Source organism: Acinetobacter chengduensis (assembly GCF_003664645.1).
Taxonomy (GTDB): domain Bacteria; phylum Pseudomonadota; class Gammaproteobacteria; order Pseudomonadales; family Moraxellaceae; genus Acinetobacter; species Acinetobacter chengduensis.
The window spans coordinates 115,344-173,014 of record NZ_RCHC01000006.1 but is presented as its reverse complement, the minus strand read 5'-3'; the positions used below and the strand labels follow the sequence as shown (position 1 = coordinate 173,014).

The following is a 57,671-nucleotide window of genomic DNA, read 5'->3' as shown; positions in this document are numbered from 1 at the left end:
TTCCATCAATTGATATGCCGTAGCATCATCGCCTGAATAAACAGTCATGGTTTTGCCTTCAAGGCCTTTGATTAACTCAATACCACGTGGCACATCGCCTGTTGCATCTTTAATACCTACAATTTGTGGAATATCCGCTAAACGAATAACCGTTTCATTGAGCATATCGACACCAGTACGACCGGGTACGTTATACAAAATTAGTGGTAAATCAGAGGCTTCAGCAATTGCTTTATAATGTTGGAACAGACCTTCTTGGGTCGGCTTATTATAATAAGGCGTTACCAGTAGCGCAGCATCTGCACCAAGTTCTTTTGCTTCTTTGGTTAGCTCAATCGCTTCGTGGGTTGAGTTTGCACCCGTACCGGCAATAATTGGAATTCGTTTGTTGGCAACACGAATGATTTCTTTGATCACTTGTGTGTGTTCAGCCATGCTTAAAGTCGATGCTTCGCCTGTCGTCCCGACAGCAACAATACTGTTTGTGCCTTCTTGGATATGCCACTCAACGAGCTTTTCGAGTCCCTTCCAATCTACGCTGCCATCTTCGAACATTGGGGTGACGATTGCGACAATTGAGCCTTGGATCGGCTGTGCTTGCTGAGTCATTTTTAAAACAATCCTATTTTTCTATCCAAACGACTAAATTGAGTATGAATTTGGACAGGTTCGTATTTTGATAGACAGCAAATCAATCCGTTTGCATGGAATTGGGTAATGCTTATGCAAATTATGACTGATCATGCGCCTAAGAACAATATGCTTTAGTCAAAGCATTAAAAAACTTTATACAAAGCTTAATTAAAACAATCAAGCACTTGTTTTTAACGAATGATATTCGCTTGGGTTTGTTTTGTTGAACTATGTATATAGGCGATAAAATACAGACTAGAAAAGTGCAAAATCTATCGATCAAGTGAGATGAAAGGTACTTAAAACGCTGTATAGAACCCAATTCCGCCTATTTTAATCAGAATTTAAGATGAAAAATGGATAAACATAGACTTCAAAGTTATAGAAAATAACTATGTATTTATGATTATCGATCTTTAAAAGTTATGTTAGTAATCTATTTTAAATATAATAAAAAAATTCATTACATACCAAATTGTAAATAATAGTAATTGATCTGTCTGTTGAAATATTACATTTGTTTGATCAAGTAGAAATATATTTATCGCTTTTAAGACTTTATATACACGTGTTTAACTAAAAGAAAAATCAACAAATATAAGCGGTATACGCCTTTGGACTAACACTTATTGTCAGTATGTTCATTTGAGTTGCTCATAGATGATGCATTTTTTGAACACTGATTGACATAAGGATTCTCCAATGGAAAAGTCAGATAATAAGCATGCTATTGTCACGGTAGCGATCTGTTTTCTAATTGCCGTAATCGAGGGCTTAGACATTCAGGCAGCAGGTATTGCAGCTGCGGGTATTCGTGAACATTTTGGTCTCGACAGTTCGCAACTGGGGGTGTTTTTTAGTGCAGGGATTCTGGGCTTATTGCCTGGTGCACTGGTTGGTGGTCGAATTGCGGACCGTATTGGTCGTAAAACAGTATTAATTTGGTCAGTAGCGATTTTTGCAGTATTTACATTATGTACCGTATGGGTAAACAGCTTTAACTCGTTACTTACGGTGCGTTTCTTGGCAGGTGCTGGACTAGGTGCCGCAATGCCAATCTTAATTACACTTGCCTCTGAAGCTGTAACACCAGCAAACCGCGGTCGTGCTGTTGGCTTAATGTACTGTGGTATGCCTGTGGGTGCAGCAATTTTATCATTGGTTGCAAGTACTGAGTTTGGCTCGAACTGGAAAAATATTTTCTATTTAGGTGGTTTGTTGCCGATCATCGTGGTTCCAATCATGATGCTATTGCTTCCTGAGTCTAAAGAATACTTAAAGGCAAAAGAGCAAACTGCGATTGCAAATACTGAAGCAACACAACAAGGCTCATTCAAAGACCTATTTAATTCTGAAAACTTATTGCGTACGGTTTTCCTTTGGACAAGTTACTTCTTCACATTGATGGTGGTTTACATCATGTTAAGTTGGTTACCGTCGTTGTTCCAAGAGTTAGGCTTTACACGTAAAGAAGGTGCGACTGCACAGTTCTATTTCATGGTGAGCGCAACTGTAGGTACGGTGATTCTAGGTGTATTAACTGATCGCTGGAAAAAAACCTTTGTTATTCTATTAATGTACGGCGGTATTTTAGCAGGTCTATTGGCATTAAATGCAGCAGGTTCATTAACGCAAATGTACTTGGCTTCAGCTTTGGTTGGTGCCTTTGTTATTGGTTGCCAAGGCGTACTCTATGCTTTTGGTGGCATTGTGTACCCAACAACTGTGCGTGGTACAGGTATTGGTGTTGCCTCAGCAGTGGGCCGTGTAGGCGCAATGCTTGGGCCTGCAATTGCGGGTGCGTTGCTAACTGCTGGTTTTGGTGCTGCAGGTGTAATTTCAGCTGCTATTCCATGTATTATTATTTCTGCGATCGTGATGTTGTTATTGACACGTCGTATGGCTTAAACGCCTAAAACATAAAAAAAGCCCGTAGATTACGGGCTTTTTTTATGGGGTATTCTTAAAAATAATAAGTTCTCATTTTTTAATGATATTTTAATTTAGATATTTGATTTGTATGTGATAATCAATTTAATAATAAAGAATATGAGGGGCGAATGAGTCAGAATCATTGGATGGCACAATTTAAGGTCGATGGTCAGCTTTTTACACTGTCGTTTAAGCAAAATGAGTTTAATTTAACGCTCAAACGTGATGTCAAAAAAATGAATTTCACTCGAACTAAAGGCATGAATGCTTGGCTAGCTTTTGCCGATGAGCCCGTACAAGATGACGTGAACATGGGAATTAATGCGTTTGAAGTCATGCGTTTGACGCGTGAGCATATTGTGAATTTTGTGCATAAATACCAACCCTTATATTTTTGTTTTCACGCCTCGACTGAACGTAAAGCCAAAATTTATCCACGTTTTGCATGCTCTTTACAACAACATTTGCCAAGATATAACTTGAATTCTTTAGGCGGGTCATTTTATTTTTATCGTCAAGAAGAAATACTACAACCGTGAACCGAATGCGCCAAAGCGCAGATTTAATTGAATGAAAATGGATTGAGTGTTATGCAAAAGAATTGTGCCTTAATTGTGGTCGATGTTCAGAATGGATTTACGCCTGGTGGCAACCTTGCTGTGGCAAATGCAGATCAGATTATTCCTGCGATTAATCAATTGGCACAATATTTTGAAAATGTAGTGCTAACCCAAGACTGGCATCCAGCGAATCATATTTCATTTGCTGCCAATCATGCGGGTGCACAGCCTTATGACAGCATTAAATTGGCCTATGGCCCCCAAGTGCTTTGGCCCACACATTGTGTACAAGGTACACACGATGCTGCTTTACATCCAGATTTATCGATTCCACATGCTCAATTGGTGATTCGTAAAGGTATGCATAGCAACATTGATAGCTATTCTGCTTTTATGGAAGCAGATCATAAAACTTCGACAGGGCTTGCTGGTTATTTAAAAGAGCGTGGTATAGATAGTGTCTTTATTGTGGGTATTGCGACAGACTTTTGTGTGGCATGGACTGCGATGGATGCAAGTCATTTAGGCTTTCGTACTTTCGTAGTGGCAGATGCATGTAAGGGCATTGATTTACAGGGTTCATTACAGCAGGCATGGCAAGATATGCTTTCAAGTGGTGTAAAGCGTATTTATATGAAAGATATTGTGAGTGAAGCACAGCCGATGGGCTAAAGCCGATGTTGTTGGGGTATCAATAAAAAAGCCTGAATCGTTTCAGGCTTTTTTGTGTCGTATAGGGCAGTGTTTAAGATGCCTTAGACTGCTTAGATTTTAAAATTTCAGTGCGGAAAGATTGTGCCAATTCTGCAGCATCTGCATCCATTCCGTTAATCATAAAGGCATGACGGGTCAGTACATTGGTTGGATTGGGCAAACTTACCAATTGGAAATGATCCGAAATCTCTTTCAGTAAATGATTCGGTACTTGCACGGCACTTTCTTTGGCAGATAATTGCTGTACGAGACGTTCAGCCGCTTGTACTGAGCTCAATTGCATCGCTTCAACAGCACTTGAAATTGCACTACGGGTTTGTAAAACAAAGCGACGCTCTTCACGGTAGCGTTTATAGAGCACATCTGAAAGCAGTTGGAATACTGCGCTAATCATGGTCAAACACTGTAAACCATTCGGTGTATCTGCTGAGATGCTAATCATTGCACCATGATCATCAAATTTATGCACAGTACAAATGTCTGAGCTGTTTAATTTATAGTGTTGTATGCACAGTTCAGTGGCTTTATTTAAAAACAGCTGACATAAATTAAAGTACGGACCAGAAACTGTTTTATTGACGGTATCGAGCAACTGTTTCGGGTCATAGTATTGAATGTTGAGCGCTAAACTACTGCTGTCAATCACGACGGGTTTGTGTTCTTTTTTCGGTTTGTTTTGCGCATTTTGCTGTGCTTGTGCAATTGCGACAGCAGCGTTGTGTTTTTCTTGCTCTAGCGCTTGCGTCAAGCTTTGAATTTCATGTTTCAAACGTGATTCATTGTTAATGCGTGCCAAGTATTCAGTACGACTTGGACGAGCAATACCGCGGTAGGCTAACCACAATAAACCATGAATAATGAATGAAACCAAAATAGCCAGCCACTGGGTACGTAAAATTTCACCAATGCTTGGTTGAATTAAAGTGATTTCAACCGTACCGACTTTTTTCTCATTGAGCAGTGCATCGCGTACGAAGACTTCTCCTTCACGGGTTTTGGTTTGACCACCCGTTGCGAGAACTTGCTTGGCCGAATTTAAAATTCGAATAGAGGCCACGCTCGGATTGGTTGCATAGCGATCCGCAAGCAATGCCAATGACACGGTATTGGCAGGTTCCATTTCTGAAATGCTGTCGGTGACCAATTGGCTGGTCATCAGTTGACCTTGGCTGGCACGGTTTTCGTTCAGCTGATGTGTGGTCGCCAATACCAGCAAAAAGGTATGAAAAGCGAAACTTACTATTAGTAGGCTAGCAAATAGCCCTTGTCTAGGCGCATTCAACGTAAACTTCCAAGGCAAAACTGTTTATTTTCGATTATGATTCTAACAATAGTTGTAGCTCAGACCCGAGTCAATTCATGCGAGAAATCATCCTTATTTCATTTCTGGGACCAGACCAGCCTAATCAATTTACACGATTAATGCAGGCACTGTCCGTTCATTCCTTACAAATCTTAGATGTAGGTCAAGCCGTCATACATAACCAACTGACTTTAGGTATTGTTGTTTCGTCAGATGACCAAACTGCTACAGCATTAGCCATGAAGGAAATTCTGATTTTAGCACATGAAATTGGCTTAACTGTTCGTTTTAAACCAATCTCTGCTGCAGATTATGATCAATGGGTAAATGAAGGTGGCCGTACACGCTATATCGTGACAGCTTTGGCGCCAGAATTGACGCCATCACATTTACAGGCGGTAACAAAAATTGTCTCAGGACAGGGCTTCAATATTGAAACTGTGACCCGTTTATCTGGCCGTCCAGCATTAAATGGCGAGTCTGTAGAGCCAAAGCGTGCCTGTGTTGAGTTTGGTTTAAAAGGCCAAATGCTGGACGCAGCAGCCATGCGTGCAGCTTGCTTGAAACTCTCAAGTGAACTGAATGTCGATGTTGCGGTACAAGAAGACAATGCTTACCGCCGTAACCGTCGCCTTGTGTGCTTTGATATGGATTCGACGCTGATTGAGCAAGAAGTGATTGATGAGTTAGCAAAAGAAGCGGGCGTAGGCGAGCAGGTGGCTGAGATTACAGAACGTGCGATGCAGGGTGAGCTTGATTTCCAAAGCAGTTTCCGTGCACGTGTTGCTTTGCTCAAAGGTATGGATGCTTCTGTGCTGGCGAGTATTGCAGAGCGCTTAACAGTAACAGAAGGTGCTGAGCGCCTAATTTCAACATTGAAATCTTTGGGTTACCGCACAGCAATTTTGTCAGGTGGCTTTCAGTATTTTGCAGAGTATTTACAAGCGAAACTCGGTATTGATGAGGTACATGCTAATATTTTGGATATTCAAGATGGCGTGGTCACCGGCGAAGTGAAAGGCCACATTGTCGATGGCGCACGTAAAGCGTTGTTGCTCACTAAAATTGCTGAAGAGATGGGTATTTCTTTAGAACAAGCAATTGCAGTGGGGGATGGCGCAAATGACTTACCCATGCTTTCGATTGCAGGTTTAGGTGTGGCATTCCGTGCTAAACCATTGGTACGTCAAAATGCCAATCAAGCGATTTCAAGCGTAGGGCTAGATGGCGTGTTATATCTTTTAGGTGTACACGATAAAGATTTAAATCGTGCCTAAAGTGTGACAGTTGTATGAAAAACGCAGTCAAATGACTGCGTTTTTTTATGGATTTCAACTCATAGGCGACCAACGGTAAATGTAAAATTGTTGATAAAAACAACGATTAACATGATCTGAAAAATAAATTTTTCACTGCAAAAAAGCAGGTTTTTTTTTGTAATGACACGCCAAGCGAGGCATGGTCTTTGTTCTAAGAAAACTTCAAAATAAAAAAATGTAATGACAAAATAATATTGCGACAATGTGTGTCGCTTAGGCCGAAGACAAGACTTTTTTTATCAAAAAAACTGCGCATAATGCATGCATAGAGTTTGAAGTTCATACATTCCATTGATTGATTACACGGTAATTTTAGATGAAACCTAGCCATAGCAACGGTTTCATTAAATGACGGAGGTTTATATGGTAACAGCGAATTTTGCCACCATTCTAGGCATGAGCTTAGTCGCGGCTGCTGTCATTGCTGTTTTCTTCTCGCCGTATCGTCGCTGGTTAAACTATATGCTGGCTGGGATGCTGGTATGGGGCATGGTTGAAGTCATTCGTTTTGGCACACAAACTGTATTTGAGCTCAGCATGATTTCCAGCTACTTAGTGGCATTAATGACGACGATGACAGTATTTATTCTTATGCTATTGCTTGAAGACCGTCGTGCAGAGCGTGCCTCAGCAAAACGTCAATATATTGAACACACACCTGTCTATGAGGATGATCAGCAATATTCAAGTCGCTGATAGAAACATTCGAAGGTGAAAAAAGGCATGTTTCATACATGCCTTTTTTATGTTGAGCACAAATTTAAACGCTAAAGGCATGCATTAAAAAAATGAAGTTATGGTAGGATGAGGCAATCAATTTCCCAACAATTACAATAGGCTTAAAGTCATGAAATTATCATCAATTCCTGTCGTAAAATTACCACTGGTTGATGTCAGCACGGATCCGCTGGATTTACTGGTTGCTGGTTTAGCATTGCGTATGAAACAACTTGCGCGTACCAGCCCTAAATTTATTGAGTTGGTTCATGAGCGTCAATTTCGTATTCAAATTGGCACAGACTTAGGCCTTGCACGTCAAATTATTGTTAATAATGGCCACATTGACACCGTTGCTGGTGATGCAGAAAAAGCAGATTTTATTTTGCAATTTGCAGATAGCGAACAAGGCGTGAAAACTCTCATGAAGGGCGATCCAACTGCATTTATGACAGGTATGCAAAACGGCAGTATTAAAATGGAAGGTGATTTTGGTCTGTTGGTTTGGTTTAACCAAGTAGCGAAGTTGATTCCACCAAAATTACCAAAACCTGTAAAAGAAAAAATTAAAATTGCCCGTGCTTTCATTAAAGAAAAAACAGGTAAGTAAGATTTACTCCTTGTTTCCTCTCCTTTTTTAAAGGATGGGCTAGGGGAGGATTTAAAAAAGCCCTCATCTAGAGGGCTTTTTTTATCGATGTATTGAAGGCTTTATTCAATTTCTAAATTAAAGGTCACTGGGCCATCATTCACCAGATGCACCTTCATGTCGGCCCCAAAAATGCCTGTTTGTACATTATCAAACTGTGATTTGGCATAGCTTACAAGCTCTTCATACAGGGCTTTTGCATCGTTTGGTGGCATGGCAGGGCCAAAATCTGGACGTAAGCCTTTTTGTGTTTGTGCCATTAGAGTGAACTGCGAAACCAGTAATAAGCCACCATTGGCTTGGTTAATGTTCCAACCCATTTTGCCTTGTTCATCATCAAAAAAACGATATTTCAAGATCTTATCAATTAGTTTTTTGCCTTTGACCAAATCATCCTCTTTGCCAATGCCTAAAAAAACTAAAATACCGTGCTGAATTTCACCCGTAGTTTCACCATCCACGACCACTTTAGCTTCTAGAACACGTTGTAATAAGGCGCGCATTTAGGACTGTTATCCATCAAATCAAATCAGGACAAATTGTAGCAAAAATGCATTTAAAATGGAGTTTTTGATTAAAATTAAAGCAATAAGTTGTTGAAAAATATTAGATAAAAAATAAACAATCTAACAAAACGATTGAAATCATAAAAATAATCTGTTTTAACTATTTTAAGAAAATGGGTATCTTCTCTCGTGCAGGAAAGGTATTAATTTTAGTGAGATGAAGACGATGTTTAAGCGTTCTTTACTAGTTGCTATGTTAGCAACTACAACAGCGGCGACTCAAGCAGCGCCATTAACAAAAGACAATGGTGCACCAGTAGGCGATAATCAAAACTCGATTACTGCGGGTCCAAATGGTTCAGTTCTACTTCAAGACGTACAATTGGTTCAAAAACTACAACGTTTTGGTCGTGAGCGTATTCCTGAGCGTGTAGTGCATGCACGTGGTACAGGTGCTTATGGTGAGTTTGTTGCAACTAAAGATTTATCAGATTTGACCATTGCTTCGTTGTTTAAAGCTGGGACTAAAACGCCAGTATTCTTACGCTTCTCGACTGTAATTCACGGTAAAGGTTCTCCAGAAACTTTACGTGACCCGCACGGCTTTGCAATCAAGTTTTATACGCAAGAAGGTAACTGGGACTTAGTGGGTAACCAAACTCCAGTATTCTTCATCCGTGATGCAATCAAATTCCCTGATTTCATTCATGCAATGAAGCCAAGCCCAATTAACAACGTTCAAGATGCAAACCGCGTATTTGACTTCTTGTCGAGCCAACCGTGGGCAACCAACATGTTGACTTACGTGTATGGTAACCAAGGTGTTCCGACCAGCTACCGCGAACAAGACGGTTTTGGCGTACATGCATTCAAACTTTATAACGATAAAGGCGAATACAAATACGTAAAATTTAACTTCCGCTCTAAACAAGGCGTGAAGGGTCTGAATGTTAAAGAAGCGATGGAACAACAAGGTAAAGACTTCAACCACTTAACTAACGATCTTTACAATAACATCAACGCGGGTAACTTCCCGAAATGGGATCTTTATATCCAAGTATTGGATCCTAAAGACTTAGGCAAGTTTGATTTCGATCCGCTTGACCCGACAAAAATCTGGCCTACAGATCTAGTTCCTGAAACTAAAGCAGGTACTTTAACGCTGAACCGTATGCCGAAGAACTTCTTCCAAGAAACGGAACAAGTGGCATTGGCTCCAGGTAACCTCGTACCAGGTATCGAGCCATCTGAAGACCGTCTATTACAAGGTCGTATCTTCTCTTACTCAGATACACAAATGTACCGTTTGGGCGCGAACCACCAGCAGATTCCTGTAAACCGTCCATTGGTTGATGTAAACAATAATAACCAAGATGGCTACATGAACATTGGTGCAACAACGTCTGACGTGAACTACGAGCCTAGCCGTAAAGAGCCAAAACCAGCAACAGCAAAAGCACGTGCAGTACAAACACCATTGTCTGGTACTGTTCAGCAAGTGGCTGTAAAAGAGCAGAACTTCAAGCAAGCGGGTGAGCTTTACCGTTCATATTCTGCAAAAGACAAAGACAACTTAATCATGAACTTAGCCGCTGACCTTGGCAACGTTAAAGATTCAGAAACTAAGCACATCATGTTGTCTTACTTCTACAAAGCTGATGCTGACTACGGTATGCGTATGACGAAAGCTGTAAACGGTAACTTAGCAACTGTTAAAGCAAAAGCAGCGCAGTTAAAAGACTAAGCAATCGCTTAAAGATGAAAGACGCATTTCGATACGTCAATCAGATCGGTGACTAGGGTAAAGACGAAAGTCACCACCGAAAAGTCCTGTAAAACTCAAACCCTTTCCTGCAACCCTAGGGGAGTTTTACAGGCATTCTTCTTTGCTTCACATTTCATTTTTGAACGTTCTATTGGAACGTAAATATATTCGATTACTGTTGGAGTTCATCATGAGCATTATGCAACGTACATTTTTAGCCAGTCTTCTCGCGTTTGGTTCCGCATTCGCAAACGTGGCAATCGCCGAAGAAATCTCCCCCGCTAAAATCACTGCGGATGCTCAGATGACCTCACAACAGGAATTGATCCAATTGTTTATGGCTGCTGCCAAAACGGGAAATCAAGAGGTCATTAATGAATTCCTCAAGCACGGTTTTCCAGTGGATGTCCGCAATGCTTCGGGTTTTACCGCTTTAATGATGGCGACGTATTATGGTCATCAAGAGACTGTAACAACATTACTAAAATATGGTGCTGACCGCTGTGCGCGTGACAATAAAGGCAACACGGCGTTAATGGGTGCATTGTTTAAAATGGAATTTTCTATTGCAAAACAATTGCGTCAAGTTGATTGTGATGCCAACGTTAAGCAGACAGGTCAAAAAACCACAGCCGAATTTGCCAAGATTATTGGGCAAGAAAAGCAGTTGCAAAAAATCATTCAAGCACAAGAAAAATCAGGACTGCCTGCTCAGAAATAAGCAGGCTTATCATCTAGCTATTTCATTGGCTGTGCATAAAACTAGCAATATCGCATTTGAAAGTGTGTTTTAATGCAAGAAGTACAGCGAATTTAAATCCGATATGGCTCCAATCATACAATCCTTGCTTGATACAGATTTATATAAATTCACCATGTTACAAGTGGTGTTACATAAATTTCCTCAGACGCACAGCGTTTATCATTTCCGTTGCCGTAATTTGCAAGACACGGTTTATCCGCTCGTAGATATTTTAGATGACCTCAATGAACAGTTAGATCATCTGTGTAAGCTTCAGTTTAAAGAAGATGAGCTTCTCTATTTACGTAGCCTGCGCTTTTTGAAAAGTGACTTTGTTGATTACCTTGAATTATTTCAGTTAAAACGCCGTTTTATTACGGCTGGTATTGATGAAGAAGGGCGTCTGGATATTTGGGTCGAAGGCCCGATGGTTCAAGCGATGATGTTTGAGATTTTTGTACTCGCATTGGTCAATGAATTATATTTCCGTCGTATGAGTTCGGATGACGTTTTAATAGAAGGACAGCGCCGCTTAGATGCTAAAGTCGAGCTACTTAAGCATTATAAGGAAGTACAAGGTTCAGATGAGCCACCCTTCTTGGTGTCTGATTTTGGTACACGTCGCCGTTATAGTTTTGCATGGCAAAAGCATGTCATTCAAACCTTTAATCAAGCAACTCCTGAAATTTTCCGCGGTACAAGTAATGTCTTAATTGCCAAAGAATTGGGTATTACCCCAATTGGCACTATGGCACATGAGTTTTTACAAGCCTTCCAAGCTTTGGACGTGCGTCTGCGTAACTTCCAAAAGTCTGCACTCGAAACATGGGTGCAGGAATACCGTGGTGACTTAGGTATTGCCTTGACGGATGTAGTTGGCATGGATGCATTCCTTCGTGATTTCGATTTGTACTTTGCGAAATTATTTGATGGTTTACGTCATGACAGTGGTGACCCCTATGAATGGGGCGATAAAGCCTATGCACACTATAAAAAGCTAAAAATTGATAGTAAAACTAAAATGCTTACCTTTAGTGACGGCTTAGATTTACAAAAAGCGTGGAGTCTGCATCAGTACTTTAAAGACCGCTTCCAAGTCAGCTTTGGTATTGGCACTAATTTAACCAATGATATGGGGCAGACGCCGTTAAATATTGTGTTAAAACTGGTGGAATGTAATGGCCAATCTGTTGCAAAAATTTCAGATAGTCCGGGTAAAACCATGACCGATAATGACACCTTCTTGGCATATTTACGTCAGGTGTTTGAAATTCCAGAAAGTGCTTAATTTAAATTTAAAACCGCCTTTTAACTCAAGGCGGTTTTTTATGGGATGTGAATTTTTGCCAAAGACTTATCTTAAATTTTGCTAAGCCTCTTTTAAAAACTGCACATTTTTGAAAATAAGCTGTGCTAAGATCAGATGAATTTGACCCATAATAGCTACGAAAAGATGAGCACTCTGGATTTTGGTCTGCTGATAGAAGCAGAAGATTTGGTCCCACATTTAGGCAATGATAAACTCAGAATTGTAGATTTAAGCCGAGCTTCGGTGTATGAACAGTTACATATCCCTCATGCTCTTCATCTAAAACCAAAACTTCTCGTGCGCCAAGAAGAACAAGCTATGGGCTTATTGCCCGAAGAAGACGGTTTACAAGCGCTGATTGAATTCTTAAATATTTCGCCAGAGCATCATGTGGTTGTCTACGATGATGAAGGTGGCGCATGGGCAGGTCGCCTTATTTGGAACTTACATTGCATAGGCTTTACAAATACCAGTCTATTGAATGGCGGAATTCATGCATGGTTGGGTGCGGGTCTACCCACGAGTACCGACATTCCACAATTTGATGCAGTTGAGCAATTGGTGACGATTCAGTCAGATGCTAAAAAAGCAGTGCAAATTGATTATGAAGAATTAGAACAAAGTATTAAAAATCAATCCATTCAAGTTTGGGATTGCCGTACAGAAGATGAATATACGGGACTTCGTTTAGCGGCTAGACGTGGGGGACATATTCCAAGCGCACGCCATTTTGAGTGGAGTACTGCCCTTAACCGTGAAAATCATTTAAAATTGCATCCTTTATCGCGCACCCAGCAGCGTTTAGAACAACTTGGTTTTCAATTAAATGAACCGGTGGTGGTGTATTGCCAGTCACATCATCGTTCAGGACTAGCCTATATTTTGGGGCGGTTATTGGGTTGGAATATTCGAGCGTATGATGGGGCGTGGAGTGAGTGGGGCAACCGCCTCGATAGTCCAATCGCTACAGGGGAGTTGCCATCTTGAGCATTACATCGCGTTTAAAACAACAAATTTTTATTCAAGCTCAGCGAGTGGTGCCACAACATCGTTTGTCACGGGTGGTGGGTAAAGTTGCTGCCAGCGAAAACCCAATCATTAAAAATGCGGTGATTACAGCGTTCAAAGCACAATATGGCATTGATATGTCGATTGCAGAGCAAAGTAATGCTTTGAAATTCAAATCATTCAATGAATTTTTTACCCGTTCGTTAAAAGATGGCGTACGTGAAATTGATTTAGATGCAAGCAGCATTGTTTCACCTGCAGATGGCGCTATTTCACAATTGGGTAAAATTGAAAATGGCGACATTTTTCAAGCCAAAGGACAGAAATTTACAGTTGAAAACCTGATTGCCGATCCGCAATTGGCAGAGCCATTTAAAAATGGTCAGTTTGCTACTGTGTACTTGTCACCTAAAGATTATCACCGTGTACACATGCCATTTGCAGGTACATTAACGGAAACTCTATATGTGCCGGGTGAATTATTTTCTGTGAATCAAACCACAGCAGAAAACATTCCGGGGTTGTTTGCGCGCAATGAACGTATGGTGTGTTTGTTTGATACAGAATTAGGCCGTATGGCTGTCGTATTGGTAGGCGCGATGATTGTGGCAGGCATTGAAACCGTTGCAACAGGTAAAGTAAAACCAACGGGCCGTATTGAATTAAACCAGCATGATCTAAAACTTGAAAAAGGAGCAGAGCTGGGGCGTTTCTACTTAGGTTCGACTGCGGTGGTTTTATTTGAACAAGACAAAATGGCATGGGATGTTGCCTTTGGTGCCAATTCAACCGTAGTGATGGGTGAAGCTTTAGGCCATACCCTCTAAATTTAGATTGCCTACGTTAAGCTCCCTCTTAAAGAAGCAAGCTTAACGATAGAAATAAAAAAAGCACCTGATGGTGCTTTTTTTATTTGTGCTGAATTAGCGTTTTACAACGATGGAGTCGATCCCGCTATGTTGTAAGGTTTGCTGTGCAATGATTGCGGCATCTTGCGAGTCATAAGGACCAGACACCACACGATACCAAACTTTCCCATTTTCGGTGGTTTGAACTACATCGGCAGATAAACCATTCAGAATAATTTCAGCACGACGCGCATCGGCTTGGTCAGGGTCATCATAACTACGCACTTGTAAAATGTAGTTGGGTGCTACAGGTGCAGTGCTTTCAACAAGGCCTGGTTCTGGCTTTGCGGTTTCAGCTTTTTGCTCTGGTGCTTCCACAATGACTACTGTCCCTTGGTTTTTACTTTCAGGGATAGCTTGCTCTGGAATAGGGGTGACTTGTTGCTGTGGCAATAGGTCATAGAAACGGTAGTCTTTGTTGGTTTCTTCTTGTGTTTGTTCTACTGTGGCTTGTGCACGCGGTTTAACGGGTTGCCACGGCTTCCAAAGCATGAGTGCAACCACAAAGCTTAACACGATTAAAATGACCACTAAGGTGCCTAACCAAGCAGGGATGAGTGGCTTTTTAGGTTTATTCGGTCGCTCCGATACACCACGTTGCGTTTTTCCAAACACGAGGAAACCTCATTCTTTTTAATTGTGACGAACGACTTTAGGAAAGTCCTAAAATATTGTTCTTGATTATTATATATTACATGACTGTTATCTATATTTTGTTTAATTTTCATAAATTAAGCAAATAGCACATTTAAAAGTAAAAGGCTCAAAACAAAAAAGCCAGACGGATCATCCATCTGGCTTTTAAACTGTTTGTCAGAGCTCGATTGGTATAGATTTATAGATCTAAGACCGTGATCTGATTCAGTGTTTTACATGCTTTCTGGTGCAGATACACCAAGCAATTTAAGACCATTGTGAAGAACTTGGCGTACATTCACAGACAGTAATAAACGTGCTTGAGTCAATTCAGCATCATCACCTAACACTTTGTTTTCGTTGTACCAACCGTGGAACAACGCAGCCAATTCTTTTAAGTAATTACCAATTTGATGTGGTTCGTATGCGTTGGCAGCACGAACTAAAATCTCTGGATAAGCCGCAAGTTTGGCTAAAATTTCAGTTTCAGCATCTAAATCAAGTTTGTTTGCTAAACCACGTGCAACTGTTGCGTCAAAGTTCACATTCATCGATGCTGCTTTTTCTAACATACGGCAGATACGTGCGTGCGCATATTGAATGTAGTACACCGCATTGTCTTTGCTTTGCGAAACAGCTAAGTCTAAGTCGAAGTCAATGTGTTGTTCAGACTTACGCATGACGTAGTAGAAACGTGCAGCATCGTTACCAACTTCTTTACGAAGGTCACGTAAAGTCACGAATTGACCAGAACGAGATGACATTTGTACCATCTCACCGCCACGCCATAAGCTTACGAACTGAACCAAAAGTACAGTTAACTTTTTAGAGTCATAACCCATTGCATCAATGGCTGCTTTTACACGTGCAATATAGCCATGGTGGTCTGAACCCCAAATATCAATGATATCTGTATAGCCACGTTGTAATTTGTTGAGGTGATAAGCAATGTCAGAAGCAAAATACGTGGTTTGACCATTACGGCGTTTAACTACACGGTCTTTTTCATCGCCAAAGGCAGTTGATTTGAACCAAATATTACCGTCTTTTTCGTAAAGGAAGCCACGTTGGTCAAGCACTTGAAGTGCTTCTGTAATTTTATCTGTCAGTGTTTCTTCGCTAAACCATTGGTTGAACGTTACACCAAACTCGCCAAGGTCATCTTTAATATCATCAAGAATCGCTTTTAAAGCAGCTTGTAAGAACACACGGTAGCCTTCGCCAAGCAAGGTTTGCGAATTTAAAATTAAGCCATCGATGTGTTTTTCTTTGTCGCCTGAAAGCACAACTTTGTTACCTTCAGCATCAAGTTCGGCAGCGAACTGAACATCTTCAGGCACGTCTTTATATACATCAGCCACTGGGCGTACGTAGGCGTTGCCGTCTTTATCGATAATGCTTTGCGCGATTTCTTTAACGTAATCACCTTGGTAAGCATTTTTAGGGAATACCAACTCTTGACCTGTGATTTCTAAATAACGTAGGTAAGTGGATGTTGCCAAGATGTCCATTTGACGGCCAGCATCGTTAACATAGTATTCACGATCAACAGTTGCGCCAGTTGCTTCTAACAAGTTTGCAACCGTCATACCATACGCAGCACCACGACCATGACCTACATGTAGGCTTGATGTTGGGTTTGCAGAAACAAATTCTACTTGGATTTTTTTTGCTGCATTTGCTGTTGTGCGACCGAAGTCATTTGCTTGCGCTTGAATTTGATCAAGTACTGTAAAACGCTGATCTGCATTTAAGAAAAAGTTGATAAAACCTGGGCCAGCAATTTCTGCTTTACTGATGTCTGCAACTTCAGGCAGGGCAACAAGAATTTTTTCGGCTAAATCACGTGGCTTCATACCAGCAGCTTTAGAGGCAATCATTGCGATGTTCGAAGCGAAGTCACCATGGCTTCGGTCTTTGGTACGCGTGAGGTTGCCATTGTTATTAAAGTCAGTTGGGAGTACGCCTTCAGCTTGAAGGGCTTGCACTGCATGTTCGAGAGCTGCTTGGATTGCCGTATTCATATTCAGTCGAAAATTAAATGTCGCAGAAAAACAATAAATATAGCAAATTTCACTGTCTTTAGGTGAATCCATTTGTACTGAATAAATAATATTCGATGAAATATAACCGATCTGGCATGCAATATTACCGCCCGCGATGGCATCAATAATATGCGCGCTACGCTACAGCACATCGCGTTTAAGAAGGCTAAAAGCGGGGGGCTTTATAGCCCGATATATTACGTTAAGAGGTTTTGCAATTCACTGGATTCTCAAGGCGCTCAGGGTATTTATTTTGGAAGCTATACAGCTTGGAGGCATTAAAAATTTTAATGACTTTGGCTTGCTTGAGTGCGGTTTTAAATCCTTCAAGTTGCTTGCTTTGATACGTTTGGAATGGGTTGCCAAAGTTTTTATTGTCGAGCAAAAATTGAATTTGCCCAGCACTGTCATCATAAGCTTTTAAAATGACTTGGCCATTGGCATTCTGCAGGCTAAAGCTTGGGCGTTGAGTCTCAATTTTACAGTTGAAGACCAGCGATAGCACGGAGTTATCCGTGGATTTATTTTGCAGTTCTGCCGTGCCCAATTGCGGATTTTCTAAATACACCCATTCATTTTTAGGCATGTTTGCCAAAAGCTGTTCGAGTTTTTCTTGGGAGGCTTTGGCCAAGTCTAAAACGCTTTGCGCATCGAGCTCAGGGGCTTTTTCTTGCCCCAACATGCCCATCACACTGCCTGTGACTTTGTGACTGGTTTTGGAAATCATTTGGCAACCCGAAAGGGCCACAAGACTTAAGCCACATATTAGGCCAATATATCGCGTTGTTTTTATCATTTTTAATAGTTTTATAGTGGTTTAAAATTTATCCGCTTAGCTTAGCGTGCTCAAACACTTTGTCAATCTATGTGGAGCGTTGCTGTGATCCGCGTTATAGGGGATGATTGTGAGTTATGTATTTAGCCATCATGTGCGGTCTAACTATGATGGCTAAAGTGAGGCGCTAAATTGCATATTCCACAATCGCGCGAATGATGCCAAGAATTAAACCAATAAAAGCACCAACGACCACACCATTGACGCGAATCATGTGCAGGTCACCACCGACTTCATTTTCAATTTTGTCGATCATTTCGCGTGAATCCCATTCATGAATACGGGCACTAATAAATAGAATCACTTTTTCGCTGTATTGGTCGGAAAGGTCGACGGCAATTTCACTGATCTTATCGTTTAACAATTGGCGCACGGCAATATTGGACATCATATTTTCACCGACTTGCTGAATTGCCACACGTAAATTTTGTGCAATACCGGAGTCTGGTTTTTGCAAATCGGCTTTAATCGCATCGCATAAAATGACCACCGCACCGCTCAAGAAGTTCAGCACTTGTGGACTATCTAAAAGTGCATCCTTGGTTTGGTTAAGGCGTAGGCTGGCATTGCTCTGATTATTGGCCAAGGCCAGCATAAGACTTTGTGCGCTGTCTTCAATTTTTTGTCGCCATGGATGCTCTGGATCTGCCAGCATCGATTCGACTTTTTCCAATAAGGAATCCATAGTGCGTTGTTGCACATCAATACCAATCCAACTTGCACCTTTGGCCAGTTTCCAAACGCCCAATTCTTTAAATAACTGACGGCTTAAATCACGTGCTTGTTCGGGATGTTGTAGCATCCATTCATGGGCTAAATCTAGGCCACGTTGTAATACATCTTGGTGAAAGTCGTTGTCTAATACGGCACGTAACATTTCACTGGCTAAGTGGTTAATTTGGGTGTTTTTGACCCATTGCACACTGTTGTTTTGAATAAAACGGCCGATTTGATCTTGACCCACAAAATCAAAAAATTTAGGCACGGTTTGTTGAATGAGTTCAGTGACTTTTTGATTATTTTGAGGATTGGCCAACCATTTGCCAATTGCTAAGGATAAGTCGGTATTGGCAAGACTACGTTGCACAATGTGTGGCGAGAGAAAGTTCTCTTGCACAAAGCGCCCCATAGATTCTGCAATACGGGCTTTATTGCGCGGAATAATTTCAGTGTGGTCACGTAAAAATTTAGGGATTGGCATTTTGCCAAAAGGGTTACGAAATAACACCGTAATGGCATACCAATCTGCCAGACCGCCCACGACACCTGCTTCTGCCGAAAGCATTAAAATATGAATGAGCCACACATATTCGGGCAGTAATTTGGCGCTAATCATTAAAGCCAGCCAAATCAGCACAGCCACAACTAAGGCAATACCTGCAAATCGTTTACTGCGTTGCAAATTGGGTGAGGCATGAGTCGCTTCAGACATAGGGCGGTCTAGGCTCCGTGATTATTTTGGCTGGGGCTGTGTGGCTGTAGGGGGTACTAAAGGCTCACCTGTGGCAGTTAAACCATATTTTGCACCCAACGATTGTAAGATTAAGCTGGCATCAAAGGCATCGTGTGGCGCCACTTTATTATTTTTAAAGCATTCGATGGTGTAGCTCACTTGTACTGGATCTAAAGTTACGACTTGAGGCATATCATAAAATGGGTCGGGCCAAAAAGCAGGATGTCGGCGGTAAAAACCCGATGGAGGGTACATTGGGCTTGAGTACACCACCGCTTTTCGAGGCGGTTGTTGGCTACGGTTACTTGGGTCATCAGTGACTTTAAATAGTTGAAAGCCATTTTGTAGAGTGGCTTGTGCGGCTTTAACCAAAGTGATTTCTTCAGCTGTGCCATAGCTCATATTTGGGGTAGCTTGGAAACTAATACGGTAAGTTTTTGCATTTAGTGGCGTTGCACTAAATTGCCCCAATTCTGCAAAGCTTAAGGGCTTTGAGGGCGTGGTTGCACAGCCTGAAAGGCTAAAGGCTGTGGCCAGTGCAAGAGATAGATATAATTTTTTCATATTGGAGAGCCTACTAAAATAGAAAAAGAGAAAATAGCCTTATGCAGCAAGGCTTAAAAACTTGAATTAGGTTGGCTTAAAAAATCAATTTCATCTGCCGTTGAATGGCGATCCAATACACTATTGCGATGTGGATAACGCCCAAAACGATCAATAATCATTTTATGTTGTTGGGCAAAGTCTAAATTGATGGGATTGGCCAACTGCTCAAATAATGCGAGTGACTGTACTTGAATCTGTTTAGATTCGCTGTGCATATAAGGTAAATATAAAAAGGCACGTTGTTTAGCTGGCAACTGCTGGTCTAGACTTTGTTGCACTGCCTCTTGAGCGAGGCTCAATGCCATAGCATCATGTGCAAAAGCCTGCGCAGAGTGACGATACAAATTACGCGAAAATTGATCTAAGACAATAATTTCAGCCAAACGGCCAGAGGCATTCTGACGCCATGTCCAAAGTTCGCACTGCGTGGCTTGAAGATGAACAGTTTTAAAGTTTTTTTCAATGATCGCATCAAACTCATCGCTTTTTGCAAACCAATGCGGTTGAGTCTTTTCATTAAACCAAAAATCTAAAATATCTTGATAATTCATCATTTTTAATCAGCTTTCGTATTTATTTGTTAATAAAATCACAAATCTCAAATGTCTTATAGTGCAACTTTGTGATAAAAAAACAATCAAAAATCTAGTCTAGCTGAAGTTGAAAATCAGCAGACTATAACTTGCCAGCTAAAAATCAAGTTATACTGCGCTAAATAAATGATTTTCTTTTAGTCGTTCTTCCCTTTAAGCGAGATTGCAATGAGTCAGCCCGAATCGACCTCTCAAAATATTTTACCAAATTGGGTGGATTCTACGCATATACAGGGCATGTTACGTGGTATTGAACGTGAAAGCTTACGTATGCAGGGCAATGGTTTTTTGTCTCAAGCAGATCATCCCAAAGCATTGGGTTCGGCATTAACACATCCGCATATTACAACTGATTACTCTGAAGCTTTGATGGAGTTTATTACTCCACCACAAACGAGTATTGGTGAAACACTTGCGTATTTAAAAGATATTCATGCTGTTGTGCATCAACAATTAGAACATGATGAAAAACTGTGGCCTTTATCAATGCCATGTATGTTGGATGATGAAGAAGAAAGTATCCGCTTAGCGCAATATGGCACATCGAATATTGGCCGTTTTAAAACCTTGTACCGTCATGGTTTAGGGGTGCGTTATGGTCGCCGTATGCAGACCATTTCAGGGGTACATTATAATTTATCCTTCCCGGATCATTTTTTTGAAGCTTTACAAGCCAACGAAACAGATGACGCCCTAAAAGCTTTGAGCTTACAAGATTATCGAAGCCATCGTTATTTTGGGTTGATTCGTAACTTTATTCGTTTGACGCCATTGGTGATGTTTTTGGTAGGTGCGAGTCCGTCGGTTTGCCAATGTTTTATGACTGGGCGTGAGCATCACTTGTTGCCACTGTTAAAAGGCACGCTATTTTTACCGTATGCTACGGCTTTGCGTATGGGACGTTTTGGCTATCAGAACTCAGCGCAAAAACAATTGGGCATTCACTATAACAATTTGACTGGTTATTTAGATGGTTTACAAAAAGCAGTCAAAACACCTTATGCACCATTTACCCGTTTGGGCTTAGATGATGCAACGGGTACGCCTATTCAAATTAATGACCACGTACTACAAATTGAAAATGAATACTACAGTTTAGTGCGTCCAAAACAAGTACCACAAGCGGGTGAAACGCCGTCTGAAGCACTACTTAACCGTGGTGTAGGTTATGTGGAATTACGTGCAGTTGATGTTAATCCGTATAGCCCAATTGGTATTGATGAAGATACCGCAGGCTTCTTAGAAGTCTTGGCATTGCATTGTCTACTTAGTGGCAGCCCAGATTTGTTAGATGATGAGCAAGAAGTCATTGAACAAAACCAAACTGAAGTGGTGAACCGAGGCCGTGCACCGAATGCAACTATTATGGAGCAAGGTCAAGCTTATCCAATTGAAGATTGGTGTCGTCGTTACTTAGATGAAATGCAATCCATCGCTGAATTTATGGACCAAAGTTACAGTACAACACTCTATAGCCAAGCTTTGAGTGTGATGCGGTCACGGGTGGACGAAGTCGATGAAACTTTGTCTGCAAAAATGATTGAAGATACCATTGAGCAAGGTGGTACATGGGGTTTTGGTAGCTTCATGGCACAACAACATGCGAGCATGTACGAGCAACATGAATTGAGTTCGGAGCGTCGGGCTTATTTTGCAGAAGTAGCTGAACAATCTTTACAAACGCTTGCGACATTAGAGCAAGAAACAGCACCTAATTTTGAACAGTATCTTGCGAATTTTAGATCAATAAAATAGAGGGAACCCCATGCAGTGGAGTTATCGCTTAATCAGTGGCTTATTATTTGTAGCCAGTGTGATTGGCATGAGTTTTGCGCTGTATCTGGAGCATGTACAAGGGCTTGAACCCTGTCCATTGTGTGTATTTCAGCGAATTGGTCTGATTGGCCTTGGTCTGATTTCGTTATTGGCTTGTTTGCATAATCCTGCTTCAAATGTCGTAAAACGTGTATATGCCTTTTTGGGCAGTCTATCCATTTTATGGTCTGTAGGCGTGGCCGCACGACATGTTTGGCTACAAAATTTACCGCCAGATCAGGTGCCGAGTTGTGGTCCAGGTTTGGATTATTGGGTTGAAACACTACCTTTAAAATCTGTATTTCAACAGGTTTTAACTGGTTCTGGTGAATGTGCCAAAGTGGACTGGACCTTCTTAGGGCAGTCTTTACCCGTTTGGTCGGGCGTGTTTTTTGCGGTATTGGCGCTGGTGAGCCTTTGGCAATTATGCCGTAAGTATTCTGCTTAACATGGAATCTTAGCTTGAAAAGCATCGCCTAATATTAAAAAGCCAGCATGAAGCTGGCTTTTTTGTGGCAAAAAATCGCGATCAACTTAGGTGAGTGCAATGCCTTCCATACTGGCCAAGTCCAGCATATATTCATGAATTTGGTCATAGGCTTGATCTTCTACACTAGGGTAGAACCAGCGCGCCACTTGTTCTGCAACATGAGAGTGATATTGAATTTCAAAGTGATTTAAACCATAGAAAATGGCTTTATGTGCATCGGGTACTTTGAGCTGATAGCGACTATTGGGATGTTCACCCAAAGCACTTTTTACACTCACCAAATAATCGCCAATGACCTTTAAGGTTCGATTTTTACGGTGTTCAAATTCAATGGTTCCAGCGACCAAATAGGTATTAATATGGGAAGGGATTGGTGCAGGTTTGCGGTTGTCATCCATCATCCCAATACGCACATCATTGTGTTCCCAATCATCATCACGGACGCTTCCATAGCGTAAATCTAAAATGCCATTACTGCGAATATTCACCACATGGCCAACAATTTTGCCCAGTGGTAAATGTCCGAGTTTATCTTGCATGGCAAAGCCAAAGCGCTCGAGGACTGCACCGTGGTGCGGAGAGCCCAAACACACCAAGTTTTCAACACGATGAATCCAGTGGTGCATATTTTGTTTGCCATAAAACAGTGCACTACGAGACACCAGTCCGCCCATACTGTGGCCAATCAGATCAATACTGGTGATATTGGGATTACGTTGTAACAAGTCTTCTAGGGTATTGGATAGACTACGCCCATTGGCAGAAATACGACGGCCAGTATTATAATTTAGATACAACATGGTGTTGTGATCACGTTGGGCCAAGAGTTTTTCACCAATGCCACCAAATTTATGATTTGACCACGACAGATGATGCATACAGAGCCCGTGAACAAATAAGGTGACACGGCCACTCAGTTCACCTTTTTGCAAGCTACCATAATGGTCATACACCGCCATAGGCAACGCCATTGGGTTTTGATATTTCAGTAAATAATCGCCAAGCACCCCATTTAATGCACCTACTAAAATATGTAGGCTCGGTGTTAAAGGTTTGTCATGTAGTTTTGGAAAGCGCTCAATTACGCCACGTAAAATAGGCGCTAATAAATAATTACCGTAGTTAAAAAAGCTTTCATAAGTAATTTGATATAACTTTTTCACATAGGGAATTTTATGGATGCTTTTCGACTTTTGCTCGCTCATCCCAAAAATACTGATCAAAAGCTCACGTTGAATATTTTGGATGAGGTCATGCACGACATCACTAAAACGCATCGTCACTAGCTGTGCCAAGCCTTCAAGTACATCGGCTTGGCTAGGTGGTGTACGGTCCCATTTACAATAGGTTTCGTGTAGTGGTGTTAAACTCGGCATCTGCGTCATATCCTGTGTCGTTTTATGCGCCGTATATTCGGGCTTTCTTTTATCTAAGCTTCACGGTATAAGTCTTATTGTTTAAGGCCGATGCCTTATTATGCATAATATTTAAAATACCGATGATCGTGTTTCGGCAACGGATTTATTGTCTAACAAAATGCAGAAAACTCATTTTTTAAAATGAGACCTACATCTCACTTATAAACTTTATTTTGATTAATTTGTATATAAATTTGTGAACAAGCGATGAACATCATTTATTTACACGGCTTTCAAAGCAATTCGAATTCAATTAAAGGTCAACAATTAAAGCAGTACTGTGCACAGCATCGACCGAATGATGTGGTGCATTTACCTGATTTAAATATGCATCCCCAACAGGCTTTGGATTTAGTATCTAGGGACATTGAACGTTTGTCGGATGTGGTGTTAGTGGGAAGTAGTATGGGAGGCTTTTATGCGACGCAATTGGTCGCGAAGCATGGTATCCCTGCTGTACTGATTAATCCTGCAATGCGACCATGGCATCTGTTCAGAACTTTATTTGCAACGACTGCATTGCCTTATGTAGTTACGGCAGATTGGTCATTGGATGAAGCACAGCTTGATCATTTAGAACACATTTCTGTACCATTTGTGCAAGATGCGAACAAAATTTTGGTGCTATTGCAGCAAGGCGATGAAGTTTTGGATTATCGTGAAGCACAGCGTTATTATAGTGAAGCCTCGCAAGGTGCAATGCTGATGATCGAGAGTCATGGCAGTCATGCTATGCACGATTTCGCAGACAAAATACCGGCAGTGCTACAGTTTTTATCGGACAGCATAAAATAAGGAAACCTTACAACGTGTCTCAATATACGGCCCAATCTCTTGAAGTTTTATCTGGTTTAGATCCGGTGCGTCGTCGCCCGGGCATGTATACCGACACCAGTCGTCCAAACCATTTGGCGCAAGAAGTGATTGATAATGCTGTCGATGAAGCACTTGCTGGTCATGCCAACAAAATTACCGTGATTGTTTATAAAGATGGTTCGCTGTCTGTAGAGGACAATGGACGCGGTATGCCAGTCGATATTCATCCAGAATATGGCCAATCGGGTATTGAGATCATTCTGACCAAACTGCATGCGGGCGGTAAATTCAGCACAGATAACTATCAATTTTCTGGTGGTTTACATGGTGTGGGTATTTCGGTGGTCAATGCGCTTTCAACCCGAGTGGAAGTGGAAGTACAGCGCCAAGGCAATCTTTATAAAATGGCCTTTGAGCAAGGCGAAGCGGTTGCACCTTTAGAAGTATTAGAGGGCAAATGTGCCAAACGTGCGACAGGCACACGAGTACATTTCTGGCCAGAAACCAAATATTTTGATTCACCAAAATTTGCCTTAAAGGCGCTTAAACATAATTTAAAAGCCAAAGCGGTATTAGCTGCGGGCTTAGAAATTAATTATGTTGACCAAATTAACGATGAAAAAATCACATGGCAGTTTGAAAATGGTCTTGTTGATTATTTGATGGATGAACTGCAAGACCGTGAGATTATTCCAGCACCTGCATTTGTGGCACTTGGTGATGCAGAGCGCGCCAGTGCTGAATTTGCCATTTGTTGGAATGTTGAAGGTGGCGAGTCGATTCAAGAATCTTATGTAAACTTGATTCCTACTGCACAGGGCGGTACGCATGTGAACGGTTTACGTTCAGGCGTAGCAGATGCAATGCGTGAGTTCTGTGAACTGCGAAATTTATTGCCTCGTAATCTTAAATTGTCAGCAGAAGATGTTTGGGATGGCGTGAACTATATTTTGTCGCTGAAATTCCAAGAACCTCAATTTTCTGGGCAAACCAAAGAACGTCTGTCGAGCCGTGAAGCATCTGGTATTGTGCAGAATATTGCCAAAGATGCCTTTGCATTGTGGTTGAATCAAAATTCAGAGATTGCAATGCAATTGGCTGAAATGGCCATTTCGAAAGCAGGTCGTCGTTTAAAAGCAGCCAAAAAAGTTGAACGTAAGAAAATTGTGGCTGGCCCAACTTTGCCGGGTAAATTGTCGGACTGCGTGGGACATGCGCTCGAAGAATCTGAACTGTTTATTGTGGAAGGTGACTCTGCGGGTGGTTCTGCGAAGCAAGCGCGGGATAAAAACTTCCAAGCGATCATGCCGATTCGTGGGAAAATTTTAAATACGTGGGAAGTCTCTTCCGATGAAGTGTTGGCTTCTCAAGAAGTCCATAATATTGCCATTGCCATCGGTGTCGACCCAGGCTCAGATGATTTGTCTGAACTCCGCTATGGCAAAATTTGTATTTTGGCCGATGCTGACTCGGACGGCTTACATATTGCGACACTGCTATGTGCTTTATTCGTGAAGCATTTTCCAACCTTGGTGGAAGAAGGGCATTTGTTTGTTGCCATGCCTCCGTTGTATCGTATAGATGATAACAAAGATGTGCACTATGCCTTGGATGATGCAGAATTAGATGGCATTTTGAAAAAATGTAAAACCAAGAACCCGCAAATTACGCGATTCAAAGGTTTGGGTGAGATGAACGCGAGTCAATTGCGTGAAACGACACTGGATCCGAACACGCGTCGTTTGGTGCAATTAGATTTAGATGATAGCCAATTCACAGCAGGATTGCTGGATAAACTTCTTGCGAAAAAACGTGCTTCTGACCGTAAAGATTGGTTAGAGCAAAAAGGCAACTTAGCTGAGTTGACCGTATAATCTAATTTTATATTTTGCTTAAGTACTGGCTTAGTGCGACTTGAGCCAAGTATGTAAAAAAGCCCGCATCTGCGGGCTTTTTTATGTCTAAACAGTACATAAAATGCGCTGTAGTTGTGCAGATTTAAAAACCTAACTGTGCACTTTGGGTCATATTAGAATTTTTAAGCGCCAATGTTGGATACAAGTTTGTATGCAAAGAATTGAAAAAATATAGCTTATTAAAATATAAAAAGACCAATGGAATAAGAACTAATAAATTGAAAAACAATAACAAATTAAATAAGGCATTGGAGGTTTTTGGCATGGTTTTGATGGTTGGCATAGAACTTGAATAACAGCACTTAGCAATAACACATGCGCAAAGCGCGAAAATTATTTGGAGAGTGCGTAGATGTTGGAACAAAAATTATTTTCAAAATCATTATTGGCACTTGCCATGTTGGGCACATTAAGTTTAATGGGTTGCTCAAAACCAGCAGAAGAAAAAACACAAGCTGCCAGTTCAGAACCGAAAGCGACCGCAAGCAGTGACGATACGATTAAGGTCGGGATTTTACATTCACTCTCTGGCACCATGGCCATTTCAGAAACTTCGTTAAAAGACACCGCGCTGATGGCCATTAATGAAATTAATGCCAATGGTGGCGTGATGGGCAAAAAGCTTGAGCCTGTGGTGGTCGATCCTGCATCGAACTGGCCTTTATTTGCAGAAAAAGCCCGCCAATTAATTACACAAGATAAAGTGGCCGTGATATTTGGCTGTTGGACTTCAGTGTCACGTAAATCTGTATTGCCTGTGGTGGAAGAATTGAATGGCTTACTGTTCTATCCAGTGCAGTACGAAGGCCAAGAGCAGTCAAAAAATATTTTCTATACAGGCGCAGCACCGAATCAACAAGCGATTCCTGCCGTGGAATACTTGATGAGTGAAGAGGGAGGAAAGGCAGAGCGTTTTGTTTTACTCGGTACTGACTACGTTTATCCGCGTACCACCAATAAAATTCTACGTGCTTTTTTAAAGTCTAAAGGTGTAGCCGATGCGGATATTATGGAAGAGTACACGCCATTTGGGCACAGCAATTATCAAACTATTGTAGGGAATGTGAAGAAGTTCGCGGCAGGCAAAAAAACCGCAGTGATTTCGACCATTAATGGTGACTCAAACGTACCATTTTACCGCGAGCTGGGTAACCAAGGTATTAAGGCTTCCGACATTCCAGTTATGGCTTTTTCGGTGGGTGAGGAAGAGTTACGCGGTATTGATACCAAGCCATTGGTTGGGCATTTAGCCTCTTGGAACTATTTCATGTCGGTAAAAAATCCAGTCAATACTGAATTTACCAATAAAATGAAGCAGTACGCGGTGGAGTACAAACTGCCAAATGCCGAAAAAATGGTGACCAATGACCCAATGGAAGCGACTTATGTTGGCATCAATATGTGGAAACAAGCTGTAGAAAAAGCTGGTACTACAGAAGTTGATAAAGTTCGTGAGGCAATGGCGGGTCAAAGCTTTAATGCACCATCAGGCTATAAGCTCGAAATGGATGCCAAAAATCACCACTTACATAAGCCAGTCATGATTGGCCAAATTCGTGCCGATGGACAATTTGATGTGGTCTACAAAACAGCAAAAACCATTCCTGCGGAGCCATGGAGCCCGTACATTCCAAAATAAAAGCCACGCTTGCCTGCCAAATAAGTGGCAGGCTTTTGTCAAATTATAAAGTCTAAATCGTGCGCTTGATTTGCATGTGATCTATTTAAAAACAAAGGGGGGACGTTAATGTTCACTCGACTTAATATTGTGGCTTTATTTTTAGTATTGAGCCAATGTCTGTGGCTCAATCTGGCCCATGCCGAAACTTCTATATCACCCGTCGTCTCTGAGCAGGCAATACATCAGACAGATGCTATTCAACAATTTGTGAGTGGAGACTTTAGCGCGCGACGTGCGCTGTTAAATCGTTGGCCTGCGAGTATTGAATTGTTGGATCAATTGGCGACTTATGTTGAAAAAGACCAGCTGTATACTGATAGCACAGGACAAACTTATATTTTAGAAGGGCAAGATCAACTGCGTCGTTATGCAGATCAAACTTTGATGAGCACATGGCCTGCGGATATCACACAAGTGACCTTGGTGAATACCTTAAGAAAAGCATTAAGCTTTGCGCAAGCACAAAAAAAATTAAGTTCTACCGATGCTTCACAACGTTTAGAAGCCATTGATATTTTAGAAAATAACCTCGATGAATTAGACGTAAAGCAGATTAATCAGCTGTATTTGGCAGAACAAAATAATAGTGTCAAAGCACGGCTTGCACAGCTCAAAGCACGTTTAGATTATCAAAATCCCGATGTATTGATTCAAATACAAGCCGTAAAAGTCTTACAAGATTCAAACCGACCAGACGTACTGGCCATGGTAGAAACTGAACTGCAACAACCGAATTTACACCCAGAATTAAAACTCACGCTCACAGACGCCAAAAGTCAGATTAAAACGCGTATTCAGGCCAGTGAATGGACGGGGCATGTGTTTTCAGGCTTGAGTACAGCCAGCATTTTATTATTAGCAGCACTCGGTTTAGCCATTACCTATGGCCTATTGGGTGTGATCAATATGGCACATGGTGAGCTCATTATGATTGGCGCTTACACCACCTACGTGGTGCAAAGTCTATTTAAAACGTATCTCGGTGGTTGGTTAGATTGGTATCTGATTGCTGCCATACCAGCAGCTTTTATGGTGAGTGCATTCATTGGCATGTTAATTGAGCGCACCGTGATTCGCCCGCTGTATGGTCGCCAACTCGAAACCTTGTTGGCCACTTTTGGGGTGAGCCTAATTTTAATGCAACTGGTGCGTATGACATTTGGCGCACAAAACGTCGAAGTTTCAAATATTTCATGGCTATCGGGAGGCATTGCGATGACGCCAAGCCTCATCCTGCCCTATAACCGTATTGCCATTATTGGCTTCACCATCGTCATTCTATTAGTGCTGGTTTATTTACTGAATAAGACCCGCTTCGGACTTTTTGTTCGTGCCGTCACACAAAACCGTCAAATGGCACGCGCTGTAGGTATCCGTTCTAGTCGTGTAGATATGTTGGCCTTTGGTTTGGGTTCAGGCCTTGCTGGGCTTGCAGGCTGTGCCTTGGCACAGGTGGGCAATGTGGGGCCTGACTTAGGTCAAAACTACATTATTGATGCTTTTTTAGTGGTGGTGGTTGGTGGTGTAGGTCAAGTTTGGGGAGCCGTATTGGCAGCGCTTGGTTTAGGGGTGAGTGGTACTGTGCTCGAAATTGGCATGGGGGCTGTGCTCGCAAAAATTATACTGTTGGTGCTTGTGATTTTGTTTATTCAAAAACGTCCACAAGGTTTGTTTGCCATCAAAGGACGATTTGTGGAGTAAGCCAATGAAAATCACTTCTTTAGTTTCAGATAAACCTATCAATGCAATGGCAATCAGTCTGTGCTTTGCAATTTTATTGATATTACCGTGGTTACATTTACTCCCTGCAGATTCAGCACTTCATTTGTCTTCTTATTGGGTGACCTTGCTGGGCAAAATTATGTGCTTGGCCTTGGTGGCTTTAGCTTTAGATTTAGTGTGGGGTTATGCAGGAATTTTAAGCCTAGGCCATGGTCTGTACTTTGCTTTGGGCGGATATGCCTTTGGCATGTATCTCATGCGTGAATCTGCGGGAGATGGGTTACCCGACTTCATGCGCTTTTTAAGTTGGACCGAATTGCCTTGGTATTGGGTGGGTACGCAACATTTATGGTGGGCTCTACTCTTGGTGGTACTGGTTCCAGGGCTGGTGGCATTTATTTTTGGTTTCTTTGCCTTCCGCTCAAAAATTAAAGGGGTGTACTTTTCAATTATCACTCAAGCCATGACCTTTGCCGCCACATTATTGTTTTTCCGTAATGAAACAGGCTTTGGGGGCAACAACGGCTTTACGGGTTTTAAAACACTTTTAGGCATGGATATTACCTCGGCATCTATGCGCGCAAGTCTGTGCTTCATTACAGCCTTGGTGTTGTTACTGTGTTTTATTGGCCTACGCCAGCTCATGAATAAACCTTATGGGCGCGTGCTTGGTGCAATTAGAGACAGCGAAAATCGCTTGCAATACTTAGGTTATCGCACGCTTTGGTACAAACTTTCGGCATGGGTGCTTTCAGCCGTAATTGCAGGTGTTGCAGGTGCCTTGTATGTACCGCAAGCAGGCATTATTAACCCGAGTGAAATGAATCCTGTGAACTCGATTGAAATGGCAGTCTGGGTGGCAGCAGGTGGTCGCGGTACGCTGATTGGCCCAATTTTAGGTGCGGGTCTCATCAATGGCGTGAAAACTTATTTTACTGTGGCGTATCCAGAAGCATGGTTATTGGTGCTAGGCGCTTTATTTATTGTGGTCACGATATTCCTCCCCAAAGGGGTAATTGGTCTATTCGACCGTTTCAAAAAGGAGCGCAGTGAATGAATGAGTTAATTCAACCTCATGGCGGTCACGCTTCAGAGGGCTATGGACGACCAAAATCGGAAGGTCCAGATTTCAGTCATGGTATTGCGCTGTATTTAGAAAAAGTCAGTGTTTGGTTTGATGCATTTCGAGCGCTGAACGATCTGTCTTTGTATATTAAAGAAGGCGAGCTACGTTGCATTATCGGGCCAAATGGTGCGGGTAAAACAACCTTGATGGATGTGATCACTGGTAAAACTCGCCCTACAGAAGGCACAGCGCACTTTGGCCAAAACTATGATTTAGCCAAAATGGGCACAGAAGAAATCGCAGAAGCAGGAATCGGGCGTAAGTTTCAAAAGCCAACAGTGTTTGAAAATTTCACCGTCATGGAAAACTTGCTCTTGGCGGCACCCAAAGACAAGCGTGTGAAAAAAAGCTTTTTCAGTCGACTCGATCCAGATGCACAGCTGGCTTTGGAGGAATCTTTGGCGCAAATTCGCTTACAAGAATTTGTGAATAAACCCGCAGGCTTGCTGTCGCATGGTCAAAAGCAATGGCTGGAAATTGGCATGTTGCTCATGCAACGACCAAAACTGATTTTATTAGATGAACCTGTCGCAGGGATGACCGATGCAGAAACAGAACGCACGGCGGAACTGTGTTTAGAGTTAAAAAAGAATCATACGCTGATCGTAGTTGAGCATGATATGAGCTTTATTGACACGATCAGTGAGAAAGTCACCGTGTTGGCGCAAGGTGCTATTTTGGCAGAAGGCACATTGGCCGAGGTACAGGCGAATGAAGATGTGATTGAGAAATATTTAGGACGTTAAGGAGACCGAAATGCTAGAAGTCAAAGACGTCAATCAATTTTATGGTGGCAGTCATATTTTGCGCGATGTGTCATTTACAGCACCCATAGGGGAATGCTCTGTGGTACTTGGGCGCAATGGCGTGGGCAAAACCACACTCTTAAAATGCTTAATGGGGATTCTTCCGATTAAATCGGGTCAGATCTTATTGGATGGTAAAGACATTTCTAAACTCAGCCCAGAACAACGTGTAAGGGCAGGTTTAGCCTATGTGCCACAAGGGCGCGATATTTTTTCAACCTTAACAGTTGAAGAAAATATCTTAATTGGCATGGCCAAGTTTAAAGGTGCAAAAACCCGTAAAGTCCCAGAGCATTTGTATGAAATATTTCCAGTTCTAGAAGAAATGAAACATCGTCGAGGTGGTGATTTATCGGGTGGGCAGCAACAACAATTGGCCATTGCGCGTGCCTTGGCATCTGAACCGCGAGTGCTGATTTTAGATGAGCCCACCGAAGGTATTCAGCCCTCGATTATTAAAGATATTGGGCGCGTGATTCGCACACTGGCTGATGGTGGCGAGATGTCTATCATTTTAGTTGAGCAATTTTATGATTTTGCCGAAGAACTCGCGGATGGCTATACAGTCATGGCACGTGGGCAGGTGGTGGCCCAAGGTTTAGGGTACGAAATGTCCGAAAAAGGAATTCGAGAGTTAGTCGCAATATAAGACGATCAAACTGAAATTAAATAAAAATGATCATCCTCTCTTATATGGAAGGGGATGATTTTTTATGATTGCAAAATGCTTTTAGGTATATAAGTTAGCCACTACAAAAACCAATCATAATGGCCTGTTTTAAATTCACCATTTAGGATTTGAACGACTTCTGCAATTCAGCATTGATCATATTTTAATCTTCAATCATTTTGAATAAGGAATTATTTAAAGCATTTAGGTGTTTTTTATCAATTTAGTAACTCATTGAGTAGGGAATGAATTGAATGAAACATTGAGTTTTTTCTCGTGTATTTTATTTATGAGCTATAGGCTCCGTGCTTATCTAATGAGAAGTAAATCCTGATGCATTTATTCTGAACATCATCTATTGAAAGTGTCTATAAATATATTTCAAGCTCCGATGAGCATCTTTCTTTTGAATGAGAATATATATTTTATGGTGATGTATTGGACTCAAATGAATATCTGCTCAGATGAAAAATAACCGCGCTATAAAGCGAATTAAATTGAAATATCTTTCATGCTTTTTAAATTCATCATGGGCTTTTTATACCAATAAACCTAATGAATTTGATGATGTAGATACAATTAATTGCATATTTTTTATGCATTAAACCTTATATTTATTGAAATGATTAGTACAAGACGATAACGAGATGGAAGCAATTTTACTTTTGGTACATCCGAATGATTTAGAAAAATTAATTCTACAAGTGACCAGTCCTCAAGACGTTTTAGATTCTGCAGATATCATAGAACACGTGTGGTTGGGGAGCGCATGGGATACTTTGAATAAAACACTGAATACTGAAAATGCACCTAAACAATCATTGCAGTATGTAATCCAAGCCGAGCATCCTTTATCTGATCGTAATATTGGTCGAGCGGTACACTACAACACGGTGGTACGCGTTGCAGAGATTCACCAAGCATTGCAAACGATCACAGTTGATGCTGTAAAAACACATTACCAATATCTGGTGACGCAAACCACGCAACAAGCGGTCGAGCAAGAACTGAATTTAGCTGAATTAAAATTGATTTATTTACAACTTCAAGATTTATACCGTGATGCAACACGACAAAATCTTGCGGTGCTAAGTGTGATTGTCGATGCGATTCATCCGCAAAAACTCATTTAAATGCATTTGAGTAAGCGAGTTTTTATTCAATTGAGTGAGTGGCTGGTCGTTTAAAAGTTAAGTTGCATTAACACTAGATCACGCCATTGACCAAATTTTTGCCCAACTTGAGGCATATAGCCTGTTTGTATAAAGCCCAGTTGTTGGTGTAATGCAATCGATGCCAAATTGGCATGGTCAATGCCTGCAACCATGACATGGACCTGATGCGCTTTTGCATGCGCAATTAAATGTTCCATTAGGCGTTTACCCAAGCCTTGGCGGGCATATTGTGGATGAATATAGACCGAGTGTTCTACGGTGTGTCGATAACCTGAAAAATTACGGAACATGGCATAATCAGCATAGCCTGCAACCTGTTGAGTTTCGCTATGCTCAATCACAAAAAAAGGGTCTTGCTTTGCTTGAAAATTTGCCAGCTTTTCTTTGAAGTCTTCAAGGCTATAGATTTGATCATTCCAGGTAGCACAGCCCGTGGTCACCTCATGATTATAAATCGCCACAATTTCAGCTAAGTCAGTCTCTTGGGTCGCACGTATAACAAAATCCATAGTCTATACAGATGATCAAAATAGCGATATTGAATGCCTTCGGCATAAAAAAAGCAAGGCATTTGCCTTGCTTTTTAATTGTGCATCTAAACTCAATTAGAAGTGGTATTTCACTAAAGCACTGACATTATTTTCGTTATTGGCTTTCACAGCGTATTTGTTATTCCACATAGAGTGTTCAATACCAAAGTATAAACGTGTGTCTGGAGAAATATGTTTACCTGCGTTCCATTTCCACTGAGTTGTCCAGTTTAATTCGCTTGCATGGCCATTTTCTTCAGCAGTTGACCAATCAAGGAAGCCATCTACAAGAAAGTCTTCAGAACCTAACTTGAACGGTACGCCGTATACCAGCGTTAACTGATAGTCATCAGGTGTGTTGCCATCGTTATTTGCACGATACAAGTTTACTTGAGCATATTGGAAATAAGGAATCGCTAAATCAACACCCACACCATATAGATAGTTGTTGAAGTCGCTACCAGGATAGTTTGCACTATTACCTTCCCAAGTACCTGCAAGTAATACATCTTTAATTGGACCAAGTTCCAATTTTTTATCTGTTACAGCACCAAGACTTAAACGTGGCGATGCTTCAAAATAAGTCGCATTGCCTGAATCATTGTGTGTACGGTCAGCAAAAGCAAAAAAATCACCATACTTTAACTTTGCAGTGTATTCAAAAGTAGCAGTTGATTGCTTATTGTTGTCACCAGCACCTGGAAATGCATAGTCTTCACCATATAAACCTGTAATGCTGAAGTCTTGCCAGATTGGCGCAGCTTGTGCGAACGCAGCCGCTGAAGCCAAAGTACATGCGGTAACGATTTGTGTAAGTTTCATTTAAATGTCTCCCCCAAGAAGCAATGAAAGCATACAGATTCTTAAGCAAAAATAAAGCCAAAAATGATTAGGCGAACGAATTTAAATTTTATTTGTGCTGTTATTTCAAACAATATTTATATTTATCAAATAATAAAAAAATTAAATTTTAGATCAATAAAAGCCGTTATATAAAGTTTGAGCGGAGCATTTGTGTGCTTATTTCAGTGCAAAACCCAACGCAATGAAGCAATTTGTAGTAAAAAGTCTTACATTGTGTAAGGAATTTTAAAAAATTTAAAAATAGCACTTGCAAAAAATCAATTTAGGCACGATATTCGAAGTATAAGAGCACAGTTCTGCAGACATTCAAAGTGTTCATTATTCAATGTGGAGGAATACGTTCCAAACGAAGTTGAAAAATGAATTTGCTGTTTTAAAACAGCATGTTAAAGCGTGCCGAAATAAATAAGTTTTGCACAATTTTTAGAATATTGAAAGACCGAAAAAGTCGAGGATGATATTATGAATATTGAAATCCGTACTGATAAAAACATTCAAAATAGTGATCGTTTAATTACATATATACGTGCAGAGCTCAATCAAGAATTTCAACGTCATAGTGAACGAATTACGCATTTTTCGGTGCATTTAAGTGATGAAAATGGGGACAAAGGTGGCGACGACGACATCAAATGTATGATCGAAGCGCGTCCAGCAGGTTTGAAGGCGGTAGTGGTGCATCACCGTGCGCATAATGTCGATACTGCAGTCCATGGTGCCATTGATCGACTAAAACGTAGTTTAGAACATCTGTTTGAGAAAAAAGAAAATCCGCGTAGTACACAGCCAGAATTGGCGGATGCAGATGAAGCGGGTGAAGAAGCATTTGATTAAAATGCATTTACTGCTAAAAAGCCCTTCGGGGCTTTTTTTATGCGCGGAAGATTGAGCATATTTGTTACAGTGAATTATTTAAATTTGTTTTACATTTAGCTCAAACAAGAGACCGTTTATTCGGCATAATATACAAAATGAATTGAAGTGAGCTTTCTAAATGTTAAATGCCCAACAGCAAGTCTTTGTACAAGCTTTAGAGGAACTAGATCTTGAGCAAGTAAAGCGACTTTTGGCGGAAGGTCTCAATCCAAACTTTATTGACCTTGAAAAAGGCCCAGCGATTTCTGTATGGTCAGATGGCTTATTTAAATGGTGGGAAACTGTATGTGAAGCTTATGAAGCGGATCAGCCTTTAGCAGAAGAAGAAAAACAGCAGTTGTTGGCAGTTCATCTGGATATTTTGGAAGCACTGATTCAAGCGAAGGCGAATGTACACCTTTGGGATGCCGAAGAAATTTATGGCCCGTTATGGGATGCTGCAAGCGCGGCCTGCACACCTGCGGTGCAACGTTTATTGGATGAAAAAGTAGATCCAAATACAAAAGACAGTGATGATTTAACAATTTTATCTTCAATTAGTGAATTATTTTTTGATTGTGATTTCGATGAAATCAACTGGGATGAAGCATTGCTAGAAGAAAAGCAAACTTTAGAATTACTGCGTAAGCATGGCGCAAAAATGACCAAAGAATTAGCTTAATTTTTAGCTATTGAGAGACTATATATGAAAATAATCAAAACATTATCTTTTTTGGCCGTAGCTGTGGGTGGTGCTAGCCATGCAATGGCTGCAGATTTTTCCTTTGACCGCCCTGGGGAAGGCTTTGGTACTGGAATTACACCTGTTGGACAATTGGCTTGGGAGCAAGGTTTACCTTCTGTCAGCTATAGTGAATCACGCGTAAATGGCCAAAAAGCAAAAACCACAACATTGAATGCCGATATGTTGTTTCGTACAGGCTTAGCTAAAGACTTAGAGTTACAGTTGGGTTGGCAGGGGCCAGCTTGGGCGAAAACCAAAGTCGCTGGTCGTAGTGTTGAAGAACATGGTTTAGGTGATGTAAGCATTGGCTTGAAAAAAGCCATTGATCTGAATGATGACAAACTCAGCATGGCAATTTTAGCTGAAGCGATTTTGGCAACAGGGAATGATGAGTTTTCTAATGGTGATGATATTTATAGCCTGAGCTCCGCTGTGGCTTATGATTATAACGACCTCATTAGTACCTCTTTAACCATGCGCTATGAGGTTCAAAATAGCGATTGGGCAGTTTCTGCGGTGCCAACTATTGAGTATAAAATTGCGGGCAATTTATCAGGCTTTTCTGAATTTGTTTTCCGTAAAGCAGAGAGTGAACAGAAAGAATATGCTTTGGGTACGGGTTTAATTTATACGGTCAATGATCGTCTTCAATTCGATGCCAGTGTTGGTGTAGATTTGAATGGCACGTATAAAGGTTACCAATCTGGTTTAGGCGTTTCATACTTATTTTAATAGCCTTAGCCTGACATCAAAATCTTATAATCAGCAGAGTCCAGTTGCATGAAAATTTTGGCTTATGGATGCGTAGCCATCGCATTAAGTTTAACTTCAGTGACAGGATCAGCAGCGCCCGCGTTGCTGTCTGCTGAACAAGCCTTTCCGATACAAATTAGTTCGACTCAAGACAACGAAGCGGAAATTCGTTGGACTATTCCAGAGCACTACTATCTTTATCAGCACAAAATAGAAGTAAAACACGGACAGCATTCTGTACCTTTGACCTTACCTCCTGCAATGCAATTGCATGATGATAACTATGGCAAGGTTCAAGTCTATTTTCAGCAATTAGCATTGCATGTACCCACACAAGCCACGACTGAATATCAAGTGATTTGGCAAGGCTGTGCGCAAGATCGAGTGTGTTACCCGCCACAAAGTATTAACTTTCGGACTGATGAATCGGGTTTGGTCAGCGTACAAAATCAAAGTATAGCGCCCAAGCGGATTTTAGATTTAGCGTCCAGCAATGCCTCTGGTGCAGGGCAGAATCTGACCACAGCCTCTACAGAAGCGACGCCGGATGTATCATCTACAACCTCAGCTACGCAACTTGAAAACCGTGCTCAAGACCAACAGTGGTCTGATATCTTGGCAGAAAGTTCGTGGGGCTTCGGCTTGCTGCTATTTTTTGGCCTAGGTTGCTTACTGGCATTTACACCTTGTTCATTGCCCATGCTTCCCATTCTGACCTCATTAATTGTCCGTGATAGCAAGGGCTTAAAAGCTTGGATGATTGCACTGACGTTTGTCTGTAGTATGGCATTGGTGTATGCGGGCTTAGGTTTGATTGCGTCATCCGCAGGATTAAGTTTTCAGCGCTGGCTACAACAACCATCGACCTTAATTGCATTCAGTTTATTGTTTGTGGTGTTTGCGTTTAACCTTTTTGGTTTATTTGAATTAAAACTCCCACAAGGCCTAATGAACCGTTTGGATCGCGTGCAGTCTATGCAACGTGGTGGCAGTTTATTGGGTGCTGGCGTCATGGGAATGATCTCCGCGCTATTGGTTGGCCCATGTATGACCGCACCATTGGCAGGTGCATTGCTATTTATCTCTCAAACCCAAAGTCAGTGGCAGGGTGCTTTACTCCTATTTGCACTGGGCTTTGGTATGGGAACACCATTACTGCTTGCAAGTGTACTGGGTTCACGTATTTTGCCTCAGGCAGGGTTGTGGATGAACCAAGTAAAAGTACTGTTTGCTTTTCTCATGCTAGGGTTGGCTTTGTATTTTGTTCGTCCATTAATGGGTGATGCATGGATGCAATGGTTTTCTTTGGCACTAGGGCTAAGCTTTGTGGCCTATGTGCTGTGGCATATTTTTAAGCGCAATAGCCAATTAAAATGGCTGTATATCGTGGCTTTGTGCCTTGCAGTTCCGTACTTAATTTATAGCCAATATCAACAAAGTCAGCGCTTTTTAGTGGCAACCTCCAAGCAAGATATACAATGGCATCGTGCCCAAACCCGTGCTGAATTTGAGCAACTGTTAAAGCAGATTCCTGCAGGGCAAAAAGCGGTGATTGATGTCTATGCAGATTGGTGTGTGGCTTGTCAGCCAATTGAACACAGAATTTTAAAATCAGCGAATGTGCAACAAGCACTGGCACCGTATTATCTAATCAAACTAGATTTGAGCCATTATGATGCAGAGCATCAAGCACTGCTCAATCAATGGGATATTTTGGGCCCACCGACTTATTTATTCTTAGATCATACACATCAAGAAGTACGTGGTCTGCGTTTGACGGGTGCATTTACTGAGGCCGAACTCTTAGGCCAACTACAAGATTTTGAGGCCTTAGAGACCCCTTAGGGAGAGTAGGCATGCGCTTATATATTGGTAATAAAAACCTATCGAGTTGGTCGATGCGGGCATGGCTCGTTTGTACTGCGTTTGATTTGCCTTTCGAAGAAGTATTGGTGCGGTTTTCGGGGCTAGACCTTGCTGAAAATACATTTACTCAAACCATGCAGAAACTGAATGGTAATGGCAAGGTGCCGGCATTGGTTCATGACGATAGGGTGATATGGGATTCACTGGCAATTTGTGAGTATCTGGCGGAGCTGTTTCCAGACCAAGCCCTGTGGCCTGAGGATCGAGGACTGAGAGCACGAGCACGCTCTATGAGCGCAGAAATGCACAGCAGTTTTGTATCCTTACGAAGTAAATGTCCGATGAATATCACCGCAGATTTGGCTCACGAAGGCCAAGCTTTGTGGTCATCTAGTGCTGAGCTACGTCAAGATGTTCAGCGCATTGAGCAGATTTGGGCAGAACGCCCGCAACTAGAAGGCTTTTTATGTGGTAATTTTTCAATTGCTGATGCTTTTTATGCACCGGTGGTTTGCCGTTTAAAAAGCTACCAATTACCAGTGAATTCTTCCTCCGTGCAATATATGAATACTGTACTGGCACATCCAGCGGTGCAATTATGGATACAAGGTGCCATGGCAGAAACTACAACTTAAAGTGATGCAGTGGCTGTGTCAGGTTGTGTTTTTAACGTAAATGTTTTTACTTGATTACGGCCACTGGCTTTCGCTTCATACAGTGCTTTATCTGCTTGACTGAGTAATTGTTGTGGGCGCAGTTCTGCCTGTGAAATGGCAATACCAAAACTGGCAGTGACATGAATTCTTTCGCCATCATCACTGTAAATTTCAAGTGCTTGAATTGCAGTACGGCAACGCTCAGCAGCTTGTGTAGCTTGTTCGAGATTAGATTTATGTAAAATTAAAATAAATTCTTCCCCGCCAAAGCGACCGACCACATCACTATCGCGTAAGTGCATATTGAGCACTTCAGCCACACGAACTAAAGTTTCATCACCTTTGTCATGACCATAATCATCATTAATAAACTTAAAATGATCGAGATCTAAAAGTACCAAAGCATAGTTTTCTTCATGCTCTTGCACGATTTGATCGAGGCACTGATTGATTTGACGACGATTAAACAAATTTGTCAGCGGGTCTATTTGGCTGAGCTTTTTAATTAGTCGTTCACGGTAGCGCCACTGACTCAATAAAATTTCAAATAGCACTAGGCAAGTGACAAGAATGGGAGCAATGAAAAAGGCCATCGAAATGAGCCAAAAGGCATTATTAAAATAATAACTATGGATATGAAAAACGGGTGAATAGGGGATGTAGCCCAATTGGCTTAAGAACATACATCCAGTTAAAAAAATCGTGGCAGGGATAAAAGCACTATAAACAATCGCGCGTGGAAACAACACTAAGCCAACAGTGACCAGACTCACATAAGCTGTCATGGTTGCGGGGCTCAGTACACCTATAATATAACCATCACGGCATAGTGAAACTACAAATAGGCCGACAGAGACATAGGGTAAGAGTACTTGGGCCCACGGACGATTTTTCAATGCATAACATGGATAAATGAGTAATAGCATCAGGACTAAAAAGACAATATTTATCCCTAACTGCAATTTTAATAAAGGCAAGTCAACCCATTGCCAAAGATTAGGCATGAGTAAGACTGAGACTTTCCAAATAATCCAAGTCACATGAACAGCAGCACCTAATATCAGCATTAAAATACATTTTTGTAATATATTCCAATTCATGATCGCTTCGTTTTCGATCAAAAACTTGGTGATTTTATGCTTTTCTAGTATGTCTCGCGGAGGAGAATTTTTATTCATTATTTACAACAGGCCTGTATTCGGTCTATTAAAATTTTTCTTTGAGTTTATGTAGATAGATATACATATTATTAACATAACATATAACTGGTCGAACATCTAATAACCAATTTTTAACCTTTAGTCGAAACTGAGTATCCAATTGGTATGCTCTGTTTGTTCTATTTTTAAGACATAGTGTCTTAAATTAATGGATTATTCTAGGAATGATAGTGTATTAAACTTGCTCCAGTTTAGAACATAATCATCATAGGTAGCCGTGTGAAAGTTTTACATATCGATTCAAGTATTATGGGTGATGCTTCTGTTTCTCGTCAGTTAAGCCAAGCGATTGTGGCGCAGTTAAAACAGAAAGATCCTGCTATTCAGGTACAGCATTTAGATTTGGCTGCTACTCCAATTCCGCATTTAAGTGCTGAAATTTTAATGGGCCATGACGAAGTGCAAAGTGCACTCAGTGAACAATTGGTACAACAATATTTAGACGCTGATGTCGTTGTTGTTGGTGCTGCGATGTATAACTTTGGCGTATCGTCTACCTTAAAAGCTTGGATTGATCGTATCAGTGTTGCAGGTCGTACATTTAAATATACAGAAAATGGCCCTGTTGGTTTAGCAGGTGACAAAAAAGTGTATATCGTGAGTAGCCGTGGCGGTGTATATGGTGAAAATAGTCCAGTGGATTTTCAAGAAGGTATACTGAAAACCGTCTTCACTTTCACAGGTGTTTCTAATATCGAAGTGATTCGTGCAGAAGGTGTCAATATGGGTGCAGAGTCTAAAGAAACTGCCATGACTAGTGCTTTTGAAGCGATTAAAAATATTTAAGTCCGTATTAAGGCTGTAAGTGCTGGACAGATTTCTCCCCCTCTATATTCTGTTCAGTCTTTACATTTAAGGTCAGCATGTGCTGACCTTTTTTTTATTTTTAGTATGTTATTTAGTTAAGTGTTTTAGTCATGATCTAAACGGTGTGCAAAATCAGACAAATCATTGATCGCACGACGTGCTTCGTCAAACCATGCGCCAAACATTTGAAAGTTATGCCACATCCCCGTGTAAATTTTAAATTCGACATCTACTTTGGCTTGCTCGGCTTTTTCTTTGAAGCGCTGTGCATCATCTAGCAAAATTTCTTTAGAACCTACTTGTATATGTACAGGAGGCAAGCCTTTTAGGTCAGCAAAGAAAGGGGAAATACTGGGATCAGAACGGTCCATACCTGTTGGAACGTAATATTCAATGCCAGCTTCTAAGGCCTCAATGGAAAGTAGTGCATCATGTTTGCGGTTGTAGCGTAAAGATTCACTGCTCAGAGTGAGGTCTAAAAAGGGCGACATTAAGATCAGACCGCTGGCTTGTGGCAGTTGCTCTTGATGGATTTTAAGTGCTAAGGCTAAGGCTAAATTGGCACCGCACGAGTCACCCGACAAAATAATGTCTTTAGCCAAAACCCCTTGATCCAATAATTGGCAGTAAACATCAAATACAGCCTCAAGTGCTTCGGGGTGCGGATGTTCTGGTGCCAAAGGATAGTCCATGTGTAGAACTTGCATTTGAGTGCGCGCCGCCACTTGCGTTAAAAAGGCGCGATGGGTATTCATTGAACCTAAAAAAAATGCGCCACCGTGAATATGAAAAATCAATTGTGTGGCATGTGCTTGGGGTTTGAGCTCTTCTGCACGTAAACCTGCTAAACGAATAGGACGAACTTTTACAGTTTTATTTTGCGGGATGAGTTTGGTTAATTGTTCCAAAGAAAAACGCAGGCTTGATGGAGGTAAGTTGAAGCGACTCGGTGCACGCAACACTGTTTTAAGAAAGCGCTCAGTGAGGAGCTGTTTGGTCATGGGTGAGATTGTCATATTCTTCCTGTATTCTTATCATTTTCGTACTGGTGAGGTTATTTACCTCTTTTATTTACAAGGTTACACTAAATAGCAGCAATCAATAGTTGAATATTTGTTGCGGCGCAAAATACTATGTATGAGCGTTTAAAATCAAATCAGGGAAACAAAAAAATGAAAAAAATTGCACTTGCATTAGGATTGCTAGGTTTAACCGCTTTGGCTAATGCGGCAGACCCTTTAAATGGTACAACTTGGAAAACCATTGATGACAAAACCAATCAACCAAAGGCGTTGGTGAAGTTTACAGAGCAAAAAAATGGAACATTAACTGCCAGTATCCAAGCGATTTTGACACCAGGTGAAGAAAACGCATGTACCAAATGTGAAGGTCCATATCACAACAAGTCACTCAAAGGCTTGCGCATTGTGAGTGGGTTGAAAAATACAGGTAGTAATGCCTATGAAAGTGGTTCGATTTTAGATCCACAATCAGGTAAAACGTATAAATTAAAAGGCCAGTTAGCAGATGGTGGTAAAAAGCTAGAGCTTCGTGGTTTTATTGGTGTGGCGGCATTAGGTCGTAACCAAACTTGGATACGTGCTAACTAAGTGTGATAGCGTGTTTCAAGCTAAAAAGCCTGACAATTGTCAGGCTTTTTTTATAGCACGATGGGGGGACGCAGGGTTTATTTTAAAGCTCGATAAGTCGCTTCATCAAAACCTACAATCAAGCCTTGTTCCGTTTCAAGTACTGGGCGTTTAATCATACTGCTGTGTGTGGTGAGAGTAGCAATCAGCTGATCTTGACTCGACAATGCTTGCTGTTGCTCTGCTTCACTGAGTTTTTTCCATGTGGTGCCTTTTTTATTTAAAATAATGTCACTGCCTTTGGCATCTAACCATGCACTCACATGTGTGGCATCAATTCCTTGTTTTTTATAATCATGAAATTCATAGGCAAGGCCCAATTCATTCAGTAGATCAAACGCTTTTTTCATGGTGCTACAGTTTTTAATGCCGTAAATTTTAAGCATAGACAAAGATCCTTAATCAGTTTGAAAATAATAGGGGATGGCGCTCGCTGAATCAATTCGATCGTATCGTTCTATTCTGTCATGAAACTGACTTAGAACCGTCACTTTGCTGAAATCTCAGCGAATTAATATTCTTATAAAAGTAGAAGAAACTAAAAGCAGAAGAAAAATTGAAAATAAGTGACTGATGTGCAGAATATTAATATATGGGAAAACAACAAGAAAAAAGAGAACCGCTTAAAAAAGAGAAAACCCGCATTTAATCATCCTGATCATGCGGGTCTCATTACAACGTCCAATGTCACATCCTTGAAAATAAGTAAAATAAATCACTTATTTTATTTTCTTCCTACGGCGTCCTATCCCTTTGTGTCATCCTGACATGTCCCTGTGCCGTGCGGTAATAATGCGCTGATTCGACATGGAGATAAATCTGAAAATACGACATGCATTGTGAGAAATTAACACTAATTGAGTGAACAGTTGTTTACTCAAAGTTTGTTAATTTTAGCTTAAAGTTGGTAGTCAATAATGACTGGGGCATGGTCACTGAACCATGTTTCTTTATACACCCAAGCATTCACTGTACGATCTTTCCAGTCTGGCGAGCAGGCTTGATAATCAATACGCCAGCCGACGTTCTTAGCACGAGCTTGCCCACGGTTAGACCACCATGAATAAAGCTCTGCTTCTTTGCGGACTTCACGGAAAGTGTCCACATAACCTAAGTCATCATAGATATGATCGAGCCAAGCGCGCTCATGTGGCAAGCATCCTGACGCTTTCTGGTTGCCTGACCAATTTTTAATATCAATGCGTTTATGTACGATATTGTAGTCACCGCACACAATCACCGATTTATTTTCATCACGCCATTGTTTTAATATTTGTTTATATTCATTTAAGAATAAATCTTTACGTGCTTGGGCTTCATCGCCAGAAGAACCTGAAGGTAGGTACAAAGAACAAATGTGTGCAGACTGTGCTAAGCCCAAATCAAATTCAGCAGAAATAAAGCGACCTTGTGAATCTGCGAGTTCAAAGCCAAGTCCATTGGTCACAGAGACAAACGGATAGCGACTATAAATAGCCGTACCTGCATAGCCTGGGCGTTCAGCAGGGAATAAATGAGTAAACCAACCTTCGGGTTTAAATTTATCTGTCCATTGCTCATGGGTAATTCGAGATTCTTGCATACAAATCACATCCGCATCGGATGTTGCCATCCAATCAAAAATCCCTTTTTTCTCTGCCGAACGTAAGCCGTTTACGTTAATTGAAACGACACGCAGAATTTTTTGATCACTTGGATAGCTACTCTTTGGTATCATGCTCAGGTTTAACCTCAAACTTAAAAAAATGGAGCACCCTATGACAGCGCAAGCGGCATTTAATCCACAAGCTTTTATCGAACTCGCATTATCACGTGGTGTGCTTAAATTTGGTGAGTTTACTTTAAAATCGGGTCGTGTGAGTCCTTATTTTTTTAATGCAGGGTTACTTAATGATGGCGAAGCGTTAACAGGTCTTGCTTCTGGCTATGCGGCCAAATTAACTGAATGCGAAAATGTTGAGGTGATTTTTGGCCCAGCATATAAAGGGATTCCTTTTGTTGCGGCAACTGCTGTGGCATTGTCACAAAACCATGCGGTGAGCGTACCTTGGGGTTTTAACCGTAAAGAAGCAAAAGATCACGGCGAAGGCGGTGTGTTGGTAGGTGCTTCGGTTGCGGGTAAAAAAGTGTGGATCATTGATGACGTGATCACTGCTGGAACTGCGATTCGTGAAGTGGTGACCATTCTTAAAAATGCAGGTGCTCAAATTGCAGGTGTATTGGTGGCATTAGACCGTCAAGAAAAAGGCCAAGGTGAACTTTCTGCAATTCAAGAAGTACAAAAAGAATTAGAAATTCCAGTACATGCTCTAATCACGATGAAAGACTTAATGAATTATTTAGAAGCAAAAGGTGAAACTGACGCTTTAGCGAAAATGGAAGATTACCGTGTGAAATACGGTATCTAATCTGAATCAATTCGCACAATAAAAAGGAAGCTTCGGCTTCCTTTTTTATCTGGGTGATGTATCAAAACGTAGCGTAGATTTGGCGAGTAAACCGAAGGATTCCCCATCTATTTGTTCTTTGACTTGAGAAAGTAACAAATCTAGCTCGAAAGTTTTACACTTGAGTATTACCTAAATTCAAATTTGGCGTAAATATCATTTGAGATGATATTTACGCGCGGTCTATATATTTTGAAAACGATTTTTTTTGTGTATGACGTAGTTTTAAAAATGACAGGCATAAAAAAAGCACCGATAGGTGCTTTTTTTAACGCAGTTCTAAATTAAAGAACAACGATGTTTGTAGCGTTTAAGCCTTTTTGGCCTTCAACAACAACAAAAGAAACTTTTTGACCTTCAGTCAAAGTTTTGAAGCCAGAACCTGTGATTTCACGGAAGTGAGCAAACACGTCAGGGCCACCGTCTTGTTGAATAAAACCAAAACCTTTAGTTTCATTGAACCATTTTACTGTGCCAGTCACTGCATTAGACATAAGAAAACCTATTACAAAATTTTTAATAATGTTAGCCATGAAGCATGGCTTGAAAAGGGGTAACTTGAATAATCACGCCTTTACATCATATTATACCCGATATTCTTTGTGTCTTGCATATAATTGGTATTAGGCCAACAGCATACAAGTTAAAAAACCAGTTCAAATCAAAGGCGGTCATAAAAGGATTGGAAATAAAAATCTGAAAAATCGAAAGTTTATCAATTAAACTGGCGGCACTTTAAAGATGTTTACCTAAGCAACACTTTTTTCTCGTTACCAACATCCTACACTAATTCTGTGACAGAGTTTGCCTGAGTTGACTAATTTGGCATAAATTTATTCGATTAGTTTAAAAAATAGCTGAAATTTACCAATTAAACAGAATTAAAAATGTAAATTCCGATCTTTGGGGGTGAGCAATAGTTTAAATAGAAAGCCTGTGGTGAGATTTTTAAGTCTTAATCATCGTGTTTAGGTATTTCATGTACTGCTAATACACCATGAAAATAGGATGAACATGCAAAGTTGAAGAAAAAAGCGCGGTGTTAGGATTTAGTGAAATTGAAACTAAAGAAACGATTATTCTCCGCTATACTCTTTGTCAGATTATTTTTAAAAGAGCAGACAGCATGCGCGTACTTGTGGTGATGGATCCCATCGAAAGTGTAAACCTAAAAAAAGATACGTCTATGGCGATGCTTTGGGCGGCAGCGCGTCGTGGACATGAACTTGGTTATGCTTTACAGCAAGATTTATATATTGATCGAGGCAAAGCATTTGGTCTGATTGCCCCATTAAAAGTATTTGAAGATTATGAGCATTATTACGAATTAGGCGAAAAACAAAAAGAATCTATTGCAGCTTATGATGTTGTTTTAATGCGTAAAGATCCGCCATTTGACATGAACTTTGTGTATACCACATATATTTTGGAACAAGCAGAACGTGAAGGTGCGTGGATTATTAACAAACCTCAAAGCTTACGTGACTGCAATGAAAAGTTATTTGCAACACAATTCCCAGAGTTACAAGTACCCACTTTAGTGACCTCACAACACAGCTTGATTCGTGAATTTATTACACAGCATCAAGATGTGATTGTAAAACCACTGGATGGTATGGGTGGAATGGGGATTTTTCGGTTAACTGCTGATGGTGCAAATATTGGTTCAACCCTAGAAATGCTTACGCAAATGGGCCAACAACCGATTATGGCGCAGCGCTATATTCCAGAAATTGTGGATGGCGATAAACGTATTTTGATGGTTAATGGTGAGCCTGTACCATACTGCTTAGCACGTATTCCGCAAAATGGTGAAACTCGTGGTAATTTGGCAGCTGGTGGTCGTGGTGAAGCACGTCCATTAACCGAACATGACAAAGCCATTGCAGCGAAAGTAGGGCCGTTCTTACGTGAAAAAGGTTTGGTCTTTGTGGGGCTCGATGTGATTGGTGAATACGTGACAGAAATTAACGTGACGAGCCCAACTTGTGTACGTGAAATTGATGCTCAGTTTGGAACATCCATTGCGGATGATTTATTTGATGTGCTTGAAGCGGGCTTAAAGCAAAAAGCTTAAAGTATCATTTAAAAAGGCGCTGTAATGACAGCGCTTTTTTATATGCTAGCGCGCTATAAAATAGAATAAGCGTTAAAATGAGTGCGCCGAATTTATTTAAATCGTTTCAGCAGGGGAGGGGGCAGGTTTTGTAAATATGAGCTTCTATTTGCATAAAAAATGTAAAAGTTTACCAAAAACGCATGATTAATAATAAAACTAGTTTAAACTCGAATTTCTGTAGAAAAAAACAATGAGAGCCAGCCGTGAAAAAAACTAAATCACCTTTCACCGCAATGCGTTTGTGATTACAATTGTCAGCTTATAAACACCTTTTAATCTCTAGTATTTAAATTGAAGAATTAACGTGACCGACGCACCGCAAAAACAGCTTAAACATGTCATGATGATGGCCGCAGGCACAGGTGGTCACGTATTTCCAGCCTTAGCCGTAGCCAAAGAATTACAACAAAAAGGCATACAAGTGTCATGGTTAGCGACGCCAACAGGCATGGAAAATCGTCTGTTAAAAAATCACGATATCCCAATTTATCAAATTGACATTCAAGGTGTACGTGGTAATGGCCTCGTGCGTAAAGTTTTAGCACCATTTAAAATTTTAAAAGCCACCTTGAGTGCGATGAAATACATGAAGCAACTGAAGGTTGATGCTGTTGCGGGCTTTGGTGGCTACGTTGCAGGACCTGGTGGCTTAGCAGCACGTATTTTGGGTATTCCTGTCATTATTCATGAGCAAAATGCGATTGCTGGTTTTACCAATACGCAATTGTCACGTGTGGCAAAAACAGTATGTCAGGCATTTCCAAATACTTTTCCAGAAAGCACAAAAATTGTGACGACAGGCAATCCTGTTCGTAAAGAAATTACCGAAATATTTAACCCATCGTGGCGCTATCAAGAACGTGAAAAAGCGGGTCAAGCGCTACGCGTGTTAATTGTTGGTGGCTCATTGGGTGCAAAGGCTCTCAATGAATGTGTGCCACTTGCATTGCAACAGTTGAATGTACCTTTACAAGTATTTCATCAATGTGGGCAAAACCATACAGATGCGACTCAAGCACTGTATGCCAATGCGCCTGAAACGCTCCAAGTTGAAGTGTCACCTTTTATTGAAGATATGGCCAAAGCCTATTCTGAAGCCGATTTAATTATTTGCCGTGCAGGTGCTTTAACAGTCACTGAAATTGCCACCGCCGGTTTAGCAGCTGTATTTGTTCCACTTCCTTCGGCAGTGGATGATCACCAGACTGCAAATGCCAAATTCCTAGCGAACATTAATGCTGCGAAAATATGCCCGCAAGCAAACATGACGCCAGAAAGTTTAGCGACACTGCTCCAACCGCTGATGAACCGCCAATTATTGAAAGAAATGGCAGTGAAAGCACGTCAGCAGGCACAGCCAGATGCAGCACAGCATGTGGTTCGTTTAATTCAAGAATTGTAATTCGAGTAAAATATGTCTCCATCTACTCCTGCTGAGCAAGCGAAAAAGTTAATTAAAGTTCCTGAGATGCGCCGTATCAAACACATTCATTTTGTGGGTATTGGTGGTGCAGGGATGTGTGGTATTGCAGAAGTCTTAAAAAACCAAGGTTATAAGGTATCTGGTTCAGATATTAAGGCATCAAAAACTACAGCCCAGTTGGAAGAAAATGGCATTCAAGTCTACATCGGCCATACTGCTGACAACATTCAAGGTGCGAATGTCATTGTAGTTTCAACTGCCATTGATCAAGAAAACCCAGAAATTAAGGCTGCGATTGAAACACGTACGCCAGTGGTACGCCGTGCAGAAATGTTGGGTGAATTGATGCGTTACCGTCATGGTATTGCTGTTGCTGGTACACATGGTAAAACTACAACGACTAGCCTTGTAACCTGTATGTTGGCAGAAGAAAATCTTGATCCAACTTATGTGATTGGTGGTTTACTCAACCGTACAGGTGTGAATGCTGCTTTAGGTGCAAGTCGTTATATCGTGGCAGAAGCAGACGAATCAGATGCATCATTTTTGCATTTGCAGCCGATGGCAACAATTGTTACCAATATTGATGCCGACCACATGGATACCTATGGTGGTAGCTTTGATGTACTCAAAGATACCTTCGTACAATTCTTACAAAAGCTTCCGTTTTATGGTTTAGCGGTTGTGTGTGGTGATGATGCCAATATTCGTGAAATCATGCCACGTATTGGCCGTCCATTAGTGACCTATGGTTTTAATGAAGACAATGACATTCGTGCTGTAGATGTCGCACAAGAAGGCATGCAATCGCACTTTACAGTGCTGCGTAAAGACCGTGAACCATTACGTTTAACGATTAATTTGCCAGGCCTTCACAACATCTTAAATGCCTTGGCGGCAATTGGTATTGCAACAGATGAAGGTGTATCAGATGCTGCCATTGCACGTGCGCTAGAAAGCTTTAGTGGAGTAGGTCGTCGTTTCCAAGTTCAAGGTCAATTTGAGCTCGACAATGGCGATGTGAAATTGGTTGATGACTATGGCCACCATCCAAAAGAAGTAGAAGCGACGATTAAAGCTGCTCGTGCGAGTCATCCTGACCGTCGTTTGGTCATGATGTTCCAACCACACCGTTTTAGTCGTACTCGTGACTGCTTTGATGACTTTGTAGATGTGTTGTCTCAAGTAGATCAGCTATTGCTTCTGGAAGTGTATCCAGCAGGCGAAAAACCAATTGTGGGTGCAGACAGCCGTGCTTTGGCTCGAAGCATTCGTCTACGTGGTGATGTTGAGCCAATTCTACTGGATCCCGTTGAAGGCAATATCCAAACAGTGATGAAGAAAGTCCTACAAGCAAATGACTTGTTATTAACACAAGGTGCGGGTAATGTTGGAGCTATCTCAATCGATTTGGCTCAAAATAATTTGTATTTAAAATAATCACTTTAGTGTGATTAGATTTGATCGGCCAGTTATAAAAGTTTAAGGATATAAACGTGTCAAATGCTTCAAAGTTCGGCAAAGTTGCCGTGTTACTTGGTGGAAAATCTGCTGAGCGTGAGGTTTCTCTAGATAGTGGTACAGCGGTACTTGAGGCACTATGCCGTTCAGGCGTAAATGCTGAAGCATTTGACCCGCAACAACGTAGTATTACTGAGCTGAAAGGCTTTGATCGTGCATTTATTGTTTTGCATGGTCGTGGCGGTGAGGACGGTCAAATCCAAGGCGCTTTGGAATGGTTGAATATTCCATATACGGGCACTGGTGTTCAGGGCTCTGCAATTGGGATGGACAAAGTAAAAACCAAACAGGTTTGGCAGGGTTCAGAATTACCAACAGCGCCGTATCGCATTGTGAGTAAAGATTCAGATTTAAATGAAATTGTAGAAAGCATTGGTCTGCCATTTATTATTAAGCCAGTACATGAAGGCTCAAGTATCGGCATGAGCAAAGTTGAAAAAATTGAAGACTTTGCAGATGCAATTGCGAAAGCAACAGTACATGATGCTGTAGTGATGGCTGAAAAATGGATTACAGGCCGTGAATTTACCATTGTAATTTTAAATGGTCAGGCTTTGCCAGTTATTCGCTTGCAACCACCTGAAGATGTTGCATTTTATGATTACGAAGCAAAATACAATCGTAACGATGTGCAATATGGCATTCCGTGTGGTTTAACGGAAGACGAAGAAAAACGTCTACAAGCATTATGTTTACGTGCTTTCCAAGCAGTGGGCGCAAGCGGTTGGGGTCGTATTGATGCGATGCAAGATGAAGCCGGTAATTTCTGGTTGCTTGAAGTGAATACAGTGCCAGGCATGACCAGTCATTCATTGGTTCCTAAAGCAGCACAAGCAATCGGCATTGATTTTGATGCACTGTGTGTGGCAATTTTAGAGCAAACCTTAACTGGTACGGCTCACTAAATTATGGCTCAACTTCCTGCATCCATGCGCCGTAAAAAAGCGGCGGTGACCTCGATTCATGACAAGCCACCGACGCGCAAGGAAAAACTTGCCAATGCGGGAGGCTGGTTATTGCTATGCGTAGCAATCGTGGTCTTAGCACTAGGAATGTTGGGCTTATACCGTGTGATGACGGATGCAAAAGTGGCTGAACTTGATATCGTAGGTACTCGTTCAGACGCGGAGCGTCAGCAGGTGATGCAATATGTTTCACCCACCGTCACCGAAAATTATTTTACGTCGGATTTAGAAACCATCCGAGATCGTGCCTTAGAAATTTCTTGGGTCGATCGTGTTGTAGTGTCACGTGCTTGGCCAAATGCGATTCGAGTACGTGTCATGCCACGACATGCAATTGCACGTTGGGGTACGGGTCGCTTATTAAGTGATAGCGGAGATGTGTTTGTAGAAGTTGCGCCAATTAAAAATCAAAATTTGCCACTGCTACACGGACCTGTTAGTCATTCAAAAATGATGATGCGTCGCTACAACGAAATTAATCAATTATTCCTGCCAGTCGGCATCCGTTTAAAAGAACTATATTTAACGGAGCGCATGACTTGGTTTATGCAGTTTGATTCAGGTTTACGAATTATCGTCGATCAGGATCAAACAATGAGTAAGTTGCAACGCTTGAGTCATCTGGCTCATACTGATCTTAAGCCAGTTTGGTCTAATATTTCAGCCATTGACTTGCGCTATCGTAACGGACTTGCCATTCAATGGAAGAATGCAACAGCGCCTAAGATAGCAAATGGTCACTTTCTTGTAACCAGTAGTGACTTAAGCATTGCAGATGGAAGAATAGCAACGCCATAATGAGGCGCTTTGCAAATAGAGGCTTCGTGCCATAAATTAAACCAATACGTGAATGGTAGTAGTAAATAATGAGTGAAGCTGTTCCCTCGGTTGTTGCGATTGACATTGGGACACACAAAGTTTCAGTTTTGATTGGTAAGGTACATGCGCCAGACAATATCCAAGTGATCGGGATGGCGACCGCACGTAACCGAGGCATGAATAAGGGAAAAATTGTCAGTCTCGATAAAGTCATCACCGCAATTAAAAATGCTGTGCAGGAAGCGGAAGATATGGCGGAGTGCCGTGTGCATTCAGCCTGGATTTCTATTCCTAGCGCAGAAATGAAAAGTTTTTATGCTTCAGGTCGTACGCCTGTAGAAAATAGTGAACATACGATTACAACCAGTGAAGTGGTGCGTGCGTTGGAACTCGCCAAAGCCAGCCACCAAACTTCAGATCACTATTTAGTCAGTGCTGTGCCTTTAGGCTTTGAGCTAGATGACGAGTCAGAATGGGTACTGAATCCAATTCGTATGTCTGCGCACAGTATGACTGGTCATTATCATTTAATGATGTTGCCGATTAGCACCATGCAGAATTTGGACCGCGCATTGAAAGGTGCCAATATTGGCGTCGAAAAAATGGTGGTATCTGCTTTAGCAACGGCAGAAGCAAGCTTACTGAAAGATGAGCGCGAATATGGTGTGTGTTTACTGGATATTGGTGCAGGTACAACCAATATAGCGGTTTACCTCGATGGCCGTTTGGCGATGACGCATACTTTGCAACGTGGTGGTGAGCATGTCACACGAGATATTGCGGCAGTACTACAAACCACCACAGAAGAAGCAGAGCGCATTAAATTGCTCTATGGCTGTGTAGATCTGAAAGTGGTTAAGCCAGAACACATGATTCAGTTCCAAGGGATTGATGGCCCACAAACCATTAGTCGCATTGAATTGACTGAAATTATTATTGCACGGTATGACGAAATTTTGAGTCAAGTACGTCAAGTATTAGAAGGAAACGGTGCCTTACAAGGGCTATATCACGGTGTTGTATTAACGGGTGATGCAAGTCAAATAGAAGGTATGATTAGTTTCTCTCGTAAAGCTTTAGGTGTTTCGGCTCATTTAGGTAATCCGCCTACACAAGTCAATGCGGATGAACAAAATCAAGCGGCACTGCGTCGTTCACAATATGCCACAGTATCAGGTCTATTGATGTTTAGCCAAAGTGAAACGCAGGACACGATTGTAGAGCCAGATGATTCAGAAAAATTAACTGTGATGAAGCGTTTCAAACGTGCATGGTCTGGTTTCAATGAAACACTGAAATCTATTTTTTAGTTGAAAAATTTGGGAATATTGTTAAGAAGTTGTACGGATGATCGCTTGTACTTGACAAGCTGAGACATGGACAGCATTCTTAAAAACAATTTTTATTAAGATCAAGGCAGTATACGGGCTGAAGTGACTGCCATTATAGATTAGGAATTTTATCGGTCATGGCCTCATTTGAATTTTTTGAAGACGATCAAAGCGATAGCAATGGTCAAGCCCGTTTCACTGTATTTGGTGTAGGCGGTGCTGGTGGTAATGCAGTACAGCACATGCTTGAATCTGATATTCAAGGTGTGAAATTTGTATGTGCAAACACGGATAAACAAGCATTAGATCGTATGAATGCTCAGTTTAAAATCCAATTGGGTGAGCAAGGTACGCGTGGTTTAGGTGCGGGTGCAAATCCTCAAGTGGGCCAAGCTGCTGCAGAAGAAAGCCGTGAGTTGATTCGTCAACATTTGGAAGGCACAGATATGGTGTTTGTCACTGCTGGTATGGGCGGTGGTACAGGCACAGGTGCAGCACCAGTGGTTGCTGAAATTGCCAAAGAAATGGGCATTTTAACTGTAGGTGTAGTCACTACACCATTTAATTTTGAAGGTAAGCGTCGCCAACAATCTGCAGAAAAAGGTATTGAAGCCTTAGAAGCGCATGTTGATTCACTCATTATCATTCCGAACCAACGTTTGTTGAAAGTTTTCCGTGATATTTCAATGAAAGATGCTTATAAAAAAGCAGATGATGTTTTATTGAATGCAGTACGTAGTATCTTTGATTTAGTGGTTCGCCCTGGTCATATTAACCTTGACTTTGCCGATCTAAAAACTGCGATGAGCACACGTGGTTATGCCATGATGGGTGCGGGTTCTGGCCGTGGTGAAAACCGTGCGCGTCAGGCGGCTGAACAAGCTATTCGTAGCCCATTACTGGATAACGTGACCATCATGAATGCCAAAGGCATCTTGATTAACGTGACCGGTGGCGATGACGTGACTTTCGGTGAAATTGAAGAAATTACCGATGTCGTGAACCAGATTGTTGACCTTGATGAAGGTCAGGTATTCTACGGTACAGTATTTGATCCTGATGCACGTGATGAAATCAGTGTAACGGTGATTGCGACAGGTTTAACACGTAATTCAGCCGATTCTGCTGAACCTACGAAACGTCCAACGACCGTACAGGCAACACGTCCAGCAACTGCGACTCAAGCTGCAGTGGATGAGGATGATGTTCCTGCAATTCAGCGCCAGCAAGCCGAAGCGGCAAGCCCTGCGCCAGCAGTCTCTAGTCCGCGTCCAACGCCAATGAGTATCCAAGATTATTTGAAAAATCAGCAACGTAAATAGTTTATATTGTTTTGATTTTTAACAAATAAACAAGAAAGGGCAACAGTAATGTTGCCTTTTTTATTTTTTATCAATGGCTAAATATGCTAACGTATACCGGTTTTGTGTACTGATGAATAAGAGCATGTTGAAACAGCGAACCCTGCAGCGTGTGGTAAAGGCAAGTGGAATCGGTCTGCATAGCGGACAAAAAGTGATGATTAATTTCGTACCCCATCATGCAGATGGTGGCATCGTATTTCGTCGCATTGATTTAACTCCACCTGTTGATATTCCCGCAGATGCAATGCTGATTCAAGAAGCATTTATGTGCTCAAACTTGGTTCAAGGGGAGGCCAAAGTCGGCACTGTTGAACATATTATGAGTGCTATTGCAGGTCTAGGTATTGATAACTTGCTTATTGAAGTCTCTGCTTCTGAAGTTCCAATTATGGACGGGAGCGCAGGTCCTTTTATTTATTTATTAATGCAAGGTGGTCTCGCAGAATTAGAGGCACCTAAAAAATTCATCAAAATTCTCAAACCTGTAGAAGCTTTTATTGACGATAAAAAAGCAGTCTTTAGTCCACATGAAGGCTTTCAGCTCAACTTTGAGATCGATTTTGACCATCCAGCCTTTAAAAAAGAATTCCAAACAGCTTCTATTGATTTTTCAACAGAAACATTTGTGTATGAAGTCAGTGAAGCACGAACTTTTGGCTTTATGAAGGACTTAGATTACCTTAAAGCTAATAATTTGGCCTTAGGTGCGAGTTTAGACAATGCGATTGGGGTCGACGAAACAGGTGTGGTCAATGAAGAAGGATTACGTTTTGCTGATGAGTTTGTACGCCATAAAATTTTAGATGCAGTGGGCGATTTATATTTATTAGGTCATCAAATTATTGCTAAATATGACGCTTTCAAATCGGGTCATGCACTGAATAACCAATTGTTACGCAATGTTCAAAGTGATCCAAGCAGCTATGAAATTGTAACATTTGATGACATAGATGATTGCCCAATTCAATATGTGACTGTGACTTAAGTCATTGTCTTTAGGTTAATATGTTATAATGTAACAATTAAAACCGTGATATGCATCACGCAATTAAAGCTCTTTGATTGCTGTGTAAATGTGACGGTTACTTTTTATTGCTTGCCAAACGTATCAAGGCTTGGCTAAGCTTGGGGTCGCTCACAAAGTCAGCAGCATGGCGAAGTAATTCCTGTGTCTCTGGGTTGAGGGATCTGGAAATTTTTTCAGGGACATGCGGTGTTTGAGAAGGAACTCTTAAACGAACTTGTATCTTGCTTAAATCTTTAAATTCCGCTATTTGTGAAAGCTGGCTAATGTACTGGTGCTGAAGATAAGCCAATTGACTAATCAAGGCTTGATTTTCACCAGTCACGGTAAGCACCCCATTTTGATAACAAACCACTTGCCATTGTTCCGGTTGGGGCAAAACAGGTTGGATGATTTTCGTAAGTTTCTGCCAAGCAGCAACTTGCGTTGAGAGAAACGATAAGTTTCCTGTTTTTATGTGTTTTCTTGTTTGTTGAAAGACGTTGACAGGTTCAGACATACATATTTCCTTCATGGTTATGTCTTAATCTTATGCGCTCCTTTCGGTAGATATCAAGGAAGAGATCACCAAGGAACTCAGTTAAGAACAGTTAAAGAGGTTTTTTATGCATTTGCGACGTATTTTATTGGCTTTTTCTCTGGCAACTTCTGCAGCTTCAGTGGCATTTGCAGATTTGGTTCAGTTAAACGATTCATCCACAGACAGTCTTGAGCAACTTACACGTACTTTGTCTCAAGGCGCATATTCTGATTCAAGTGATATTGACCTACCAGCAGAAACAAAATTAAACGTTCAATTGCGTGAAAAAAGCATCGAATTAAATAACGATACAATTGCAAAGAAG

56 protein-coding genes (2 of these 56 cut by a window edge) are annotated in these 57,671 nt (G+C 41.2%); 38 read left to right on the top strand and 18 right to left on the bottom strand.

Annotation, left to right across the window (positions count from 1 at the left end; genetic code table 11):
• Nucleotides 1-609: the 5' portion of a 4-hydroxy-tetrahydrodipicolinate synthase gene (gene dapA / locus D9K81_RS07420; RefSeq protein ID WP_120375665.1), read on the bottom strand. Its footprint begins 291 nt before the window's first position; the window shows 609 of its 900 coding nt (coding positions 1-609); the start codon lies at nt 607-609; the stop codon falls past the left edge of the window.
• Between the two features lie 726 nt (nt 610-1,335).
• Here dapA and mhpT point away from each other — a divergent pair.
• The 3 genes from mhpT to pncA all read left to right on the top strand — a co-directional run bounded on the left by mhpT (nt 1,336) and on the right by pncA (nt 3,797).
• Nucleotides 1,336-2,541, top strand: a complete 1,206-nt coding sequence (gene mhpT, locus D9K81_RS07415; RefSeq protein ID WP_120375664.1) for a 3-(3-hydroxy-phenyl)propionate transporter MhpT — start codon at nt 1,336-1,338, stop codon at nt 2,539-2,541.
• A 152-nt stretch (nt 2,542-2,693) separates the two neighbouring features.
• Entirely contained in the window at nt 2,694-3,104 is a 411-nt protein-coding gene (locus tag D9K81_RS07410; RefSeq protein ID WP_120375663.1) for a hypothetical protein, read from the top strand.
• Nucleotides 3,105-3,155: 51 nt separating this feature from the next.
• The gene (pncA, locus tag D9K81_RS07405; protein WP_120375662.1) at nt 3,156-3,797 is read left to right on the top strand and encodes a bifunctional nicotinamidase/pyrazinamidase; all 642 of its coding nucleotides are present in this window, start codon (nt 3,156-3,158) and stop codon (nt 3,795-3,797) included.
• Between the two features lie 73 nt (nt 3,798-3,870).
• On the opposite strand, the gene D9K81_RS07400 is transcribed toward pncA, so the two are convergent.
• Complete coding sequence (locus D9K81_RS07400) at nt 3,871-5,121, bottom strand: hypothetical protein (RefSeq protein ID WP_120375661.1); 1,251 nt, start codon at nt 5,119-5,121, stop codon at nt 3,871-3,873.
• A gap of 77 nt (nt 5,122-5,198) precedes the next feature.
• On the opposite strand from D9K81_RS07400, the gene serB reads away from it, so the two are divergent.
• The 3 genes from serB (at nt 5,199) to D9K81_RS07385 (ending at nt 7,788) form a co-directional block, all read left to right on the top strand.
• Nucleotides 5,199-6,419, top strand: coding sequence for a phosphoserine phosphatase SerB (gene serB, locus D9K81_RS07395; protein ID WP_120375660.1), 1,221 nt, complete (start codon nt 5,199-5,201; stop codon nt 6,417-6,419).
• A gap of 405 nt (nt 6,420-6,824) precedes the next feature.
• Nucleotides 6,825-7,157, top strand: a complete 333-nt coding sequence (gene aciT, locus D9K81_RS07390) for an AciT family ciprofloxacin tolerance protein (protein ID WP_120375659.1) — start codon at nt 6,825-6,827, stop codon at nt 7,155-7,157.
• A gap of 151 nt (nt 7,158-7,308) precedes the next feature.
• Nucleotides 7,309-7,788: an SCP2 sterol-binding domain-containing protein gene (locus tag D9K81_RS07385; RefSeq protein ID WP_120375658.1), complete on the top strand. Its 480-nt coding sequence runs from the start codon at nt 7,309-7,311 to the stop codon at nt 7,786-7,788.
• Nucleotides 7,789-7,889: 101 nt separating this feature from the next.
• On the opposite strand, the gene dtd is transcribed toward D9K81_RS07385, so the two are convergent.
• Entirely contained in the window at nt 7,890-8,330 is a 441-nt protein-coding gene (gene dtd, locus D9K81_RS07380; protein ID WP_120375657.1) for a D-aminoacyl-tRNA deacylase, read from the bottom strand.
• Nucleotides 8,331-8,559: 229 nt separating this feature from the next.
• Here dtd and D9K81_RS07375 point away from each other — a divergent pair, with 229 nt between their 5' ends.
• The 5 genes from D9K81_RS07375 (at nt 8,560) to asd (ending at nt 13,984) form a co-directional block, all read left to right on the top strand.
• Nucleotides 8,560-10,077 carry a catalase gene (locus D9K81_RS07375; RefSeq protein ID WP_120375656.1) on the top strand — a complete coding sequence of 506 codons (1,518 nt, stop codon included), beginning with the start codon at nt 8,560-8,562 and terminating at the stop codon, nt 10,075-10,077.
• Between the two features lie 211 nt (nt 10,078-10,288).
• Nucleotides 10,289-10,819, top strand: coding sequence for an ankyrin repeat domain-containing protein (locus D9K81_RS07370; RefSeq protein WP_120375655.1), 531 nt, complete (start codon nt 10,289-10,291; stop codon nt 10,817-10,819).
• A gap of 103 nt (nt 10,820-10,922) precedes the next feature.
• Nucleotides 10,923-12,128 (top strand): nicotinate phosphoribosyltransferase, encoded by a 1,206-nt coding sequence (gene pncB / locus D9K81_RS07365; protein WP_120375654.1) that lies wholly within the window; start codon nt 10,923-10,925, stop codon nt 12,126-12,128.
• Nucleotides 12,129-12,293: 165 nt separating this feature from the next.
• Complete coding sequence (locus D9K81_RS07360) at nt 12,294-13,136, top strand: sulfurtransferase (RefSeq protein ID WP_120375653.1); 843 nt, start codon at nt 12,294-12,296, stop codon at nt 13,134-13,136.
• Complete coding sequence (asd, locus tag D9K81_RS07355; RefSeq protein WP_120375652.1) at nt 13,133-13,984, top strand: archaetidylserine decarboxylase; 852 nt, start codon at nt 13,133-13,135, stop codon at nt 13,982-13,984. Before D9K81_RS07360 ends, asd begins: the two co-directional genes overlap by 4 nt.
• Nucleotides 13,985-14,080: 96 nt before the next feature.
• Here asd and D9K81_RS07350 read toward each other — a convergent pair whose 3' ends face one another.
• The 6 genes from D9K81_RS07350 to D9K81_RS07325 form a co-directional block, all read right to left on the bottom strand.
• Nucleotides 14,081-14,680, bottom strand: a complete 600-nt coding sequence (locus D9K81_RS07350) for an SPOR domain-containing protein (RefSeq protein WP_120375651.1) — start codon at nt 14,678-14,680, stop codon at nt 14,081-14,083.
• 254 nt (nt 14,681-14,934) lie between these two features.
• Nucleotides 14,935-16,725 carry an arginine--tRNA ligase gene (gene argS / locus D9K81_RS07345; protein ID WP_120375703.1) on the bottom strand — a complete coding sequence of 597 codons (1,791 nt, stop codon included), beginning with the start codon at nt 16,723-16,725 and terminating at the stop codon, nt 14,935-14,937.
• A 223-nt stretch (nt 16,726-16,948) separates the two neighbouring features.
• Nucleotides 16,949-17,473: a hypothetical protein gene (locus D9K81_RS07340; protein ID WP_228199851.1), complete on the bottom strand. Its 525-nt coding sequence runs from the start codon at nt 17,471-17,473 to the stop codon at nt 16,949-16,951.
• Nucleotides 17,474-17,708: 235 nt separating this feature from the next.
• On the bottom strand, nt 17,709-19,013 hold the full coding sequence (locus D9K81_RS07335) for a DUF445 domain-containing protein (RefSeq protein ID WP_120375649.1): 1,305 nt from the start codon (nt 19,011-19,013) through the stop codon (nt 17,709-17,711).
• 21 nt (nt 19,014-19,034) lie between these two features.
• Nucleotides 19,035-19,598: a CC0125/CC1285 family lipoprotein gene (locus D9K81_RS07330; protein WP_120375648.1), complete on the bottom strand. Its 564-nt coding sequence runs from the start codon at nt 19,596-19,598 to the stop codon at nt 19,035-19,037.
• Between the two features lie 53 nt (nt 19,599-19,651).
• The gene (locus D9K81_RS07325) at nt 19,652-20,191 is read right to left on the bottom strand and encodes a DUF924 family protein (RefSeq protein WP_120375702.1); all 540 of its coding nucleotides are present in this window, start codon (nt 20,189-20,191) and stop codon (nt 19,652-19,654) included.
• A gap of 210 nt (nt 20,192-20,401) precedes the next feature.
• Here D9K81_RS07325 and gshA point away from each other — a divergent pair, with 210 nt between their 5' ends.
• Together gshA and D9K81_RS07315 are read left to right on the top strand one after the other, a co-directional pair.
• Nucleotides 20,402-21,988 (top strand): glutamate--cysteine ligase, encoded by a 1,587-nt coding sequence (gene gshA / locus D9K81_RS07320; protein ID WP_120375647.1) that lies wholly within the window; start codon nt 20,402-20,404, stop codon nt 21,986-21,988.
• Between the two features lie 10 nt (nt 21,989-21,998).
• Entirely contained in the window at nt 21,999-22,496 is a 498-nt protein-coding gene (locus D9K81_RS07315; RefSeq protein ID WP_120375646.1) for a disulfide bond formation protein B, read from the top strand.
• Between the two features lie 86 nt (nt 22,497-22,582).
• Here D9K81_RS07315 and D9K81_RS07310 read toward each other — a convergent pair whose 3' ends face one another.
• Nucleotides 22,583-23,914, bottom strand: a complete 1,332-nt coding sequence (locus D9K81_RS07310; RefSeq protein ID WP_120375645.1) for a PGAP1-like alpha/beta domain-containing protein — start codon at nt 23,912-23,914, stop codon at nt 22,583-22,585.
• Between the two features lie 249 nt (nt 23,915-24,163).
• On the opposite strand from D9K81_RS07310, the gene D9K81_RS07305 reads away from it, so the two are divergent.
• From D9K81_RS07305 to D9K81_RS07265, 8 genes are all read left to right on the top strand, one after another.
• The gene (locus D9K81_RS07305) at nt 24,164-24,751 is read left to right on the top strand and encodes a YqiA/YcfP family alpha/beta fold hydrolase (protein ID WP_120375644.1); all 588 of its coding nucleotides are present in this window, start codon (nt 24,164-24,166) and stop codon (nt 24,749-24,751) included.
• A gap of 14 nt (nt 24,752-24,765) precedes the next feature.
• Nucleotides 24,766-26,646 carry a DNA topoisomerase IV subunit B gene (gene parE, locus D9K81_RS07300; RefSeq protein WP_120375643.1) on the top strand — a complete coding sequence of 627 codons (1,881 nt, stop codon included), beginning with the start codon at nt 24,766-24,768 and terminating at the stop codon, nt 26,644-26,646.
• A 394-nt stretch (nt 26,647-27,040) separates the two neighbouring features.
• Entirely contained in the window at nt 27,041-28,327 is a 1,287-nt protein-coding gene (urtA, locus tag D9K81_RS07290; RefSeq protein WP_120375641.1) for an urea ABC transporter substrate-binding protein, read from the top strand.
• Nucleotides 28,328-28,435: 108 nt separating this feature from the next.
• Nucleotides 28,436-30,070: an urea ABC transporter permease subunit UrtB gene (urtB, locus tag D9K81_RS07285; protein WP_121523174.1), complete on the top strand. Its 1,635-nt coding sequence runs from the start codon at nt 28,436-28,438 to the stop codon at nt 30,068-30,070.
• A gap of 4 nt (nt 30,071-30,074) precedes the next feature.
• On the top strand, nt 30,075-31,148 hold the full coding sequence (gene urtC, locus D9K81_RS07280) for an urea ABC transporter permease subunit UrtC (RefSeq protein WP_120374956.1): 1,074 nt from the start codon (nt 30,075-30,077) through the stop codon (nt 31,146-31,148).
• The gene (gene urtD, locus D9K81_RS07275) at nt 31,145-31,963 is read left to right on the top strand and encodes an urea ABC transporter ATP-binding protein UrtD (RefSeq protein ID WP_120374955.1); all 819 of its coding nucleotides are present in this window, start codon (nt 31,145-31,147) and stop codon (nt 31,961-31,963) included. The genes urtC and urtD overlap by 4 nt, the downstream gene beginning before the upstream one ends.
• A 10-nt stretch (nt 31,964-31,973) precedes the next feature.
• On the top strand, nt 31,974-32,672 hold the full coding sequence (urtE, locus tag D9K81_RS07270; protein ID WP_120374954.1) for an urea ABC transporter ATP-binding subunit UrtE: 699 nt from the start codon (nt 31,974-31,976) through the stop codon (nt 32,670-32,672).
• A gap of 668 nt (nt 32,673-33,340) precedes the next feature.
• Complete coding sequence (locus D9K81_RS07265) at nt 33,341-33,826, top strand: DUF1877 family protein (RefSeq protein WP_121523172.1); 486 nt, start codon at nt 33,341-33,343, stop codon at nt 33,824-33,826.
• Nucleotides 33,827-33,876: 50 nt separating this feature from the next.
• Here D9K81_RS07265 and D9K81_RS07260 read toward each other — a convergent pair whose 3' ends face one another.
• Together D9K81_RS07260 and D9K81_RS07255 are read right to left on the bottom strand one after the other, a co-directional pair.
• Nucleotides 33,877-34,377: a GNAT family N-acetyltransferase gene (locus tag D9K81_RS07260; RefSeq protein WP_120374952.1), complete on the bottom strand. Its 501-nt coding sequence runs from the start codon at nt 34,375-34,377 to the stop codon at nt 33,877-33,879.
• A gap of 96 nt (nt 34,378-34,473) precedes the next feature.
• Nucleotides 34,474-35,220, bottom strand: a complete 747-nt coding sequence (locus tag D9K81_RS07255) for an outer membrane protein OmpK (protein WP_120374951.1) — start codon at nt 35,218-35,220, stop codon at nt 34,474-34,476.
• A 504-nt stretch (nt 35,221-35,724) separates the two neighbouring features.
• Between D9K81_RS07255 and D9K81_RS07250 the strand changes: the two genes are divergently transcribed.
• The 5 genes from D9K81_RS07250 to D9K81_RS07230 all read left to right on the top strand — a co-directional run bounded on the left by D9K81_RS07250 (nt 35,725) and on the right by D9K81_RS07230 (nt 40,116).
• On the top strand, nt 35,725-36,096 hold the full coding sequence (locus tag D9K81_RS07250) for an HPF/RaiA family ribosome-associated protein (protein WP_120374950.1): 372 nt from the start codon (nt 35,725-35,727) through the stop codon (nt 36,094-36,096).
• A 160-nt stretch (nt 36,097-36,256) separates the two neighbouring features.
• Complete coding sequence (locus D9K81_RS07245; protein ID WP_120374949.1) at nt 36,257-36,799, top strand: ankyrin repeat domain-containing protein; 543 nt, start codon at nt 36,257-36,259, stop codon at nt 36,797-36,799.
• A 24-nt stretch (nt 36,800-36,823) separates the two neighbouring features.
• Nucleotides 36,824-37,594 (top strand): transporter, encoded by a 771-nt coding sequence (locus D9K81_RS07240; protein ID WP_120374948.1) that lies wholly within the window; start codon nt 36,824-36,826, stop codon nt 37,592-37,594.
• Nucleotides 37,595-37,642: 48 nt separating this feature from the next.
• The gene (dsbD, locus tag D9K81_RS07235) at nt 37,643-39,460 is read left to right on the top strand and encodes a protein-disulfide reductase DsbD (RefSeq protein WP_120374947.1); all 1,818 of its coding nucleotides are present in this window, start codon (nt 37,643-37,645) and stop codon (nt 39,458-39,460) included.
• Between the two features lie 11 nt (nt 39,461-39,471).
• On the top strand, nt 39,472-40,116 hold the full coding sequence (locus D9K81_RS07230; protein WP_120374946.1) for a glutathione S-transferase family protein: 645 nt from the start codon (nt 39,472-39,474) through the stop codon (nt 40,114-40,116).
• Here D9K81_RS07230 and D9K81_RS07225 read toward each other — a convergent pair.
• Complete coding sequence (locus D9K81_RS07225) at nt 40,113-41,315, bottom strand: GGDEF domain-containing protein (protein WP_120374945.1); 1,203 nt, start codon at nt 41,313-41,315, stop codon at nt 40,113-40,115. The genes D9K81_RS07230 and D9K81_RS07225 overlap by 4 nt on opposite strands.
• Before the next feature lie 261 nt (nt 41,316-41,576).
• On the opposite strand from D9K81_RS07225, the gene D9K81_RS07220 reads away from it, so the two are divergent.
• Nucleotides 41,577-42,143, top strand: a complete 567-nt coding sequence (locus D9K81_RS07220; protein ID WP_120374944.1) for an FMN-dependent NADH-azoreductase — start codon at nt 41,577-41,579, stop codon at nt 42,141-42,143.
• 125 nt (nt 42,144-42,268) lie between these two features.
• On the opposite strand, the gene D9K81_RS07215 is transcribed toward D9K81_RS07220, so the two are convergent.
• Nucleotides 42,269-43,180, bottom strand: a complete 912-nt coding sequence (locus D9K81_RS07215) for an alpha/beta hydrolase (RefSeq protein WP_120374943.1) — start codon at nt 43,178-43,180, stop codon at nt 42,269-42,271.
• Between the two features lie 156 nt (nt 43,181-43,336).
• Between D9K81_RS07215 and D9K81_RS07210 the strand changes: the two genes are divergently transcribed.
• Entirely contained in the window at nt 43,337-43,774 is a 438-nt protein-coding gene (locus tag D9K81_RS07210; protein WP_120374962.1) for a DUF2147 domain-containing protein, read from the top strand.
• A 77-nt stretch (nt 43,775-43,851) separates the two neighbouring features.
• Here D9K81_RS07210 and D9K81_RS07205 read toward each other — a convergent pair whose 3' ends face one another.
• Both D9K81_RS07205 and D9K81_RS07200 read right to left on the bottom strand, forming a co-directional pair.
• On the bottom strand, nt 43,852-44,199 hold the full coding sequence (locus D9K81_RS07205; protein WP_120374942.1) for a Spx/MgsR family RNA polymerase-binding regulatory protein: 348 nt from the start codon (nt 44,197-44,199) through the stop codon (nt 43,852-43,854).
• 512 nt (nt 44,200-44,711) lie between these two features.
• A complete protein-coding gene (locus D9K81_RS07200; RefSeq protein WP_120374941.1) occupies nt 44,712-45,530 on the bottom strand; it encodes an exodeoxyribonuclease III in 819 nt (272 codons plus the stop codon).
• 40 nt (nt 45,531-45,570) lie between these two features.
• On the opposite strand from D9K81_RS07200, the gene pyrE reads away from it, so the two are divergent.
• A complete protein-coding gene (pyrE, locus tag D9K81_RS07195; protein ID WP_120374940.1) occupies nt 45,571-46,221 on the top strand; it encodes an orotate phosphoribosyltransferase in 651 nt (216 codons plus the stop codon).
• A gap of 323 nt (nt 46,222-46,544) precedes the next feature.
• Here the strand turns inward: pyrE and D9K81_RS07190 are convergent, their stop codons facing one another.
• Complete coding sequence (locus D9K81_RS07190; RefSeq protein WP_106984297.1) at nt 46,545-46,754, bottom strand: cold-shock protein; 210 nt, start codon at nt 46,752-46,754, stop codon at nt 46,545-46,547.
• 632 nt (nt 46,755-47,386) lie between these two features.
• On the opposite strand from D9K81_RS07190, the gene gshB reads away from it, so the two are divergent.
• The 8 genes from gshB to lpxC all read left to right on the top strand — a co-directional run bounded on the left by gshB (nt 47,387) and on the right by lpxC (nt 56,787).
• Nucleotides 47,387-48,337 (top strand): glutathione synthase, encoded by a 951-nt coding sequence (gshB, locus tag D9K81_RS07185; protein ID WP_120374939.1) that lies wholly within the window; start codon nt 47,387-47,389, stop codon nt 48,335-48,337.
• Between the two features lie 346 nt (nt 48,338-48,683).
• A complete protein-coding gene (gene murG / locus D9K81_RS07180) occupies nt 48,684-49,781 on the top strand; it encodes an undecaprenyldiphospho-muramoylpentapeptide beta-N-acetylglucosaminyltransferase (RefSeq protein WP_120374938.1) in 1,098 nt (365 codons plus the stop codon).
• 12 nt (nt 49,782-49,793) lie between these two features.
• On the top strand, nt 49,794-51,242 hold the full coding sequence (gene murC, locus D9K81_RS07175; protein WP_120374937.1) for a UDP-N-acetylmuramate--L-alanine ligase: 1,449 nt from the start codon (nt 49,794-49,796) through the stop codon (nt 51,240-51,242).
• A 56-nt stretch (nt 51,243-51,298) separates the two neighbouring features.
• Nucleotides 51,299-52,228: a D-alanine--D-alanine ligase gene (locus D9K81_RS07170; RefSeq protein WP_120374936.1), complete on the top strand. Its 930-nt coding sequence runs from the start codon at nt 51,299-51,301 to the stop codon at nt 52,226-52,228.
• A 3-nt stretch (nt 52,229-52,231) separates the two neighbouring features.
• The gene (locus D9K81_RS07165) at nt 52,232-53,086 is read left to right on the top strand and encodes a cell division protein FtsQ/DivIB (RefSeq protein WP_120374935.1); all 855 of its coding nucleotides are present in this window, start codon (nt 52,232-52,234) and stop codon (nt 53,084-53,086) included.
• A gap of 68 nt (nt 53,087-53,154) precedes the next feature.
• Nucleotides 53,155-54,417, top strand: coding sequence for a cell division protein FtsA (gene ftsA / locus D9K81_RS07160; RefSeq protein WP_120374934.1), 1,263 nt, complete (start codon nt 53,155-53,157; stop codon nt 54,415-54,417).
• Between the two features lie 158 nt (nt 54,418-54,575).
• Nucleotides 54,576-55,760, top strand: coding sequence for a cell division protein FtsZ (gene ftsZ, locus D9K81_RS07155; protein ID WP_120374933.1), 1,185 nt, complete (start codon nt 54,576-54,578; stop codon nt 55,758-55,760).
• Between the two features lie 124 nt (nt 55,761-55,884).
• Nucleotides 55,885-56,787 carry a UDP-3-O-acyl-N-acetylglucosamine deacetylase gene (gene lpxC, locus D9K81_RS07150; protein ID WP_120374932.1) on the top strand — a complete coding sequence of 301 codons (903 nt, stop codon included), beginning with the start codon at nt 55,885-55,887 and terminating at the stop codon, nt 56,785-56,787.
• 97 nt (nt 56,788-56,884) lie between these two features.
• Here the strand turns inward: lpxC and D9K81_RS07145 are convergent, their stop codons facing one another.
• Nucleotides 56,885-57,325, bottom strand: coding sequence for a DciA family protein (locus D9K81_RS07145; protein WP_120374931.1), 441 nt, complete (start codon nt 57,323-57,325; stop codon nt 56,885-56,887).
• Between the two features lie 106 nt (nt 57,326-57,431).
• Here D9K81_RS07145 and D9K81_RS07140 point away from each other — a divergent pair, with 106 nt between their 5' ends.
• A protein-coding gene (locus D9K81_RS07140; protein WP_120374930.1) for a M23 family metallopeptidase crosses the window boundary here: on the top strand, nt 57,432-57,671 show its start. The gene runs 456 nt beyond the window's last position; only the first 240 of its 696 coding nucleotides appear in the window; the start codon lies at nt 57,432-57,434; its stop codon lies beyond the right edge, outside the window.

Excerpts from the sequence above, each read along its gene's own strand:
- D9K81_RS07385 (WP_120375658.1), top strand. The coding sequence starts at position 7,309 with ATGAAATTATCATCAATTCCTGTCGTAAAATTACCACTGGTTGATGTC.
- urtB (WP_121523174.1), top strand. The coding sequence starts at position 28,436 with ATGTTCACTCGACTTAATATTGTGGCTTTATTTTTAGTATTGAGCCAA.
- pncB (WP_120375654.1), top strand. The coding sequence starts at position 10,923 with ATGGCTCCAATCATACAATCCTTGCTTGATACAGATTTATATAAATTC.
- dtd (WP_120375657.1), bottom strand. The coding sequence starts at position 8,330 with ATGCGCGCCTTATTACAACGTGTTCTAGAAGCTAAAGTGGTCGTGGAT.
- ftsA (WP_120374934.1), top strand. The coding sequence starts at position 53,155 with ATGAGTGAAGCTGTTCCCTCGGTTGTTGCGATTGACATTGGGACACAC.
- D9K81_RS07325 (WP_120375702.1), bottom strand. The coding sequence starts at position 20,191 with ATGAATTATCAAGATATTTTAGATTTTTGGTTTAATGAAAAGACTCAA.
- gshA (WP_120375647.1), top strand. The coding sequence starts at position 20,402 with ATGAGTCAGCCCGAATCGACCTCTCAAAATATTTTACCAAATTGGGTG.
- D9K81_RS07250 (WP_120374950.1), top strand. The coding sequence starts at position 35,725 with ATGAATATTGAAATCCGTACTGATAAAAACATTCAAAATAGTGATCGT.
- ftsZ (WP_120374933.1), top strand. The coding sequence starts at position 54,576 with ATGGCCTCATTTGAATTTTTTGAAGACGATCAAAGCGATAGCAATGGT.
- D9K81_RS07215 (WP_120374943.1), bottom strand. The coding sequence starts at position 43,180 with ATGACAATCTCACCCATGACCAAACAGCTCCTCACTGAGCGCTTTCTT.
- urtD (WP_120374955.1), top strand. The coding sequence starts at position 31,145 with ATGAATGAGTTAATTCAACCTCATGGCGGTCACGCTTCAGAGGGCTAT.
- D9K81_RS07335 (WP_120375649.1), bottom strand. The coding sequence starts at position 19,013 with ATGTCTGAAGCGACTCATGCCTCACCCAATTTGCAACGCAGTAAACGA.
- pyrE (WP_120374940.1), top strand. The coding sequence starts at position 45,571 with ATGACAGCGCAAGCGGCATTTAATCCACAAGCTTTTATCGAACTCGCA.
- D9K81_RS07305 (WP_120375644.1), top strand. The coding sequence starts at position 24,164 with ATGAACATCATTTATTTACACGGCTTTCAAAGCAATTCGAATTCAATT.
- D9K81_RS07410 (WP_120375663.1), top strand. The coding sequence starts at position 2,694 with ATGAGTCAGAATCATTGGATGGCACAATTTAAGGTCGATGGTCAGCTT.
- D9K81_RS07375 (WP_120375656.1), top strand. The coding sequence starts at position 8,560 with ATGTTTAAGCGTTCTTTACTAGTTGCTATGTTAGCAACTACAACAGCG.
- D9K81_RS07240 (WP_120374948.1), top strand. The coding sequence starts at position 36,824 with ATGAAAATAATCAAAACATTATCTTTTTTGGCCGTAGCTGTGGGTGGT.
- D9K81_RS07255 (WP_120374951.1), bottom strand. The coding sequence starts at position 35,220 with ATGAAACTTACACAAATCGTTACCGCATGTACTTTGGCTTCAGCGGCT.
- D9K81_RS07260 (WP_120374952.1), bottom strand. The coding sequence starts at position 34,377 with ATGGATTTTGTTATACGTGCGACCCAAGAGACTGACTTAGCTGAAATT.
- D9K81_RS07210 (WP_120374962.1), top strand. The coding sequence starts at position 43,337 with ATGAAAAAAATTGCACTTGCATTAGGATTGCTAGGTTTAACCGCTTTG.
- urtA (WP_120375641.1), top strand. The coding sequence starts at position 27,041 with ATGTTGGAACAAAAATTATTTTCAAAATCATTATTGGCACTTGCCATG.
- D9K81_RS07230 (WP_120374946.1), top strand. The coding sequence starts at position 39,472 with ATGCGCTTATATATTGGTAATAAAAACCTATCGAGTTGGTCGATGCGG.
- D9K81_RS07165 (WP_120374935.1), top strand. The coding sequence starts at position 52,232 with ATGGCTCAACTTCCTGCATCCATGCGCCGTAAAAAAGCGGCGGTGACC.
- D9K81_RS07370 (WP_120375655.1), top strand. The coding sequence starts at position 10,289 with ATGAGCATTATGCAACGTACATTTTTAGCCAGTCTTCTCGCGTTTGGT.
- D9K81_RS07340 (WP_228199851.1), bottom strand. The coding sequence starts at position 17,473 with ATGATTTCCAAAACCAGTCACAAAGTCACAGGCAGTGTGATGGGCATG.
- aciT (WP_120375659.1), top strand. The coding sequence starts at position 6,825 with ATGGTAACAGCGAATTTTGCCACCATTCTAGGCATGAGCTTAGTCGCG.
- D9K81_RS07190 (WP_106984297.1), bottom strand. The coding sequence starts at position 46,754 with ATGTCTAATGCAGTGACTGGCACAGTAAAATGGTTCAATGAAACTAAA.
- D9K81_RS07200 (WP_120374941.1), bottom strand. The coding sequence starts at position 45,530 with ATGATACCAAAGAGTAGCTATCCAAGTGATCAAAAAATTCTGCGTGTC.
- serB (WP_120375660.1), top strand. The coding sequence starts at position 5,199 with ATGCGAGAAATCATCCTTATTTCATTTCTGGGACCAGACCAGCCTAAT.
- urtE (WP_120374954.1), top strand. The coding sequence starts at position 31,974 with ATGCTAGAAGTCAAAGACGTCAATCAATTTTATGGTGGCAGTCATATT.
- murC (WP_120374937.1), top strand. The coding sequence starts at position 49,794 with ATGTCTCCATCTACTCCTGCTGAGCAAGCGAAAAAGTTAATTAAAGTT.
- D9K81_RS07310 (WP_120375645.1), bottom strand. The coding sequence starts at position 23,914 with ATGCCGAGTTTAACACCACTACACGAAACCTATTGTAAATGGGACCGT.
- D9K81_RS07205 (WP_120374942.1), bottom strand. The coding sequence starts at position 44,199 with ATGCTTAAAATTTACGGCATTAAAAACTGTAGCACCATGAAAAAAGCG.
- gshB (WP_120374939.1), top strand. The coding sequence starts at position 47,387 with ATGCGCGTACTTGTGGTGATGGATCCCATCGAAAGTGTAAACCTAAAA.
- D9K81_RS07245 (WP_120374949.1), top strand. The coding sequence starts at position 36,257 with ATGTTAAATGCCCAACAGCAAGTCTTTGTACAAGCTTTAGAGGAACTA.
- argS (WP_120375703.1), bottom strand. The coding sequence starts at position 16,725 with ATGAATACGGCAATCCAAGCAGCTCTCGAACATGCAGTGCAAGCCCTT.
- mhpT (WP_120375664.1), top strand. The coding sequence starts at position 1,336 with ATGGAAAAGTCAGATAATAAGCATGCTATTGTCACGGTAGCGATCTGT.
- D9K81_RS07330 (WP_120375648.1), bottom strand. The coding sequence starts at position 19,598 with ATGAAAAAATTATATCTATCTCTTGCACTGGCCACAGCCTTTAGCCTT.
- urtC (WP_120374956.1), top strand. The coding sequence starts at position 30,075 with ATGAAAATCACTTCTTTAGTTTCAGATAAACCTATCAATGCAATGGCA.
- lpxC (WP_120374932.1), top strand. The coding sequence starts at position 55,885 with ATGTTGAAACAGCGAACCCTGCAGCGTGTGGTAAAGGCAAGTGGAATC.
- D9K81_RS07315 (WP_120375646.1), top strand. The coding sequence starts at position 21,999 with ATGCAGTGGAGTTATCGCTTAATCAGTGGCTTATTATTTGTAGCCAGT.
- pncA (WP_120375662.1), top strand. The coding sequence starts at position 3,156 with ATGCAAAAGAATTGTGCCTTAATTGTGGTCGATGTTCAGAATGGATTT.
- D9K81_RS07145 (WP_120374931.1), bottom strand. The coding sequence starts at position 57,325 with ATGTCTGAACCTGTCAACGTCTTTCAACAAACAAGAAAACACATAAAA.
- dsbD (WP_120374947.1), top strand. The coding sequence starts at position 37,643 with ATGAAAATTTTGGCTTATGGATGCGTAGCCATCGCATTAAGTTTAACT.
- D9K81_RS07265 (WP_121523172.1), top strand. The coding sequence starts at position 33,341 with ATGGAAGCAATTTTACTTTTGGTACATCCGAATGATTTAGAAAAATTA.
- D9K81_RS07360 (WP_120375653.1), top strand. The coding sequence starts at position 12,294 with ATGAGCACTCTGGATTTTGGTCTGCTGATAGAAGCAGAAGATTTGGTC.
- D9K81_RS07225 (WP_120374945.1), bottom strand. The coding sequence starts at position 41,315 with ATGAATAAAAATTCTCCTCCGCGAGACATACTAGAAAAGCATAAAATC.